Source organism: Streptomyces sp. NPDC032822, assembly GCF_055578825.1.
In genome coordinates this window covers 374,015-431,685 of record NZ_JBVIOL010000002.1, presented here as the reverse complement: position 1 = coordinate 431,685, position 57,671 = coordinate 374,015, and the positions used below count along the sequence as shown (strand labels likewise).

The following is a 57,671-nucleotide window of genomic DNA, read 5'->3' as shown; positions in this document are numbered from 1 at the left end:
GGACGTCGGCGGCGTACGCCTCCGCCTCGTCGGCCGCGGCCCCGACGTCGGCGTCGGTGAGCAGGCCGCGCTCGCGCAGCGCCGCCTCCAGCCGGGCGATCGGGTCGCGGCCCCGCCAGTGCTCGGCCTCCTCGGCCGGGCGGTAGCGGGACGGGTCGTCGGCGCTGGTGTGCGGGCCGACGCGATAGGTGTGCGCCTCGACCAGCCACGGTCCGCCGCCCGTCCGCGCGTCCTCGACCGCGGTGGTCAGCACGGCCAGTACGGCCGCGGCGTCGTTGCCGTCGACCTGCTCGGCGCGGACGCCGTAGCCGACTCCCTTGTACGCCAGGCTCGGTGCCGCGCACTGCTCGGACAGCGGGACCGAGATGGCGTACCCGTTGTTCTGCACGAGGAAGACCACCGGCGCCCGCAGGACACCGGCCAGGTTGACGGCCTCGTGGAAGTCGCCCTCGCTGGTGGCTCCGTCGCCGACCAGTGCGAGCGCGACCGTGTCCGCTCCCTTGAGCCGCTCGCCGTGGGCCAGCCCGGTGGCGTGCGCGGCATGGGTGGCCAGCGGTGTGCACTGGGGTGCGGTGTGGTGCCGCCGCGGGTCGTAGCCGCAGTGCGCGTCGCCGCGCAGCAGCGTCAGCGCCTCCACCGGGTCGATGCCGCGGCTGATCAGGGCGACGCAGTCGCGGTAGGTGGGGAACAGCCAGTCGGTGTCGCGCAGGACGAGTGCGGCGGCCACCTGGCAGGCCTCCTGGCCGAGGCTGGAGGGGTGGACGGCGAGCCGGCCCTGCCGGGCGAGGGCCGTCGCCTGCTCGTCGAAGCGGCGGCCGAGGACCATCTGCCGATAGGCCCGCAGCAGGGACGCGGCGGGCGGCTCGGCGTACGTGCGGGGTTCCGGACTCTCCGGCCGCCGGTCCGCAGACCCGTTCACAGGACCTGCCGCATGCCCTTCCGTGGAGTCGAGTTCACTCTCTTTGCCATTCGATGACAGAAAGGAAACCGGAACATGGGAAGGGAGCCAGTGCGAAGGTCCCACCCGTTTCTCCGCGACGGTGTTCATCGGCGTATCAACCATCATTCCGCCAGCCTTTCGTCATGGCTCGTACGCCTCGGATGATCTACGGATCCCCTGCTTTCTCAACCGCCCGCCGGATACGCGCAGATGAAGTGGAACTGAACACTCCAACAGACACTTCCGCCTGACGGAAAGATCCACATGTGTCAACTGTGCGTCGCTCAGCGGTAATTCGCATGTCACCTTCCCGCCTCCAAGGCCCGGTTCCAATGGATCAGCGGAATGCGGCACTGCGAAAGGCGAGGACCATGTCCCGAGTACGCCCGGGAACACGTCACTACACGATTGTCTGTTCCTCATGCGGAACCCGTCACGAGGACGACGGTCTCCTGCTCGACTGCTCCCGTGGGCACGAGCCGGCATTCCTGCACACCGAGTACGACGGAAGCGGAACGCACACCGGCGAGGGCTCCGGGCTGTTCCGGTACGCCCCGATGCTCCCCGTGGCCCGCACCTTCCCGGACGTGCCCGGGCCGGTCGTCCAGCCGGCGGAGCGGCTGGGCCGCCGGATCGGCCTCGACCGGCTGTGGATCGCCTTCAACGGCCACTGGCCGGAACGCGGCGCGCTGCTGCCCACCTGTACGTTCAAGGACCTGGAGGCGTACACCGTGCTCGGGCGACTGCCCGCCGCGCCGCCGGTCCTGGTGATCCCCTCGGCGGGCAACACCGCCGCCGCCTTCGCCTGGGCCGCGACCCGGCACCGGGTGCCCTGTCTGCTGGTGGTGCCCGCCACGGCGTTGGAGCGGATGCGCTTCCCCGCCCCGCTCGACCCCTGCGTACGGCTCGTCGTCCTCGACGGTGCCGCCACCTACAGCGACACCATCGCCTGCGCCGACCTGCTCGCCAGGCTCCCCGGTCACCACGCCGAGGGCGGCTCGCGCAACGTCGGCCGCCGCGACGGCCTGGGCACCGTCATGCTGGCCGCCGCGGAGACCCTCGGACGCCTTCCGGAGACCTATGTGCAGGCGGTCGGCAGCGGGACGGGGGCCATCGGCGCCCATGAGGCGGCGCGCCGCCTCCGCCGGGACGGCGAGCCGCTGCCCCGCCTGCTGATGTGCCAGAACGCGCCCTTCGCGCCCCTGTACGACGCCTGGCGATGTACCGGCGCGCCCCCGGCGCACCGCGAGCACGAGCCGCTGGCCCGCGAACTCACCAACCGGCGACCGCCGTTCACCGTCCGCGGCGGCGTCCGTGACGTGCTCTCCGAGAGCGGCGGCGACGTCCTGTGCACCGACAACGAGACCGCGCGCGCCGCGATGACGCTGTTCGAGGAGGTCGAGGGCGTCGACATCGAACCGGGCGCCGGAGTCGCCCTCGCCGCCCTGGCCGAGGCGGTCCGGGCCGGACGGATCCGGCGCGACGAACTGGTGCTCCTCAACGTCACCGGCGGTGGCCGCGTCCGCCAGGCCCGCGACCTCGCGCTCGTGCCCGCCGAGCCCTGGCTGCGGCTGCCCTGGCCCGGCGGTGCGGAGGGGCCGCGGATCGTCGCCGAGCGCGTGGCGCGGCACCTGACCGGTGTCGCTGCTCCCGCCACACCCACTGCTCCTGCCTCGCCTGCCGCCCCAACTGCTCCGGTCGCACCCGCTGGTCCCACCGTGTCCGTAGTGGCGGAGGCCGGCCGATGAGCGTGCCCCGGGTCCTGGACCCGTCCGCCGCCCAGCGCTCGATGTGGTTCGGGCAGCGCCTCGACCCCGCCGGTCCCGCCTACAACGTGGGCGAGTACACCGAGATCCACGGGCCCGTCGACCCCGAGCTGTTCCGGGCGGCGGCAGGGCAGGTCGTGGCCGCCACCGAGACCCTCCGAGCCCGATTCACGGCCGACGACGACCACGTCCGCCAGCTCGTCGAGCCCGACCCCGCCTGGGAGTTGCCGGTCGTCGACCTCACGGGCGAGGCCGATCCCCGGTCCGCCGCCGCCGCGTGGCGGACAGCCGACTTCGCCACGCCGTTCGCGCTCGACCGGGCCCCGCTGTTCCGTTACGCCCTGCTGAAGCTCACGGACACCCACTGGATCTGGTACCAGCGCTACCACCACATCGCCGTCGACGGCTACAGCTGCTCACTCCTGGCCCGGCGGGTCGCCGACGCCTACACCGCGCTCGTCGCGGGCACGCCCCACAGCCCGCCACCGGCACCCCTGGCCCCACTCGTCGCCGAGGACACGGCCTACCGCGCGAGCGCCCGGCACACCTCGGACCGTGCGTACTGGACACACCTCCTCGCGGACCGTCCCGACCCCGTGAGCCTGTCCGGCCGCCCGCCGCAGGTCGCCGGCCGGTTCCTGCGCCGCACCGGTCATCTCACCGCAGCGGCCGGGGACTTGGTGCACACGGCCGCCGGGCACGCCGGCACCCGCTGGTCGCGCGTGGTCCTCGCGGCGACCGCCGCCCACCTGCACCGACTCACCGGAGCCCGGGACGTCGTCCTCGGCCTCGCCGTCACCGCCCGCGAGAGCGAGAGAGCCCTCACCACCCCGGGCATGGCGTCCAACGTGCTTCCGCTGCGGCTGTCCGTACGCCCCGACACCGCCGCCCGCGACCTCGTACGGCAGACCGCCGCCGCCACCCGCGACCTGCTGGCGCACCAGTGCCTGCGCGGCGAGGACCTGCGCCGGGACCTGGACTGGCCGGGGGACGGGCGGCGGTTCTTCGGCCCCGTCGTCAACATCATGGCGTTCGGGCCGGAGTTGCGGTTCGCGGGACATCCGACGACCCGACACAACCTGTCCACGGGACCGGTCGAGGATCTCGCCGTCAACGTGTACGACCGCGCGGACGGCGCCGGGGTCCGGGTGGACCTCGACGCGAGCCCCGCGCACTACAAGGACCCCGAACTCACCGACCACCACCGGCGTTTCGTGCGCTTCCTGGAGCGGTTCGCCGCCGCCGCGACCGACGACGGGACGCCGGTCGGCCGCATCGCACTGACCTCGCCCGAGGAACGGCCGGAGGTCGCCGTGCCCGTCCGCGAGGCCGAGGCGACCGTCCCCGGGCTCTTCGCGGACCGGGCCGCCGCGACCCCGGCGGCGACGGCCCTCGTGCACGGCGAACACACCCTCACCTACCGCGAGTTGAACGCCCGCGCCAACCGGATCGCGCACCGGCTGCTCGCCCTCGGGGTCCGGCCCGAGGACCGGGTCGCGGTCCTGATGAACCGCTCCGACGACCTGGTCGGCACACTCCTCGGCATCCTCAAGGCGGGCGCCGCGTACGTCGGCCTCGACCCGCGCGCCCCGGCGGCCCGCACCCGGCGGATCCTCGCCGAGACACACGCGGCGGCCCTGCTGACGGACCTCGCGCTCGCCGAGACGGCGAAGGGGTCCTACGACGGCCCCGTCGTCGTCACCGACGCCGACCCCGCGCTCGACACCGGGCCGGACACCGACCCCGCCGTACCCGTGCACCCCGCCCAACTGGCCTATGTCAGCCACACCTCCGGCTCCACCGGCACACCGAAGGGCGTCGCCGTCACCCACCGGGACATCACCGCCCTCGCCACCGACCCGGCGTTCGGCGGCGGCGCCCACGCGCGCGTCCTGGTCCACTCGCCGACCGCGTTCGACGCCTCCACGTACGAGATGTGGGTGCCGTTGCTGAACGGTGGCACGGCCGTGGTGGCGGGCCCGGCGGAGGACGTGGACGCCGCCGCCGTACGGCGCCTGACGGCACGTCATGGACTGACCGCGCTGTGGCTCACCGCGGGCCTCTTCAGGCTCGCCGCGGAGGAGGAACCGGGCTGCTTCGCCGGGCTGCGCCAGGTGTGGACCGGCGGTGAGGCCGTACCCGCCCCCGCCGTCCGCCGGGTCCTCGCGGCCTGCCCGGAGCTGACCGTCACCGACGGGTACGGCCCCACCGAGACGACCACCTTCGCCACCAGCCGCCCCTGTCCCGCCGGTTCGCCCGTCCCGGACCCGCTGCCCATCGGCCGGCCCCTCGACGGGATGCGCGCCCATGTCCTCGACGGGGCCCTCCAGCCGGTGCCGCCGGGCACGGTCGGCGAACTCTACGTCTCCGGGCCCGGCGTGGCCCGCGGCTACCTCGGCCGCCCCGGAGCGACCGCCGAGCGGTTCGCCGCCGACCCCTACGGCCCGCCCGGGGCGCGGATGTACCGCACCGGCGACCGCGCCCGCCGCACACCGGACGGCGAACTGGAGTTCCACGGCCGCGCCGACGGCCAGGTGAAACTGCGCGGCTTCCGTATCGAACCCGGCGAGATCGAGACCGTCCTCGCCGCCCACCCCGAGGTCGCCCAGGCGGTCGCCCTGATCCGCGAGGACCGCGACCGGCGACTGATCGCCTATGTGGTCCCGGCCGACGGCACGGCCCCCGCCCCCGACGCCCTGCGGGACCATCTCGCCGGACTCCTGCCCGAGTTCATGGTGCCCTCCGCGATCGTCGCCCTGGACCGGCTGCCGCTGACGGCCAACGGCAAACTCGACCGGGCCGCGCTGCCCGCCCCGCCGACGCAGGTGACCGTGACGGGAAGGGCCGCGCGCACTCCGCACGAGGAACTCCTGTGCGCCCTGTTCGCCGACGTGCTGGGCCTGCCGGAGGTCGGCCCCGGCGACGGCTTCTTCGCCCTCGGCGGCCACTCCCTGCTCGCCCTGCGACTCCTCGGCCGGGTCCGCACGGCCCTCGGCACCGAGCTGGCCCTGCGGGACGTCTTCCAGGCCCCCACCCCGGCCGGGCTGGCCCGGCTCACCGGTGCGGGGACGGCCGTACGCCCTGTCGTCCCGCGGCCGGTGGCGCGGGGCGCCGGGGCCGAGGCTCCGCTGTCGTCCGCCCAGCGCCGGCTGTGGTTCCTGCACCGGCTGCAAGAGGACTCGGCCCCGGCCGGGGCCGCCTACCACATCCCCCTCGCGACCCGGTTGACCGGCGGCCCGCTCGACGCGGACGCCCTGCGTGCCGCCCTGGCCGACCTGGTCGTCCGGCACGAGATCCTGCGGACCGTGTACCCGGACACCGACGGCATCCCGGGCCGGCGACTCCTGGACGGTGTACGGCCCGAGGTACGGGTCGAGCACGTCACGGAGGCCGAACTGGACGAACGAGTGGTGGAGTTGGCCGGGGAGGGGTTCGATCTGGCGGAGGATCCGCCGATCCGTGCCCACCTGCTCGTCATGGACCCCGAGGGCCATGTCCAGGGCCGCGCGGGCCATGCGGCAGGGGCCGAGGGCCGTGGAGCGCGGTGCGAGGGACGGGACATCGGCCCCGCGGGGCAGGGAACGGGCTCCGAGGATCACGTCCTCCTCCTCGTCCTGCACCACATCGCCGCTGACGGCTGGTCGCTGGACCCCCTCCTCCGTGATCTGGCGACCGCCTACCGGGCCCGACTCGCAGGCCGGGAGGCCGAGTTCGAGCCGCTGCCCGTCCAGTACACCGACTACTCCGCCTGGCAGCACGACCTCCTCGGGCACGACCGCGAGCGGCAACTCGACCACTGGCGAGGGGTGCTGGCCGGGCTGCCCGACGAACTCGCCCTCCCCGCCGACCGTCCACGGCCCGCCCGCGCCACCCACCGGGGCGGCGACATCCCGGTCCGGCTGGACGCCGCCCTGCACCGGAGGCTGCGCGAACTCGCCACCGAGAGCGGCGCGACCGTGTTCATGGTCGTCCAGGCGGGGCTCGCCGCCCTGCTCACCCGGCTGGGCGCGGGCACCGACATCCCGCTCGGCACACCGGTCGCGGGCCGCGCCGACGAGGCCCTCGACGCCCTGGTCGGCTGCTTCGTCAACACCCTCGTGCTGCGCACCGACACCTCCGGCGACCCCACCTTCCGGGACCTGCTCGGCCGGGCCCGGGAGGCCGACCTGGCGGCCTACGCCCACCAGGACCTGCCGTTCGAGCACCTGGTCGAGGCGCTCAACCCGCCCCGCTCCCTCGCCCGGCACCCCCTCTTCCAGGTGATGCTCGCCTTCCGCCCCACCATCGGCCCCCACCTCGACCTCCCCGGCCTCACCGCACGGACACGGCCCGTGGAGACCGGCACCACCAAGATCGACCTCACCTTCAACCTGGGGGAGCACCGCGCACCCGACGGCACCCCGGACGGCATCGACGGCATCCTCCAGTACAGCGCAGACCTCTTCGACCGGCACACGGCCGAGGAACTGACGGCCCGTCTGGAACGCCTGCTGCGGGCCGCCGTGGACACCCCGGACCGGCCGATCGGCACGCTCGACCTCCTCGCACCGGAGGAACGCCACCGGCTGCTCGTCGAGTTCAACGACACCGCACACGAGGTGCCGGACACCACCTTCACCCGGATGTTCGAGGAGCAGGCCGCCAGGACCCCCGACGCCGTCGCGGTGTCGGACGCGGAGGCCTCCCTCACCTACCGCCAACTCAACGCCTCCGCCGACCGGTTGGCGCGCGCCCTCACCTCGTACGGCGCGGGTCCCGGCCGGATCGTCGCCCTCTCGCTGCCACGCTCGGCGGACCTGGCGGTCGCCGTGCTCGCCGTCCTCAAGGCGGGCGCCGCCTATCTGCCCCTCGACCCGGAGCATCCCGCCGAGCACACGGCCCACCTGCTCTCCGACGCGGCTCCCGTGTGCCTGATCACTGGGGACCACGACCCGACCACACCGGACCGGCCCGACGCGGTCCCCTCCCTCCGACGTCCCGACACAGGCGTCCCCGTCGTACGCCCGGACGCGTCCCCGGCCGACCCGGAGGCGCCCCTCACCCCGGCCCGCCCCGCCGACGCGGCCTATCTGATCTACACCTCCGGCACCACCGGCCGTCCCAAGGGCGTGGTGGTCGAGCACCGCAACCTCACCACCTATGTGGCCCGTTGTGTCGAGGCGTACCCGAGTCTGCGGGGCACCTCCCTGCTGCACGCCACCCTCTCCTTCGACGCCACGGTCACCACCCTGCACGGGGCCCTGGCGGCCGGAGGACGGGTCCACATCGCCGCCTTCCACGAGGCGGGCGCCACCCCGCTGTCCGGCGGCTGCACCTTCCTCAAGGCCACCCCGAGCCACCTCCCGCTGCTGCCCGCCCTGCCCCACGACCTCTCGCCCACCGAGGAGTTCATGCTCGGCGGCGAGGCGCTGGTCGGTGAGGCGCTGCGGGCCTGGCGCCGCGACCACCCGGACGTCCGCCTGGTCAACCACTACGGCCCCACCGAACTGACCGTCGGCTGCACCGACCACCGCATCGAGCCGGGCGACGACCTCCCGACCGGGCCCGTCCCCATCGGCCGCCCCATGTGGAACACCCGGGCCTACGTCCTGGACGCCCGGCTGAACCCCGTACCGGTGGGTGTGGAGGGCGAGTTGTATGTGGCCGGCGACCATGTGGCCCGCGGCTACCGGAACCGGCCCGGCCTGACCGCCGAACGGTTCGTCGCCGACCCGTTCGGTCCGTCCGGCACGGGGGCACCCGGCGCGGGGCGCATGTACCGTACCGGCGACCTGGCCGTGCGCCGCGCCGACGGCACGCTGGAGCTGCGCGGGCGGGCCGACGGGCAGCTCAAGATCAGGGGGCTGCGGATCGAGCCGGGCGAGGTGGAGGGTGTCCTCACCGCGTACGGCTCCGTCGCGCAGGCCGCGGTGGTCGTACGCGAGGACCGGGCCGGCGTACGCCGCCTGGTCGGGTATGTCGTCGGGGCCGCCGAGGCCGACCGTCCCGCCCTGCTCGCGCATGCCACCCGGCAGTTGCCCGCCCACATGGTTCCCGAGTCGCTCGTCGTCCTCGACGCGCTGCCGATGACACCCAACGGCAAACTGGACCGCGCGGCCCTCCCCGCACCGGACGCCGGCCGGCACCCGTCCGGTACCGGCGGGGACCCGTCCGGCACGCACGGCGCGGCTCGCACCCCGCAGGAGAAGGCGCTGCGGGCGCTGTTCGCCGAGGTGCTCGGCATCGCCGAAGTGGGCACCGACGACGGGTTCTTCGACCTCGGCGGTGACAGCATCACCTCCATCCACCTCGTGAGCCGCGCTCTCGCCGAGGGGCTGCGACTCACCCCGCGTGACGTGTTCGAACAGCGGACCGTCGCCGCGCTCGCCGCACTGGCGGCGAACCGGCCCGCACCCGACCGGGCCCGGCGTCAGGAACCGGCCGTCGGCGCACTGCCGCTCACCCCTGCCTTGCACCGGCTGCGCGAACGGGGCGGCCCCATCGGTGCGTTCAGTCAGTCGGTCCTGCTGGTCACCCCCGCGGGGGCCGAGGAGAAGCGGCTCAGGGCGGCACTGAAGGTGCTCGTGGACCGCCACGACGTACTCCGGATGAGGGTTTCGGGTACCGCACGCCCTGGCGACTGGGCCGCGGTCGTGCCGCCACCCGGCGGTGTCGAGGTTCCCTTCGAGCGGGTCGAGGACCTCACGCACGTGCTCACGCCGGGCCCACTGAATCCGGACGAGGGTGAGGTGGTGCGCGCGGTCTGGTTCGACGCCGGACCGGAACGTCCCGGACGACTGCTGCTGACGGTTCATCACCTGGCCGTGGACGGGGTCTCCTGGAGCATCCTCCGCTCCGATCTCGCCGCCGCCTGGCGGGAGGAGGAACCGTCCGTGCCGGGCACGTCCTTCCGGCACTGGGCCCGCCTGCTGGAACGCGAGGCGCGCACCCCGGCACGGGTCGCCGAACTCGCCGTATGGCAGGGCATGTCGGCATCACCCGGTCCGCTGCCCGGTTCCCCCGGTCCAGGCACTCCCGATCCGCGGCCCGGTGTCCTCGACCCGCGGCGGGACGTCGTCGGCGCGATGCGTCACCTCACCCGCGACCTCCCGGCCGAGATCACCGCCGACCTGCTCACCACCGTCCCCGCCGCCTTCCACGCGGGCCCGGAGGACGTGCTGCTGGCCGCGCTGGCCGCCGCGTTCACCCGGTGGCGGCGACACCCGGCGCTGCTCCTCGACATCGAGCGGCACGGCCGGGAGGAGATCGCCGAGGGCGTCGACCTGTCGCGCACGGTGGGTTGGTTCACCAGCGTCGTCCCGGCCCGCCTCGACCTCGCCGGAGTCGACCTCGACGACCCGGCCGACGTCCTGAAGAGCGTCAAGGAGCAGTTGCGGGCCGTGCCCGACCACGGCATCGGACACGGTCTGCTCCGCCACCTCAACCCCGAGACCGGCCCGGTCCTCGCCGCCCTTCCGGCCCCGCCGGTCGGCTTCAACTACCTGGGCCGCGCGGCCCGTCCGGCGGAGACCGACTGGTCCGTGGCGCCGGAGACGCCGCCGCACCTCGGAGTGGTCCACGACCCCGCCACGCCCGCCGCCCACGGGCTGGAGATCACCGCCGTCACCACCGCCGACGGCCGCCTGGAGGTCACCTGGTCCTGGGCCCCCGGCATCTGGTCCGAGAACGACGTCCGCGCGCTGGCCGACCTGTGGCGCGCGGAACTGGCCGCCCAGGCCGACGGCACCCCGGCAGGCGGACACACCCCGTCCGACCTGGCCCTGGTGTCCCTGTCCCAAGCAGAGATCGACGAACTCGAAGCCGAGTTCGGAGCGAGTGGAGGTACCACACGGTGACGAGGTCCGCAATCGCCGACATCCTGCCCCTGTCCCCGTTGCAGGAGGGCCTGCTCTTCCACGCCCTGTACGACGACGAGCGCTCACCCGACGTCTACGCCGCCCAGCAGATCCTGGAACTGGCGGACCCGCTCGACCCGGCGGCCGTGCGCGCCGCCGGACAGGCCCTGCTCGACCGGCATCCCAACCTGCGCGCCTGCTTCCGCCGCAGGGAGACCGGACCTCCGGTGCAGATCGTGCCCACGGACGTCGAACTGCCGTGGGCCGAGGCCGACCTGTCCACTCTCGGGGAGGACGAGCGGGACAAGGAGTGGGAGCGGCTGCTCGACGAGGAGCGCACCCGCCGCTTCGACCTCGCGAAGCCGCCGCTCCTCAGGTACCTGCTGGTCCACTGGAGCCGCGACCGGCACCGCCTGGTCGTCACCAACCACCACATCCTCCTCGACGGCTGGTCGAAGCAGCTGCTCGTCCGCGAGTTCAGCGCCCTGTACGCCGGTGAGCACCCCACCACGCTGCCCCCGCCGCCCGCCTACCGCGACTACCTGGCCTGGCTGGCCCGGCAGGACCGCACCGCCGCCGAGGATTCCTGGCGCGACGCTCTGTCCGACGCGGGGGAACCCACCCTGCTGGCCCCCGCCACGACCGGCACCGCCACCACCCTCCTGCCGGACGAACTCGTCGTCGAACTCCCCGAGGAACTGAGCCGCGCCGCCGACACGACGGCCCGCTCCCTCGGCATCACCCTCAACACCCTGGTCCAGGGCGCCTGGGGTGTCCTGCTCGGCCGGCTGACCGGCCGCACCGACGTCGTCCACGGCCAGACCGTCACCGTCCGCCCGCCCGAGCTGGCCCATGTCACCTCCATGGTCGGCTTCTGCATCAACACCGTGCCCGCACGGGTGCGTTGGGACGACGACGGCACGGTCGCGGAGCTCCTCACCGCCCTCCAGGCCCGGCAGGCGGCCCTGCTGCCGCACCAGCATCTGGGCCTCGCCGACATCCGACGCGCGGCGGACACCGGCTCCGACCCCCGCACCCGCTCCGGCTCCGACCCCCGCACCCGCTCCGGCGCCGGCCCCCGTACCGGCCCCGGCGGCGAACTCTTCGACACCCTGCTCGCCTTCGAGAGCTACCCGGGCTCGACCGGCCCCGGCGCGAGCCGTGTCACCCAGCTCACCGGCCGCGACGCCACCCACTACCCCCTCACCCTCTCCGTCCTGCCCGGCCACCGCCTCGCCCTGCGCCTCGGCTACCGGCCCGACCGGTACGACGAGACGGGCGCCCGCGTGCTCCTGGACCGCTTCGCGGTCACCCTCGAAGCCCTGGTCGCCGACCCCGCGCGCCGTGTCCGTGAGGTGGAGGTGCTGCTGCCGGGGGAGCGGGAGCGGCTGCTCGGGGAGACCTCCCCCGAGGGCGGGCCGACGGCCACCCTCCCCGGTCTCTTCGCCCGCCAGGCCGCCCGCACTCCCGACGCCACCGCCGTGGTGCACGACGGCACCCGGCTCACGTACGCCGAACTGGACGCCCGGGCGGACCGCCTGGCACGACTGCTCGCGGCCCGCGGTGCGGGACCGGAGCGACTGGTCGCCCTCGCCCTGCCGCGCTCCCCGGAACTGGTGGTGGCCGTACTCGCCGTCCTCAGGACGGGCGCCGCGTACGTGCCGATGGACCCCGAATACCCGGCGGAGCGCCTGTCGTTCATGCTCACCGACGCGGCTCCGGTGCTCCTGCTGACCACCGAGGACGCCGTACCGGGGCTGCCCGACACCGAGGTCCCCGTCGTCCTCCTCGGCGAGGAACCACCGGCGGAAGTACCCCTGCCAGCACCGCGTCTGACGGGTGATCACCTCGCCTACGTCATCTACACCTCCGGCTCCACGGGACGGCCGAAGGGCGTCGCCGTACCGCACCGCAACGTGGTCCGGCTGTTCGAAGGGACCCGGCACTGGTTCGACTTCGGCCCGGACGACGTGTGGACGCTCTTCCACTCCTACGCCTTCGACTTCTCGGTCTGGGAACTGTGGGGCGCGCTGCTGCACGGCGGCACCCTCGTGGTCGTGCCGTTCGCGTTGAGCCGCGAACCGGCCGAGTTCCTCCAGTTGCTCGCCCGCGAACGGGTCACGGTGCTGAACCAGACGCCCTCCGCGTTCGGAGAGCTGCTGCGGGCCGGCGTCCCCGGCGACCTGGCGCTCAGGTACGTCGTCTTCGGCGGCGAGGCCCTCGACCCCGCCCAGGTCGCCGAGTGGTTCACCCGCCACCCGCAGGACGGCCCCGTCCTGGTGAACATGTACGGCATCACGGAGACCACCGTCCACGTCACCGGCCTCCCGCTGACCGACGGCCCGTCGACCGGCATCGGCCACCCCCTCCCCGACCTGCGCGCCCACGTCCTGGACGGCGGCCTGCGACTCGTGCCCCCGGGCGTGACCGGCGAGCTCTACGTGGCCGGAGCGGGCCTGGCCCGCGGCTATCTGGGACGGCCGGCCCTGACGTCGGGACGGTTCGTCGCCGACCCCTTCGGGGCGCCCGGCGCGCGGATGTACCGCACCGGGGACCTGGCCCGCAGGTCGGCCGACGGCGAGCTGGAGTACGCGGGCCGGGCGGACGACCAGGTGAAGATCCGCGGCTTCCGCGTCGAACCCGGCGAGATCGAGGCGGCCCTCGCCGCCCACCCCGAGGCGGCGCGGACGGCCGTCCTGGTCCGGGACGGGCGACTGACCGGGTACGTCGTCCCGGCCGACCCCTCCCGCCCGCCCTCCGGAACGGAGCTGCGGCGGCACGCGGCCCGGACCCTGCCGGACCACATGGTGCCCTCGGCCGTCGTCGTCCTGGAGCGGATGCCGCTGACCGCCAACGGCAAACTGGACCGCGCCGCCCTGCCCGCACCCGACGCCGGCACCACGAGAGGCCGTACGCCCCGCACCGCGCGGGAGGAGATCCTGTGCGGTCTCTTCGCCGACGTCCTCGGCCTCGACGCCCACCGCGTGGGCACCGACGACGGCTTCTTCGACCTCGGCGGCGACTCCCTGCTCGCCATGCGGCTCGCCGACCGGATCAGAGGCACGCTCGGCACCGCGCTCCCCGTCCGCGCGGTCTTCGAGACACCCACCCCCGCCGCCCTGGCGGCCCGGACGGACGGAACGCCGGACGCGCCCCGCCCCGAGCCGATCGGCCGGGCCCCGCGCCCCGACCCGCTGCCGCTGTCGTACGCCCAGCGGCGCCTGTGGTTCATGAGCCGGCTCGACGGCGGGCACACCGGCTACACCGTGCCCTGGGCCCTGCGCCTGACCGGCCCCCTGGACCCGGACGTCCTGGCGGCGGCCCTCGGGGACGTCGTCGCCCGGCACGAGCCGCTGCGCACGCTCTACCCGGACGTCCAGGGCACCCCGTACCAGCGGATCCTGCCTCCGGAGGAGGCACGACCGCCCCTGGTGACCGTCCGGACCTCCGAGGCCGAGCTGCCCGGCCTGCTCACCGCCGCCGCGGGCGCCCGGTTCGACCTGGCCGGGGACCTCCCCCTGCGCGCCACCCTCCACACGCTCGACGCCGACACCCACGTCCTGCTGCTGCTCGCCCACCACATCGCCGTGGACGGCTGGTCCATGGCACCGCTGATGCGCGACCTGGAGTCGGCCTACACGGCCCGGTCGGCGGGAGGGGCGCCGGACTGGGCTCCGCTGTCCCTCCAGTACGCCGACTTCGCGTGCCACCAGCGCGAGCTGCTGGGCGCGGACGACGACCCCGATGCCGTGATGGCCCGTCAGATCGCCTTCTGGAAGGAGGCGTTGAGCGGTGCCCCCGAGGAGCTGCCGCTCCCCGCCGACCGGCCCCGGCCCGCCGAACCCAGCGGACGCGGCGACCGGGCCGCCCTCGCGCTCGACGCGGACCTGCACACCGCGCTCACCGGCCTGGCCTCCTCCTCCCGCGTCACCCTCTTCATGGTGCTCCAGGCCGGACTCGCCGCCCTGCTGACCCGGCTCGGCTCCGGCACCGACATCCCCGTCGGCACTCCGGTCGCCGGGCGGACCGACGGCCGGCTCGACGACCTCGTCGGCTTCTTCGTCAACAGCCTCACCCTGCGCACCGACACCTCCGGCAACCCCACCTTCCGCGAACTCCTGCACCGGGTCAGGGACTTCGACCTCGCCGCCTACGCCCACCAGGACGTCCCGTTCGACCTCCTCGTGGACGCGATCAGCCCCCAACGCACCCTCGCCCGCCACCCCCTCTTCCAGGTCATGCTCGCGTTCACCGGCCACACCACCGAACCCGGCCTCGCCCTGCCCGGCCTGCACGTCACCCGCGAGCCCGTCGGGACCGGCACCGCCCGCTTCGACCTCTCCCTCTACCTGACCGAGCACCGCCACGCCGACGGCTCCCCGGCGGGCATCGACGGCGTCGCCGAGTACAGCACCGACCTGTTCGACCCCGGCACCGCCGAGCGGCTCACCCGCAGGCTCGTCCGCCTCCTGGACACCGTCGCCGCCGCCCCCGACCGGCGCCTCGCCGACCTCGACCTCCTCGACGAGGAGGAACACGAACGTCTCGCCGACTGGAACGCCGGACCCGACGAAGTGCCCCCGGCCTCCCTCGCCGCACTGTTCCGGGACCAGGCCCGCCGCACCCCGCACGCCCCCGCGCTGGCATACGCCGAAGAGACGCTGTCGTACGCCGAACTCGAAGCGCACGCGGAGCGGTTGGCCCGGACGCTCGCCGGAAAGGGCGTGCGGCCCGGCGAGTTGGTGGCGGTCCTGATGCCGAGGTCCGCCGACCGGATCGTCGCCGTGCTGGCCATCGCGCTGGCCGGCGCGGCCTTCCTGCCGGTGGACCCCGGACTGCCCCGCGAACGCGTCGACTTCCTGCTGGGCGACGCCCGGCCGGCGTACGTGATCCGTGAAGTGACCGACGACGGCGACGGTGTGCCGGGCGAGCTGCCCGCGGACGGGTCGCCGGCCCACCACCCGCACCAGGCCGCGTACGTCATCCACACCTCCGGCTCCACGGGCACACCGAAGGGTGTCGTCGTCGAGAACCGCGGTCTCGCCGCTCTGGCCCGCACCCAGACCGAGCGCTTCGGACTCGGCCCGGGCTCCCGGGTACTCCAGTTCTCCGCGCCCGGCTTCGACGCCTCGGTGATGGAGCTGCTGATGGCGTTCGCCTCCGGCGGGACACTGGTCGTGCCCACGGAGACCGGACCCCTCGTCGGCGAGACCCTCGAACGGGAGGTGCGGGACGGCGGGATCACCCACGCCCTGATCCCGCCCGCCGCTCTGGCCACGCTCCCCGCCCGGGACCTCCCCGAGCTGCGCACCCTGATCGTCGGCGCGGAGGCGTGCCCCGGCGAGCTGGTCGCCCGGTGGGCGCCGGGCCGGCGGATGGCCAACGCGTACGGGCCCACCGAGTCGACGGTGTGCGCGACCATCAGCGTGCCCCTCGCGGGCGACCAGGCCCCGCCCGTCGGCCGGCCCGTGACCGGCACCCGGGCCCATGTCCTGGACGCCTGGCTGCGACCGGTGCCGCCCGGCGCGGTGGGCGAGCTGTACCTCGGCGGCGCCGGGGTGGCACGCGGCTACCTGGGACGCCCCGGGCTGACGGCCGGGCGCTTCGTGGCCGACCCCTTCGGCCCGCCGGGCGAACGGCTCTACCGCACGGGTGACTTGACGCGGTGGTCGGCCGACGGCGAACTGGAGTACGTCGGCCGGGCCGACGACCAGGTGAAGATCCGCGGCTTCCGCGTCGAACCCGGTGAGATCGAGGCCGTACTGACCCGGCACCCGGACGTCGCCCGCGCCGCCGTCGTCGTACGGGAGGACGAACCCGGTCGGCGCCGCCTGGTCGGCTACGTCGTCCCGGCCGACCCCCGCCGCACCCCCGACCCGGCGGCCCTGCGCGCCCACGCCGAGGAGACACTGCCGGACTACATGGTGCCGTCGGCACTCGTCGTCCTCGACGCCCTGCCGCTGACCCCGCACGCCAAGCTCGACCGCGCCTCCCTGCCCGCCCCCGCGCAGCCCCCGACGACGGGCGCCCCCACCCCCGGGACGGAGGCCGAACGGGTCCTCGCCGGTCTCTTCCGGGATCTCCTGAAGCTGGCCGAAGTCCCTCTGGACCAGGGGTTCTTCGCACTCGGCGGGGACAGCATCGCGTCGATCCGGCTGGTGAGCCGGGCGGCGGAGGCCGGGGTGGTGATCAGCCCTCGGGATGTGTTCGAGCAACAGACCGTGGCAGGGCTCGCCGCTGTCGCGCGAGGACCGGTGGGCACGGCGGGCGGCACGGCCGACAGCGTCGGGACGCTGCCGCTCACCCCCGTGATGCGGTGGCTGCTCGAACGCGGCGGACCGGTCGGGCGGGTCAGCCAGTCCGTGTTGCTGACCGTTCCCGCGGGTGCCGGAACGGGCCGTCTGACCGGCGCCCTGCAGGTACTCGTCGACCATCACGCGATGCTCCGCGCCCGGCTCACCCCGGCCGGCGAACTGGACGTGGCCGAGCGGGTGCGCGCCGAGGACCTGCTCGACCGCCGGGACGTCTCCGGGACCGGGGAACTGGCCGCGGCCGTCGCCGAGGAGTCCGAGCGGGTGCTGGACCTGCTCGATCCGGCGGCCGGCGCGATGATGCGTGCCGTCTGGTTCGACGCCGGACCCGACCGGGCCGGGCGGCTGCTGCTCGTCGTCCACCACCTGGCCGTGGACGGAGTGTCCTGGCGGATCCTCCTGCCCGACCTGGAAGCCGCCTGGACGGCACTCGCCGAGGGCCGCACCCCGAAGCTCCCGCCGGTCGGCACGTCGTTCCGCCGCTGGGCCGGCCTGCTCGCCGAAGAGGCCCGCAGGCCCGCGCGAGCCGCCGAGGCCGAGCTGTGGCGCCGGATGCTCGGCGCCCCGCGCACCCCGCTGGGCGCCCGCCCGCTCGACCCCGCCCGGGACACCGCGGCCACCCTGCGCTCCCTCCGCCTCACCCTCCCGCCCGGGACGACCGGGCCGCTGCTCACCACCGTCCCGTCCGCGTTCGGCATCGGCACGCAGGACGTCCTGCTCACCGGTCTCGCACTCGCCGTCGCCGAGCGGCAGGCCACCGAACACGTCCTCCTCGACGTCGAGGGACACGGCCGCGAGGACATCACGCCCGGCCTCGACCTGTCCCGCACGGTCGGCTGGTTCACCTCCCTCTACCCGGTGCACCTCGATCTGACGGGCCTGGACCTCGCCGACGCCCTGGCCGCGGGGCCCGCCGCCGAGACCGCGGCCCGGCGCGTCGGGGAGCGGCTGCGCGAACTGCCCGACCGGGGCATCGGGTTCGGGCTCCTGCGGTATCTCGACCCTGCCGCGGCGCCCGATCTGGCCGCCCACCCGGCCCCCGCGATCGGCTTCAACTACCTGGGCCGGTTCACCGCCCCCGACCACGCCGCCGAGTGGGCCTTCGCTCCGGAGTCCGGGTCGCTCGGCAGCGGCACCGACCCCGGTCTCGGCGCCGCCCACACCCTCGACCTCAACGCGGTCGTCCACGACTCCGACACCGGCCCCCGCCTCGTCGCCGACTGGTCGTGGCCCGACGGCGTGCTCACCGAGACGGAGGTACGGGCCCTGGCCGACGCCTGGTTCGCCGCACTCACCGCTCTCGTCCGGCGCGCGGACGACGCCACACCCCCGACGGCCGTGCCCCGGAACGGAGCGGCCCGGCACGGACTCGCCCCGGACGAGCTCTCCCAGGACGAACTCGACGAACTCGCCGCCGGCCTCGACGGCTAGCGCCCCCGAAACAGACGGTGAGACACCCCATGACCGCACAGCCGACAGAACCGGCGAAGCCCGCCCCGGTCGACATCCTGCCCCTGACCCCGCTCCAGGAGGGCCTGCTCTTCCACGCCGTGTACGAGCACGAGCAGGACGCCCGGGACGTCTACCTGGTCCAGCTCGTCTTCGACCTCGACGGCGCCGTGGACGCCGGCCGGCTGCGGGCCGCGGCCCAGGCACTGCTGGACCGTCACCCGACCCTCCGCGCGGCCTTCCGGCGCCGGCGCGGCGGCCAGCCCGTGCAGGTCGTGCCCCGCAGGGCCACGCTCCCGTGGACCGAGACGGACCTCACCGGGCCGGGCCACGACACCGAGACGGAATGGGCCCGCCTCCTGGACGAGGACCTCCACCGCGGCTTCGACCCGGCCACCCCGCCCCTGCTCCGCTGCACCCTGGCCCGCACCGGAGAACAACGCCACCGGCTCCTGATCACCCACCACCACATCCTGCTCGACGGCTGGTCGGTCTCCGTCCTGCTGCGTGAACTCCTCGCCCTGTACGACACCGGCGGCGACCTTGCCGCCCTCCCGCCGGCCCCGCCCTACCGCACCTTCCTGGACTGGCTGGGCCGCCGCGACCGCACCGCCGCCGAAGCCGCCTGGCGGGACGCGCTCGCCGGGACGGCGGAGCCGACCCGGCTCGCCCCGCCCACCGCCGACGGTCGCAGCTCGGGCGAACTCGCCCAGGCCCGCACCGAGTTGTCCACCGAGACCGGCACGGCCCTGACCACCCTGGCCCGGCGGCTCGGCGTCACCGTCAACACCCTCGTCCAGTCCGCCTGGGCGATCCTCCTCAGCCGTACGACGGGACGCGACGACGTCGTCTTCGGCGCCACCGTCTCAGGCCGCCCGGCCGAACTGCCCGGCGTCGAGGCCATGGTCGGCCTGTTCATCAACACCGTCCCCACCCGGGTCCGACTGCGTCCCGACGAACCGCTGAGCGGGCTGCTGCGCCGGGTCCAGGAGGGATACGTCCGGCTCCTGGACCACCATCACCTGGGCCTCGCCGACATCCAGCGGGCGGCCGGGATCCCCGAACTCTTCGACACCCTCGTCGTGTTCGAGAACTACCCCGTGGACGAACGGGCGACGGACCCCGGCGAGGGCCTGCGGATCGCCGGAACGGGCGGCCGGGACGCCACCCACTATCCGGTGACCCTGGTGGCCCTCCCGGGACCCCGCCCGCGCTTCCGGCTGGCCTACCGCCCCGACCTCTTCGACGCGGCCTGGGCCGAGGCGACGCTCGACCGTCTCGTACGGCTGCTGTGCACCATGGCGATGGACCCCGAACTCCCCCTCGGGCGCGTCGGGTTGGCACCCCGTCCCGAACATCCCCGGGACATGCCCGCCCCGGCGACCCGCACCCTCACCGACCTGTGGGCGGCCCAGGTGGCCGCCACCCCGGACGCCGAGGCCGTCCGGCACCACGACACCTCGCTGACGTACCGCGAACTGGACGACAGGGCCGACCGGTTGGCCCGTCGGCTGGTGGCCCGCGGTGCCGGACCCGAGCGCGTGGTCGGCATCGCGCTGCCGCGCACCGCGGACCTGGTCGCCGCCGTCCTCGGCGTCCTGAAGTCCGGGGCCGCCTATCTGCCGCTGGACCCCGCCTACCCGCGCGACCGTCTCGCCCACCTCGTCGAGGACGCCCGGCCGGTCGTCGTCCTCGCCGCCGCGCGGACGGCTGCGACCCTGCCCGAGGGCACATCCGTCCTCGACCCCGACGAGGTGGACCATGAGGTGGCCGGGCATCAGAAGCCTCTGGCCGCAGCACAGTTGACGCCCGCGAACCTCGCCTGTGTCACCTACACCTCCGGCTCCACCGGACGCCCCAAGGGTGTGGCCGAGACCCACGGGAGCATCGTCGAGTTCGTCGAGTGGACGCACACCGCGCTCGGCCCCGGGCGGCTGGCCGCGGTTCTGTTCACCACCTCGCTCAACTTCGACGTGTCCGTGTTCGAGATCTTCTCGCCGCTGCTGTGCGGTGGCCGCGTCGAGATCGCCGACAACCTGCTGGCGCTCACCGGCGGCGCCGGCCGGGACGCGAGTCTGATCAGCGGGGTGCCGTCGGTCCTGGCCACCGTCGTCGCCGACCGCCCCGGTCTCTCGCCCCAGGTGGTCGCGCTGGGCGGCGAGCCGATCCCCGAGCAGCTCCTCGCCGCACTCGAAACCGCCTTCCCAGGCGCCCGGATCATCAACTTCTACGGGCCCACCGAGGCGACCGTCTACGCGACCGCGTGGCAGTCGGACACCGACCCGTACGGCAAGGAGGGCCCGCCGCCGCTCGGCCGCCCGCTCGCCCGCAACCGCCTGCACCTCCTCGACCAGGCACTGCGGCCCGTCCCCGACGGCATGCCGGGGGAGATCTACCTCGCCGGCGGCGGTCCGGCCCGCGGCTACCTCGGCAGGCCCGGCCAGACCGGGCAGCGGTTCGTGGCCGACCCGTTCGGCGGGCCCGGGGAGCGGATGTACCGGACCGGCGACCTGGCGGTACGCGGCTTCGACGGAACGCTGCGCTTCCTCGGCCGGGCCGACCAGCAGGTGAAGATCCGCGGCTTCCGCATCGAGCTCGGCGAGATCGAGACCGTGTTGGCGGCCCACCCGGACGTCGTACGGGCGGCCGTCGCGGTACACGAGGACCGGCGCGGCGAGCGGCAGCTCGTCGCCTACGCCGTGACGGCCGCCGAGCCCACCCTGCTGCGGACCCACCTCGCCCGGACCCTGCCCGCCCACATGGTCCCCACCGCGATCGTCGTCCTGGACGCCCTGCCGCTCACCGTCAGCGGCAAACTGGACCGGGCGGCCCTGCCCGCACCCGGCGCACCCGCCCACGGGACGGGCGGCACGCCACGCACCGGCCCCGAGGAACGACTCCGGGCGCTCTTCGCCGACGTCCTCGGCCTCGAACCCCGCCGCGTCGGCGTCCACGACAGCTTCTTCGACCTCGGTGGACACTCCCTGCTGACACCCCGGCTGACCACCCGGATCCGAACGGAGTTCGACGCCGAACTGCCCGTCCGGGCCGTCTTCGAGACGCCGACCGTGGCCGCACTGGCCCGGCGCCTGACCGGACGGCCCGCGACCACCGGCGCCGCCGCCCTGGACGTCGTCCTGCCGCTGCGCGCCCGAGGCGACCGCGAGCCCCTCTTCTGCCTCCCGCCGGCCTCCGGGCTGGCCTGGGGCTTCGCCGGACTCACCCGCCACCTCGACCCGGACCGGCCCCTGTACGGACTCCAGTCCCGCGGGCTGGTCCCGGGAGCGGCACCCTCGGCCACCCTCACCGAGGCCGTCACCGAGCACACGGAACGGATCCGCGAGATCCAGCCCCGGGGCCCGTACCACCTGCTCGGCTACTCCATGGGCGGCCTCGTCGCCCACGGCGTCGCCACCGCACTCCAGACGGCGGGGGAGCGGGTCGAACTGCTCGCCCTGCTCGACTCGTTCCCCGGCGCGTGGACCGACCAGGGGCCGCACCCCACCGACCGGACGGCCGTGCTGCGCGGCCTCCTCGCCATCCTGGGCAGGGAGGAACCGGCACCGTCCGAGGAGCTGACCCACGCCCGGTTCGCGGAACGCGTGCGCGCCGTGCCCGACCTGCCGGGCAGCCTCGACGACGCCGAACTCGCCGCCCTCGTCGAGGTGACGGCCAACAACCGCCGCCTGCTCGACCAGTTCACCCCCGCCACCTACCGGGGCGACCTGCTGCTCTTCAGCGCCTCGGAGGACCCCGACGCCCACCCGGAGCGGCCCGACACCTGGCGGCCGTACGTCACGGGCCGCATCCGCCACCACCAAGTCCCCTGCACACACGGCGAGATGACCCGTCCGGCGGCACTGGACCGGATCGGCCCCGTCCTCGCCCGGGCCCTGCGCACCACCACCGACATCACCCCCGGCACCACCGCCGACTCCGCACCCGACAGGAGCAACTCCGCATGAGCGTCAACCCGTTCGACGACGACACCCTTGAGCACTACGTCCTGGTCAACGACGAGGGCCAGCACTCGCTGTGGCCCGCCTTCGCCGAGATCCCGGCCGGCTGGACCGCCGTTCACGGCCGCGCCAGCCGTCAGGACTGTGTGGCGTACGTCGACGAGCACTGGACCGACATGCGCCCCAACAGCCTGATCCGGGCCATGGGCGAGTAACGGGCCGCCCCGCAACGGGGGAGCCAAGCCATCGGAGACCGGAGCAGAGGAGACACACGGAACATGACCACGCGGCGGACGATCGCTCCGGAAGAGCTAGACACGCTGAACCTGGCCGACCCGCGGCTGCACGCCGAGAGCGACCTGTCCGCCGTATGGCGCCATCTGCGGGAGCACGAGCCGGTCCACTGGAATCCGGCGACCGGCTCGGCGCCCGGGTTCTGGGTGGTGACCCGGCACGCCGACGTCACCTCCGTGTACCGCGACAGCACCCGCTTCACCTCCGAGGGCGGCAACGTCCTGGAGACCCTGCTCGCCGGCGGCGACTCCGCGGCCGGGCGGATGCTCGCCATCACCGACGGCCGGCGCCACACCGCGCTGCGCCGCCTGCTCATGGCCGCGTTCACCCCACGTGCCCTGGAACCGATCGTGGCGAGCGTGCGCCGCACCGTGGAACGCCTGCTGCGGGACGCCATCGACCGGGGCAGCTGCGACTTCGCCGCCGATGTGGCCGCGGGCGTCCCGCTCGGCGCCATCTGCGACCTGCTCGGCGTACCCGACGCCGACCGGGCCCAGGTGCTGAGCCTGACGTCCTCGGCGCTGGGATCCCACGAGGCGGACAGCACGGCCGCCGACGCGTGGATCGCCAAGAGCGAGATCCTGCTCTACTTCGCGAACCTTGCCCGCGAACGGCGCGAAGGCCCGCACGCCGACGTCATCGCGCTGCTCGCGGGCAGCGAGATCGACGGACTGCCGCTGGACGACGACGAGATCATGCTCAACTGCTACAGCCTGATCCTCGGCGGCGACGAGACGGCCCGGCTGTCCATGGTCGGCGCCGCCCACGCCCTCCTGGACCACCCCGACCAGTGGGCGGCCCTCCGGCGCGGGGACGTCCGGATCGAGACCGCCGTCGAGGAGATGCTGCGCTGGACGACCCCCGCCCTGCACTCCGGCCGTACCGCCACCACCGACACCCTCGTCGGCGGTCAGGACATCGCGGCCGGGGACATCGTCACCGTGTGGAACCCCTCCGCCAACCACGACGAACGCGTCTTCGACGACCCCGGCCGACTGCGTCTGGACCGCACGCCGAACAAGCACGTCACGTTCGCCTACGGACCCCACTTCTGTCTCGGCGCCTACCTGGCCCGGGCCGAGATCGGGGCCGTCCTCGCCGGACTGCGCGACCTGGTGGCGCACTGGGAGCGGACGGGCCCGGCGCGACCGGTGTACTCCAACTTCCTCAGCGGCATCAGCTCGCTGCCGCTCGCCCTGAAGGGCACCTGACCTCGGCGTCCCAGGAGGCGCCGAGCGGTGGCGACGCGGGAGACAATTCTGCCTCGCGGTGCGTGACGCGTGGGAGGGGGCGCGTCCGGTGCGCCGCTCCGGCACCATCGAGACGTTCACCGCACCGCACCCTGCGATCCCCGGAGTACGCCATGCCCCGTTCCGAAGCCCGCGTCACCACCGACCGACCGCAGCGCTACGCCAAGCAGCTCGCCGCCCACCTGGGCCGGCGCGCCGAGACCGGCTGGGACGAGGAGACCGGCGAGGGCCGGCTGCTCTTCCAGAACGGCACCGGCACACTCACCGCCGTCGACGGCGCCCTGCTGCTGGCCGTGGAGTCGCAGACCGAGCACCTCGACCGTCTCGAAGACGTCGTCGGACGCCACCTCGTCCGCTTCGGCAGCAAGGACGAGCTGGTCGTCGAGTGGCGGCGCGACACCGGCGAGCCCGGCTCCACCCAGCGCAAGGCCGCGGAGGAGCCGGAGTGAGAGCCGTCAGACCGAGTGGCCCACGTGCGCCAGGGCCTGCTTGAGCAGTACGCCGTGACCGCCCGGCATCTCGCTGTGCACCGCGAGCGACAGGGCGTCCTGCGGGCTGAACCAGACCAGGTCCAGGGCGTCCTGGCGGGGGCGGCAGTCGCCGCTGACCGGGACGACGTAGGCGAGGGACACCGCGTGCTGGCGGGGGTCGTGGTACGGCGTGACGCCGTGGGTGGGGAAGTACTCCGCGACCGTGAAGGGCTGCAGCGAGGTCGGGATCCGGGGCAGCGCCACCGGGCCGAGGTCCTTCTCCAGGTGGCGCAGCAGGGCGTCGCGGACCCGCTCGTGGTGCAGGACACGGCCGGAGACCAGCGTCCGGCTGACCGTCCCGTCGGGCCCGATGCGCAGCAGCAGGCCGACGCTGGTGACTTCGCCGTTGTCGTCGACGCGGACCGGCACGGCCTCGACGTACAGGATCGGCATGCGGGCGCGCGCCATCTCCAGCTCGTCGGAACTCAGCCAGCCGGGTGTGGTGTCGGTCATGTCAGACATTGCTTGATCATACTTTCCGGGAAACGCGAACGCTCGGTCGCGGTATCGGGCTGGGGGAATTCAGGGTGAGGGTTCCGTGTCGGTCGAGGGCAGTCCGTAGAGACGGCGGGCGTTGTCGCCGCCGGTCCACGCCGCGATCCGCAGCGCGTCCGGCAGGCTCAGCTCGTCGGCGTCCACCCGTTCCTGGAGCAGGCCGGTCAGGCCCTGCCGGAAGGCCAGCGCGCCGAGCTGGTAGAACTCGGCCACACCGTACGCGTCGGAGCTGTACAGCAGTTTGCGGAACGGCGTGATCTCCATCGCTTCGGCCAGGACCGCTCCGGCACGGGCGGGACCGACATGATGCAGCGTGAGCCCCACATCGAGGTACACCTGTTCGAACACCGCTGACAGGTAGGCCGCCTGACGCTGGTAGGGCCAGCAGTGCAGCAGAAGCACCGGGATGGTGCCGGCGGTCAGGTGCAGCCAGTCCGTCAGGTGCGTGGGGTCCACCCGGTGCAGCCGGATGTCCGCGTCGCCGAACCCGGTGTGCAACTGGAGGGGCAGCCCCAGGTCCACGGCGGTCCACAGCAACTGTCGTACGAGGACCGGGTCGGCCAGCCGGCCACCGCCCTCCGCGAGCCAGCGCCGGGCCGCCCCGGTGACGTCCGCGTCCGACGGCCGTGCCGGGTCCAGGTCGAAGCCGGTGCGGTAGGCGGCCACCGACTTCACCGCCACCACACCGGGCCGTCGCACGGCCTCCAGCGCGGCCGCGCGGAACGTTTCCGCATAGGCGTCCGGCTCCACCCCGCCCGCCGCCACCGCCTCGGCGACGGCCTCCAGACGGACGACCTCGTACGCCCTCCCGCCCGCGGCCTCGGCCAGCTCCCGGGGCGAGGTGAGGCGGTCCGGGGTGAACCCGGTGTCGACGCAGAACACGCCGGTGCCCGCGGCACCGAGGAACCGGCGGTTCACCTCGCCCGCCCCCAACTCCGCCCGCCGGGCCACGTACTCCTCGGCGGGCGCATGGCGCGGCAGGTCCAGGAGCGGGGCGCAGTGCCGCCGCACGGCCACCCCGACCGGGCTGTCGAACGGCGAGATCCCGGGCCGGACGGCGCCCTCGGTGAGCAGCGCCTCGAAGTCCGCCCGGTCCAGCCCGGCGGTGACCACCCCGTGGCAGTGGTGGTCCACCAGCGGCAGCGCGGCGAGCGCCTCGTGCACGGGCCCCGCGCCCATGTCAGTACCGCCAGCGGTACGCCGCCGCCACGTGTTCGTCGTCCATCCCGGCCACCGCCGCGACCTCCCCCAGGCGTACGGCGGTCACCGCGTCGGCGAGGACGGGGCCCAGCGCGGTCCGCAGCAGCCCGTCGCCGCGGAACGCCTCGACCGCCTCGGACAGGGAGGTCGGCAGCCGGTGCACTCCCCGGGCGGCGGCCTGCCCGGCGTCGAGCCGGGCCGGGTCCCCGGTGATCTCCTCGGGCAGCGGCGCCGCCGAGGCCAGACCGTCCAGACCGGCGGCGATCAGCGCGGCGAGCGCGAGATAGGGGTTGGCGGCCAGGTCGACCGGCTTGACCTCCAGGTTCGCGGCCCGGTCGCGGAGGCCCGCCGTCCCGGTGACCACCCGCACCGCCGCCTCGCGGGTCTCCCGGCCCCAGGCGGTGAACACCCCGGCCCACTGGGACGGCCTGAGCCGCAGATAGCTCGCCGGGCTGGGCGCCGTCACCGCCGTGAGCGCGGGCAGGTGGGCGAGGATCCCGGCCGCGAACGACTCGGCCTCGGCCGTCATGCCGTACCGGCCGCCGCCCCCGGAGTGCAGGTTCACATCGTCGCGCCAGGCGGAGAGGTGGATGTGGCCGCCGTTGCCGACGCCCTGAGCGAAGACCGCCGGGGCGAAGGACACGACCAGGCCGTGGCGGGCCGCCACCGCCCGGATCGTCTGCCGCACCAGCACGCTGCGGTCGGCCGCCGCCACCGGATCCAGCGCGCCCACCGCGACCTCGAACTGCCCGGCCGCGTACTCGGGATGCAACTGCTCGACCTCGACGTCCTGCGCCGCGAACGCGGCCAGCAGGTCGGCGGTGCAGTCGCTCAACTCCACCTGCCGGGTGGCGCTGTACGCCGGCCCCGTCGTCGCGGGCACGAAGTCCCCGGCGGCGGACGGGCCTTGACCGACCGCCCACTCGATCTCGATGCCCGCCCGGAAGGCCAGCCCGTGTCGCTCGTCGGCCTCCCGGACGACCCGGCGCAACAGGGTGCGAGCGCACCCGGGATGCGGTTCGCCCTCCTGTGTGATCCGGTCGACCGGCGCCCACGCCCAGCCCGGCTGTCCGACCAGCGCCACCAGCCGGTCCAGGTCGGGATACAGCCGCAGATCGCCGTCCGGCGAGCCGAGCACGTCGGTGGCGACGATCGAGTCGTCGGCCAGGAAGGTGTCGAACACCGGTGACATGCCGACACCCCAGGCGACGGCCGACGTCAGCTTCGCCGTCGGTACGGTCTTCACCCGGGTGACCCCCGCGGTGTCGACGTAGGAGAGGACGACCCCGTGCACGCCCCGCTCGGCCAGCTCGTCGGCGAGCGCGGCGGCCCGCTCGACCTCACCGGGACGTCCGCCGGGGACCGGGTCGGCAAGGGTGGTCATACGTCCTCCATGACGGGCTCGGCCGGATCGGCGCTGCGTCAGGGTTTCACGGCCACCGCGCCGAACTGCGGTACCACGAGCGGGGAGTCGGGCCCGGCACGCCACTGCGAGCACGACACCAGGCCCGGTTCCAGCAGGTCGAGCCCCTCGAAGAAGGCGGCGATGTCCTCGCGGCCGCGGGCGCAGATCGGCGGCGTGGCGTTCTCGTTCCAGAAGTTCATCGCCGGGATCTGGCCCTCGCCGCCGAGGTCGGCGTCGAAGGTGGGGTGCGTCAGGGCGAGGTAACTGCCCGACGGCATCGCGGCCATGACCCGGTGGGCGATGTCCCGCGCCTTGTCGGCGTCGAGGACGAAGTTGAGGATGCCGAGCATCATGACCGCGACCGGCCGGTCGAAGTCGAGGGTGCGCGCCGCCCGTTCGAGGATGGCGTCGGGGTCGTGCACGTCGGCGTCGATGTAGTCGGTGACACCCCCCGGGGTGCTGGTGAGCAGGGTGCGCGCGTGCACCAGCACGATGGGGTCGTTGTCCACGTACACGATCCGCGACTCGGGCGCGATCCGCTGGGCGATCTCATGGGTGTTGTCCACCGTCGGCAGCCCGGTGCCGATGTCCAGGAACTGCCGCACGCCCCGCTCCTCGGCGAGGAACCGCACCGCCCGGCCGAGGAACCAGCGGTCGGCGCGGGCGACTTCGCGGATGATCGGGAACATCGTGGCCACGTGGTCGCCGACCTGCTGGTCGACCTCGTAGTTGTCCTTGCCGCCGATCCAGTAGTTCCACACGCGCGCGTTGTGCGCCACTCCGGTGTTCAGCCGCGCCGACCTGCCTGCCGGGGTGTCGCTCTCGTTCACGTCACTGCTCCCTCTCGCTCCCGCGTCCGTCGCCGCCATTGTGCCGTCCGATGATCAGCTTGTCCCGCAAACGGGGCAGTGTGAACGCGGTGGCGGGTGCCGGTGGGGAACCGACGGCGGGTGGGGGAGCGGGGTCAGTCGACCTCGCCGGGGGCCGCGGACGGCGTCCGGCCCGCTCGGACGTCCTTGAGCCGCTCGGTGCCCTGCCGCACGGCCTGCTCCAGGGAGTCGTCCTCGTCGCCGTCGAGACCGCCGGCGGTGACGGTGATCGCGTCGGCGGCGACCCGTACGACGGCGATGTCCAGGGTGAGCGTGGAGGCCCCGCCGGAGGTCGTGTCCTGCACGGTCACGTGCAGGCCCTGCCGGGCGTCGCCCACCTTCGGCACGGACGTCTCGGTCACCTGGACCGTCCGCTCGCCGCCCCGGTCGTCGGTCGCCGTGAACCGGTCGCACTCGGTCGGGAGGGTCTTCAGCCAGGCCAGGGAGGTGTCGAGGGCGTCCTTGTCGTAGGCGGCGACCTGCTGGAGGAGGCGGGAGTCGCCGGCCTCGAAGCCGCGCAGCGCGGACGCCCCGGACGGCTTGCCCAGCAGGGTGTCGTCGAAGAGCGCGTCGAGGAGCCGCTGACAGTCGGCGGCCTCGGCCTCGGCGGTGAAGAAGTCGGTGACGTCGACCTTCCCGATGAGCAGGCTGTCGTGCCAGGAAGCGGCCTTCCGGTCGGCGACCTCCGTCCAGTCGTCCTCCAGGTCGGCCTCGGTGACCAGCGCGTCCCGGGCGCCGGCCGCGGTGAGGCGGCCGGACGGGGAGGCGGTCGGCGTGCCGGTCGGCGACTTCGCGGCCACGGGTGACGCGGCGACGCCGGAGGCCGCCGCACCGCTTCCGCCGTCGTCGCCGTCCGAGCAGGCCGTGGCGGTCAGCAGCGTGCCCGCCGCCAGGGCCGAGGCGAGGAACCGGACGACGGGGGCGCCTCCCCGGGCCTTGGGGCGAGGCGGGAGGGACGGACGAGCGGTCATTGCGGATGCCTCCTGGGGACGAGGGGGTGGCGGGGGTGTCTCGTGGGGTGTGTCCTCAGCGCACCACCGGCCCTCCCGGCCCACCAGCGCACACGCCTGTTCGGGTGAGCGACACGGCGTCCGGCCACGGCACGGGCCGGGGCGACTCGAACGCCCCGCCCGGCAGGCCCGCCCCGGCCCGCGCGACGACACTGTCCGCATACGGCCCCCGGATCCCCCAAGGAGCGAGCATGCTGCCCGGATTCCTCGCCAGGGCGGTCGAGGTGCTGCTCGGCCGGGAGGGCCGCACGCTCCATCTGCGGGCGGCGGGCGGGGCGACACTCGTCCTCGTCGTGGTGATGCTCATCGGCTCCTGGGCCGTGGTCGCCGCCGAGCACGGGGCCAGGGGCGCGAACCTCACGACGTACCCGAGGGCGCTGTGGTGGTCGATCGAGACGGCGACCACCGTGGGATACGGCGACTTCTACCCGGTCACCTTGGGGGGCCGGATCATCGGCACGGTGGTCATGATCGTCGGCATCACCACCTACGGCATGGTCACCGCGGCCCTGGCCACCTGGTTCGTCGGCCGGGAACAGCGGCGCCGCCACTCTCTCGCCCACGAGGCCCACGCGTTGACCGAGGAGACCGCCCGGGCCCTGCACGAGCGCTTCGACCGGCTGGAGCGCCTGGTGGCCGGCAAGGGTGAACAGGCCTGACCGCGGGCCGATTTGGGGCCGACGGCCGTTCATGGGCGGATTCTGATTACCCGTGAGTACCCCGACGGGTGACGCGGGTGGGGTTTGAGGTAGCGTCTCCCCGATCCGCAACTCACAGGCTGCAGGCCGCTACGCGCGGTGTCGAAGGGGGCGGCAGAGTCATGGAGTTCCATCTGGTCGACGAGGGGGAGTCGACGACGGGCGGCGCGCGCCTGGAAGCCCTGGACCCGGAGCCGCTGCTGACCCGGGACTACGAGACCCGTCCTGCGCTCGTCTACGAGCGGCTGCGTCAGGTGCACGGCCCGGTCGCGCCGGTCGACCTGCTCGGCGTACCCGCCTGGCTCGTGCTGGGCTACCGCGAGGCGCTGGGCGTGCTCCAGGACGACGCCGCCTGGCCGAAGGGCCTGGAGAACTGGCGCGCCCGGTCGGAGGGCCTGGTACCCGCCGACTGGCCGCTCGGACCCTCCCTGGAGGTCAACCACATCCTGATCCAGGGCGGCCCGGGCTACCCCGCCCTGCGCAGCGCCTGGGACGCCGCGCTGCGGCCCTTCCAGGACCCGCGCCACCCCCAGGCCAAGCGGCTGAAGGCGGCCGTCACGCACTACGCCGACGAACTGATCAGCCTGCTCGCACAGGGCGGCGGCACCGGCATGGCCGACCTGTCGGCGCAGTTCTCCCGCCCGCTCCCGCTGATGGCGGCGAGCCATCTGCTGGGCTTCCCCGGCTCCCAGGGCGACGACGCCCTGATGGACATGTGGCGGGTGCTGGACGCGGGCCCGGACGCCGAACCCGCCCTGGAACGGCTCCTGGAGACGCTCGGCTCGCTGGCCGCCGCCAAGCTCCGAAAGCCCGGCGACGACTTCCCCTCCCACCTGCTGGCCGCCCACCCGGACCTCTCCGTCGACGAGTTGGCCCGGGAACTGTTCATGCTGCTCGGCATGACCTCCGACCATGTCGGCATCCTCATTTCCAACACCGTCGTCGAGGTGATCTCCGGAGAGCGCGAGGGTGGGGTGCGTACCGTGCTGTCCGCCGGGATGGTCCGCGAGACCATCAACCGGGTGGTGATGCGCAAGCCGCCCCTGGTCAACTTCGTGCCGAGGTTCGCCGCCGAGGACACCCCGCTGGGGAACTACACCATCCACGCGGGCGACCCGGTGTGGGTCTCCTCCGCGGCCGCGCACGCCGACCCCGTCTTCGCCGGGCAGATGGCACCGGGTTCCTCCACCATCAGCAGCCGGGCGCATCTGTCGTGGGGCGCGGGACGTCGTCAGTGCCCCTCCCGTGAGCTGGCGTCGACGATCGCGGCAGCCGGGGTGAGCCGCCTCTTCGAACGGTTCGGGCACCTGGAACTCGCCCTCCCCGTCGACCAACTGCCGTGGCGTTCCTCGCCGTTCATGCGCGGACTGCGGTCACTGCCGGTGCGCTACGAGCTGACCGGGCCGCACGTCCCGCTGCCGTCGCTGTCGGAGGAGACCGGGGAGAGCGCGCTGCCCGCGGTGGAGATCCCGGATCGGGCCGCCAAGCGGCGGTCGGCGCTGTGGCGTTACCTGACGGGGCTCATCCGCTCCGGCGGCTGACGCGGGGCCGACCCGGGGACGTCCGGACATCATCCGGAGCCGATCGGGGGCCCGGTCAGGACCCCGGCCCCACCCGCCCGTTCTGCCATGCCCAGGCCGCGATCTCCACCCGGTTCCGCGCCGCCAGCTTCAGCTGGACGCTGGACAGGTGGGTCTTGACCGTGGACAGCGAGACGTACAGCTCGGCGGCGATCTCCGCGTTCGTGCGGCCGAGCGCGACCAGGCGGACCACGTCGAGTTCACGCTCGGTGAGGGACTCGGTGAGAGGCTCGGCAGGGGACGCCGTGCGGACCGGGGCGATCGGCTGCGGAGCCTCGGTGACATGCCTCAGGAGCCGCACGGTGACCGAGGGGGAGACCAGGGAGTCGCCCGCCGCGGCCGCCCGGACCGCCTCCGCCAGCAGGGTCGGCCCGGAGTCCTTGAGCAGGAACCCGCACGCGCCGCCGCGCAGCGCCCCGTACACGTACTCGTCGAGGTCGAAGGTGGTCACCACGACCACCCGCATCGGATCGGCGACGCCGGGCCCGGCCAGCAGCCGGGTGGCCTCCAGACCGTCCAGTTTCGGCATCCGGATGTCCAGCAGGCACACGTCCGGCCTGACCTCGCGGGCCAGCGCGACCGCCTCCTCGCCGTCGGCGGCCAGGGCGACCACCGTGATGTCGGGCTGCGCGTCCAAGAAGAAGCGGAAGCCGGTACGGACCATCTCCTGGTCGTCGGCGATGAGGACGCGGATGGGGGCGCCGCTCGGGGTGGGGCTCGTCATGGCTCGCATCATGCCTCAGGGGGTGAGCACGGGTGGGGCCCGCCCGTGGGCGCGGCGGGCCCCACCCACGCCGCTCGTTCCGCTCGGTCCGTTCAGTCCGCGGCCCGGGCCGGGTCGGCCGTCACCTTCCGCAGCAACGGCCTGCTGCCGCCGATCGCCGCGAACATCACCAGCGCGCCCACGGCCACACAGGCGGCGAGTTGCAGGGCTCCGGTGGTGTTGAGGGAGGCGCCGAACACCGCGTTCAGCCGGTAGGAGGCGTAGACACCGGTGGCGATGGTGCCGCCCGCCAGGACGACGAGCGGGAGGACCGTCTCCCGTACGCGGGCCCGGTCCAGCACCTTCAGCGGGGTGCCGGCCAGCCGCAGCAGACCGTAGACCCGGCGCCGGTCCAGCACGTTCGCCGCGGCGGTGAGCCCGGCCGAGGCGCCGGCCACCAGGAAGCTCAGCGCCAGAGTGGCCTTGCTGACCTCGGCGAACCGCTCGATGACCGTGCGGTCGTTCGCGGTGGCGTAGTCCTCGGTGTACGGCAGCACGCCCGTGCCCAGCGGGGCGAGGGCGGTGACGGCGGTGTCGAGGTCCCGTCCGCCGCCGGAGACATGGGCGACCACGCCCGGGTGACCCCCCGTCAGACTGTCGAAGTCGTCCTCGCCGACGGCGGAGACGGTCGCGGTGACTCCCGCGGCGCGCAGCAGCGTGCGGGCCTCGTCGGTGGCGTGCCGGGCCTGGGCGGCGCTCGCGGTGACCACCGCCACCTGGCCGTGGTAGCGGGCGCCCTCGGTGCCCACCATGCTCACGGAGAAGAACCCGGCCGCGAAGCCCGCCAGCACCAGCCCGCTGACGGTACGCCAGGTGCCGCGCGGGTCGTCGCTGAGCCGGCGTGCCGCCAGCAGGGTCGCCGGCCGTCTGGCGAAGCGGGCCACGGCCTGGCCGAGCCGGTCCACGGCCCAAGGGCCGACCAGCCAGAAGGCGCCGTAGAACAGCAGCAGGAGGACGACCACCTGGCGGCTGGTCATGCTCCCGCCGCCGGTCGATGCGTAGACGTACACCAGGACCGCCAGGAACAGCACGAGCCGGATGACACGGGTGCGCCGCGGGTTCGCCTGCTGGGCGACGCCCAACGGTGAGGTCGCCACCTGGCGGAGCATCGACACCGCGCTGACGGTGATGAGCGCGGTGACCGCGAGGACGACCGCGGCGAGCCGGGCCCCACCCACCCACAGCTGTCCCGGGTACCAGACGCCGATGCCGTACGGGATCTCGGCGAGGGCCGGCAGCGACGCCGTGTACAGCACGGCACCCGTCAGGGCACCGGCCGCGCCGACGGCCGCGGCCTCGACGGCGGTCATGCCGATGATCTGCCGCGGGGTGGCCCCGGCCAGCCGCAGCGCGGCGAGCCGCTGTTCGCGCCGGGCCGCGCCGAGTCGGCCGGCCGCCGCGGCCAGCACGACCACCGGCAGCACCAGCAGCGTCACGCCCAGCAGCGCGGTGAGCCGGTCGAAGGAGGTGAACATGCTCGCGTGGGTGCCCCCGAATCCGGTGATCCCGGCGCGCGCGGTCTGGTCCCCGCCGTAGATCCCGGGGTCGCCGGCCGCCTCGGAGAGCGCGGGGTCGCCCGGTGCCCGCCCCACGACGGCGACCAGTTCGTCCGGTGAGGCGAGACCGGCGGCGCCGATCGTGCCGTAGGACGTCACCTTCGGGAAGCGGTCGGCGAGCTGGCCCGCGGGCAACGCGTGCAGCAGCTTCGCCAGGGCCGGGGAGACGTACACCTCGCCCCGCTTCGGGAAGGAGCCGAGGCCGGGTGGGGCGGGGGTCGCCGCGCGGTCGGGCAGCTGGGCCAGGGAGACGACGCTGAGGGGCTGGTGGCGGACGTAGGTCGTGGCGAGTGCCTGGACGGCGGTGGCGTGCCGGGCGGGCTGCGGGGTGCGCCAGGCCGTCTGGCCGGCGCGGGTGCCGGAGCCCAGGGCGGCGGCGATCATCACCAGCAGTACGAACGCGCCGACGGCGGCGGCCCCGGCCGCCAGCAACTGGCTCTGCAGGCCACGGCGGCCGGAGGACCGGGCCAGGTGCCAGGTCAGGGGCAGGACGGGGGAGCGCATGACAGGTCTCCAGGAACAGGCGGGCAGACGGGGGCGAACAGATGGAGGCAGGCGGGGCGGGCCGGAACGCGGTCGGTTCAGGCGACCGTGTACTGGCTGTAGCTGCTGATCCGGCCGTCCCGGACGTGCAGGACGTGGTCGCAGTGCGCGGCGACATCGGCGTCGTGCGTGACCATCACCAGGGCGGCGCCCTGCTCGCGGGTGACGGAGGTCAGCAGCCGGACGACCTCCGTGCTCGTGACCTGGTCCAGTGCGCCGGTCGGCTCGTCGGCGAACACCACGTCCGGTGCCACGGCCAGGGCGCGGGCGATGGCGACCCGCTGGGCCTGACCGCCGGACAGCTGGCCGGGCCGGCGGTGCTCCAGGCCGTCGAGGCCGAGCGGCGCGAACCAGCGCCGGGCCCGCACGACGGCCTGCCGGCGGGGTACGCCCTCCAGCATCAGCGGCAGCGCCACGTTCTCGTCGGCGGGCAGTTCCGGCAGCAGCTGACCGGACTGGAACACGAACCCGAAGCGCTTGCGGCGCAGCGCGCTGAGCCTGTTCTCGCCGAGATCGTCCAGGCGCTTCCCGCGGAGCAGCACCTCACCGCCGTCCGGGCGGACGATCCCGGCCAGGATGTGCAACAGAGTGGACTTCCCGGACCCCGAGGGGCCCATGACGGCGAGGGAGTCGCGCTCGCCGACCTCGACGTCCACACCCGCCAGGGCGGTGGTGGAGCCGTACTTCTTCACGAGGCCGTGACCGGCCAGGACGATGCTCATGAGATGCCGTGTCCCTTTCTGATGCGGACGCTTCGCAGCGTTTCCTAGCGCTCGAACTTCCAGGTGACGGAGTGGTCCGTGGCCTTGACCACGGTGACCGGGATGTCGACGGTCCCGCCGCCGCTCTTCCTGCCGGTGCAGGTGACGGTGGCACCGGCGACGGCCTTGAGACCGGTGGGGCAGCTGACGTCGGTGACCTTGCCGCCGACCCAGGGCAGCGGGTGGTACTTGCCCTGGGTGCGGGCCGCGACGATGTCGCTCGCGAGGGCCCGCTGACCGCCCACGACGACCGTGTCGGTCGAGTCCAGCCGGGTGGTGGACTCGGTCCCGGACAGCAGATGGGTCCCGACACCGAACACGGCGGCGACACCGGCCGCACCACCGACGACACCGAGAAGGAACTTGCGCTGCATCACGTACTCCTGAGGGCTCTGCGAAGGGGATGGAGGGGAGGAAGTGGCTCCACTCTCGCCCGGGCGCCTGGGCGCGCGCCTCGGCCGAACGGCCACGGTTCGTGCGCCGCCGCCTCGACCGTTCGGCCGATTCCGTCGCCGTCCGTGCCGCATACGGTGAGCGGCATGAAGTCCGTATCTCTCCGGGGCGTGGCCCGGGGCTTCGGTATCGGCGCCCTCCTCGGAGGGGTGGTCGTCGACCTGGCCTTCGCCGTCGACCTGTCCCATCTCGACGGGTACGGCTTCGGCGCGTGGCCGACGGCCCTGCTGCTGATCGTCGGCGCGTCCGCCGTGCTGTGGCCCTCCGACCGGCGTCCCACCCGGCTCACCCCGCAACTGCGCACCGCCGTACCCGCCGTGGCCTCCTGCCTCTACACACTGAGCGCGGTGAAGTACCCGGACGCCCCGTTCGGCCCGGGCGAGGTGACGATCCTGCTGTGCGCGCTGTTCATCGCCGTACGGCACTGTCCGCGTCGCTGGGTCGTGGTCTGCGGGGTGCTGGACGGTGCCGCCGTCCTGCTGCTGCCGGTGCGGTCGCTGCGCGGCATGCACGACACCATGCTGGGCTTCATGCTGATCGGGCTGGCCCTGGTCGGCCTCACCGCCGGGTTCGCCGCCTATCTGCGCTCCATGGACTACCGCCGGACCGTGGCGGTCAGTGAGACCCGCCGCTCGGAGCGCCTCGCCATCGCCGCCGACCTGCACGACTTCGTCGCCCACCACGTCACCGGGATCCTCGTCCAGACCCAGGTGGCCCGCATGATGGCCGACTCCCGGCAGGACGGCCTCGACCCCGTTCTCGCGGGCATCGAACAGGCCGCGACCGAGGCGCTGGCGTCCATGCGCCGCACGGTCGGTGTGCTGCGCGACACCGGCACCGAACCGGCCGATCGCCGCCCGGTGGGCGACCTCGCCGGCATCGTCGGGCTGGTCGACGGCTTCGCGAGCCCCATCCAGCAGGCCACCCTGGTGCGTACCCCCGCCGTCCGCGACGACCTCCCGCACGAGGTGCAGGCCGCCGCCTTCCGTGTCGTCCAGGAGGCGCTGACCAACGTGCGGCGGCACGCGGGCGACGCCACCCGGGTCTCCGTCCGCCTCGGCCACGACGGCGGCCGGCTGGAGGTGTCCGTGACGGACGACGGCCGCGGCGGCAGCCGGCTCCCGGACGCCGCGCACGGCGGCGGCTTCGGTCTGGTCGGCCTCAAGGAACGGGTGACGGCCCTGGGCGGCGACCTGCACGCGGGACCGCGGTCCGGGCACGGCTGGGAGGTACGGGCGGACTTTCCGGCGTGAGGCGGGTCGGCCGGTGGCCGGATCGGCGATCCCCGATCCGCGACGGCCCACCCGCTGTACCCCACCCGCGCGAGCCGTCTGTGAGAGCCGTCTGCGCGAGCCCCTCCGCGATGGCCTGTCCGCGACGCCTGTCCGTGACCGCCGACGCGCCTGTTCAATGGAGCTGCACAGTCCGGCCACGCGGTCGGATCGCCCAGTCGGGCCGGGAGAGGAGCCGCTCGTGTCACTGGCGTCCTTGGGTGAACGCGTCCGGCGGGCGCGCCTGGAGCGGGGGATGAGTCTGCGCGGCCTGGCCCGCGCGGTCGGGGTCTCCGCGAGCCTCGTCTCCCAGATAGAGACCGGCAAGAGCCGGCCGTCGGTGAGCACGCTGTACGCCATCACGACCGTGCTCGGCATCTCCGTGGAGGAACTCTTCGGGGCCCGCGAGACCACCCCCGTCACCCCGGTCAGCCTCCTCGCCCCTGCGACGGCACCGCCACCGGACACCGTGCTGCACGCCCTCGCCGCCTTCGCCGCCGACCCCGGGCGCCGGATCGGCCCGCTGGTCGGTCCGGCCGGGCGGGAGACGCTGGAACTGGACTCGGGGGTCGTGTGGGAGCGGCTCGGCCATGTGCCGGGAACGGACGTCGACTTCCTGCTGGTCACCTACCGGCCCGGGGGAGCCTCCTCCAGCACCGGCGGCCTGATGCGGCACGCGGGAACCGAGTACGGCTATCTGACCTCGGGCGAACTCGTCCTGACCCTCGGCTTCGACGAGCGTGTCCTCCAGCCCGGCGACGCCGTCTGCTTCGAGTCGACGACCCCGCACCGGTACCGCAACGACGGCCCCGAACCGGCCGTCGGCGTATGGCTCGTTCTCGGCGAGAGTGTTCAGTAGCACTTGACACCCGGGTCCCGCGGTTCTTCACTCCGAACCGGGGGTGGTCCCATGGCGATCCGCACCTACGGCCCCAACGCCGTCGACTGGGAACAGCGCGTCGATCTGGACCGGCTGCGCCGCGAGCGCCTGGCCCGGCTGCACACCTCGCTGGACCGCTCCGAGCTCGGCGCGGTGCTCAGCTTCGACTTCGCCAACATCCGCTACATGACCGCCACCCACATCGGCACCTGGGCGATGGACAAGCTGATCCGCTTCGCCCTGCTGGTACGCGGCGGCCAACCGGTCCTCTGGGACTTCGGCTCCGCCGCCCGCCACCACCAGCTGTACACCCCGTGGCTCGACCACGGTGACGGCAAGGAGGGAGGCCCGCCCACCGGGGCCCGCGCCGGTATCTCCACCCTGCGCGGAGCCTTCCACCCGGACGCCGGGATCGCGGCGGACGTGGCCCACAAGATCGCCGTCGAACTGCGCGAACACGGCCTGGCGGACGAGCCCCTGGGCATCGACGTCGCCGAGATGCCCGTCCTGGCCGCCCTGCGCGCCGAGGGCATCGACGTCGTCGACGGACAACAGGTCTTCCTGGAGGCCCGCCGGATCAAGACCGGCGACGAGATCTCCCTGCTCTCCCAGGCCTGCGCGATGGTCGACGCGGCCTACGAGGAGCTGTACGGGTATCTGCGCCCGGGCGTCCGCGAGAACGAGTGCGTCGGACTGGTCAGCAAGATCCTCTACGACCTCGGCAGCGAGTACGTCGAAGGCGTCAACGCCATCTCCGGCGAACGCTGTTCACCCCACCCGCACGTCTACAGCGACCGGCTGATCCGCCCCGGCGACCCCGCCTTCTTCGACATCCTGCACAGCCACCTCGGCTACCGCACCTGCTACTACCGCACCTTCGCCGTGGGCAGCGCCTCCCGCGCCCAGTGCGACGCCTACGTCCGCTGCCGGGAGTACATGGACCAGGCGATCGCCCTCGTCCGGCCGGGCGCGACCACCGCCGACATCGTGCGCGTGTGGCCGCGCGCCGAGGAGTTCGGCTTCGCCGACGAGACCGCCGCCTTCGCCCTGCAGTACGGCCACGGCGTCGGCCTGTCGATCTGGGAGAAGCCGATCTTCAGCCGGCTCGTCTCGCTCGACCACCCCGAAGTCCTCGAAGAGGGCATGGTGTTCGCGCTGGAGACCTACTGGCCGGCCGCCGACGGCTGGTCCGCCGCCCGTATCGAGGAGGAACTGGTCGTCACCGCCGACGGCTGCGAGGTCATCACCCGGTTCCCGGCCGAGGAACTCCTGGTGGCGGGCCGCAAGTACTGGACGGTCGGCGGCGAGCTGAACACCCGCCGTGAGTCGCAGTCCCACCTCAACACCGGCACCGTCACCGGCGACGGTGTGTCATGACGGACGCCGGCCGACTCCTCGCCCGCTACGAGCGGATGCTCCTCATCCGGCTCACGGAGAAGGCCGCCCACGACCTCTTCCTGTCCGGGCTCGTGAAGGGCACCACCCACCTCGCCGCCGGTCACGAGGCCATCGCCGTCGGCGCGAGCGCCGCCCTGCGCGAGGACGACTACGTCTTCGCCACCTACCGGGGCCACCACCACGCGTTGGCCCGGGGCGCCACCCCCGAGGAGTGCCTCGCCGAACTCATGAGCCGGGCCACGGGGTTGTGCAAGGGCAAGGGCGGCTCCATGCACCTGACCAAGGCGTCCACCGGCATGCTCGGCTCGTACGCCATCGTCGGCGCCCACCTGCCGATGGCGGCCGGCGCCGCCTGGTCGGCCCGGCTGCGGGGCACCCGGCAGATCGCGGTCGCCTTCTTCGGCGACGGCGCCACCAACATCGGCGCCTTCCACGAGGCCCTCAACCTGGCCGCCGTGTGGAAACTGCCGGTGCTGTTCGTCTGCGAGAACAACCTCTACATGGAGTACACCCCGATCGCCGACGTCACCGCGGTACCCCGGCCCGCCGCCGACCGGGCGCCCGCGTACGGCATCCCCGGCGAGGTCGTCGACGGCAACGACGTCGTCGCCGTCGAGGAGGCGGTGACCCGGCTGGCGGGGCGGGCCCGGGCGGGAGCCGGGCCCGCCCTGCTGGAGGCGGCGACCTACCGCCACTTCGGGCACAGCCGGGCCGACCCGGCCACCTACCGGCCGGCCGAGGAGGTCGAACGCTGGCTCCGGCACGACCCGTTGGACCTGGCACGGGCGCGGCTGGCCGACCTGGGGGTGCCCGCGAGCACGGTCGCCGGAGCCGACGACCGAGCGCGGGACGTCGTGGAGCGGGCCGTGCGGGCGGCGAAGGACGCCCCGCCCGCCGACCCGCGCGAGGCGCTGACCGATGTGTGGGCGGACGGAGGCGCGGCATGGCGGACCTGATCAGCTACCGCGAGGCCGTCGCCGAGGGGCTCGCGCGGGAGATGCGCCGGGACCCGTCCGTGGTGTGCCTCGGCGAGGACATCGGCGAGGCGGGCGGGGTGTTCAAGACCACCGCCGGGCTGTTCAAGGAGTTCGGGCCGGAACGGGTGTGGGACACGCCGATCTCCGAACAGGCCATCGTGGGCGCGGCGATGGGTGCCGCGATGACCGGGATACGGCCGGTCGCCGAGATCATGTTCTCCGACTTCCTGGCCTGTTGCTGGGACTACCTCGCCAACGAGATACCCAAGGTGCGGTACATGACGGGCGGTCAGGTCACCGTGCCGCTCGTGGTGCGCACCGCCAACGGCGGCGGACTCGGGTTCGGCGCCCAGCACTCGCAGGCCACCGAGAACTGGGCGCTCACCGTCCCCGGTCTGAAGATCGCCGCTCCGGCCACGCCCGCCGACGTGATCGGCCTGATGGCGGCGGCGATCCGCAGCGACGACCCCGTCGTCTTCTTCGAGCACAAGGGACTGCTGGCGACGAAGGGCCCGCCTCCGCCGCCGGGACACGTGGTCGAACTGGGCCGCGCGGCCGTCGTGCGGGAGGGTACCGACGTGACGCTGGTCGCGCTCGCCGCGATGGTGCCGGTGGCGCTGGAGGCCGCCGGGCTCCTCGCCGAGGAGGGCGTCGAGGCGGAGGTCGTCGACCTGCGCTGCCTGATCCCGCTGGACGTGAGCCGTGTCCTCGCCTCGCTCTCCCGCACCTCGCGGCTCGTGACCGTCGAGGAGAACCCCTACCAGGGCGGATGGGGCGCCACCCTCGTGTCGGTCGTCGCCGACGAGGGCTTCGGCCTGCTGGACGCGCCCGTGCGGCGGGTGGCGGGGGAGTGCGTCCCGCTGCCCTTCGCCGACGCGTTGGAGCAGCGGGTGATCCCCACCGTCGACAAGGTCGTGGCGGCGGTCCGCACCCTCGCCGCGTACTGAACCGCGTGACCGAACCGTCGCACCGCGTACCGAACCCATGTACCGAACACCCCGAGGGAGGAAGGGCGATGACCCACCGGACACTCCTGCGCGCCGGACATGTGATCTCGATGGACCCCGACATCGGGGACCTGCCGAGGGGGGACGTCCTCATCGAGGACGGGACGATCGTGGCCGTCCGGCCGGAGATCGACGCGGACGCCGAGGTGCTCGACATGGCCGGCCGCATCGTGCTCCCCGGCTTCGTCGACACCCACCGCCACACCTGGGAGGCCTCGATCCGGGGCGTGGCCCCCGATGCCACCCTGGACGACTACTTCGTCGACGTCCTCGACACCTTCGCCCCTCTGTACACGCCCGAGGACGTGTACGCGGCCAACCTCGCGGGCGCCCTGGAGTGCGTCGACGCCGGCATCACCACCCTCGTCGACTGGTCGCACATCAACAACACCCCCGAGCATCCGGACGCCGCGATCCAGGGCCTGACGGACGCCGGGATCCGCGCGCAGTACGCGTACGGCAGCGCCAACACCTCCCTCGCGGACTACTGGTCCGACAGCAAGATCGCGATACCGGGCGACGACGTACGCCGGATCCGCGAAGCCCACTTCGCCTCCGACGACGGTCTGTTGACGATGGGCCTCGCCACTCGCGGCCCCGGGTTCTGCACGACCGACGTCGTCACCTCGGAGTGGGCCCTCGCCCGCGAGCTGGGCATCCCGATCACCGTGCACGTGGCCATGGGCCGGCTGGCCGGCCGCTTCGGCATGGTGAGGCAACTCCACGACCTCGGACTCCTCGGCCCCGACACCACCTACGTCCACTGCTGCCATCTCAGCGAGGAGGAGTGGCGGATGGTCGCCGACAGCGGCGGTACGGTCTCGATCGCCCCGCAGGTGGAGACGCAGATGGGGCACGGCTGGCCGCCCGTGATGAAGGCCATCGAGCACGGATTGCGCCCCTCGCTCAGCATCGACGTCGTCACCACCGTCCCCGGCGACATGTTCACCCAGATCCGCGCGGCCTTCGGCGCCGAGCGCGCCCGCGTCAACGCCGCGTGCTGGGACGCCGACATGTCCGTCCCCGAAACCATGTTGACGGCCCGTCAGCTCCTGGAGATCGCGACCCGCAACGGCGCCCATGTCGCGGGACTCGAAGACCGCACCGGCTCCCTGACCCCCGGCAAACGGGCGGACGTCGTCGCGATCGACGCCACCGCCCTGAACGTCGCGCCCGTGCACGACGCGGTGGCCGCGGTGACCCTGTCCGCCGACGTGTCCAACGTCGAGACGGTGATCGTCGACGGCGTGATCCGCAAGCGTGACGGCAGGCTGCTCGCCGACGTCGACCGGGCGCGCGCCCTGGTCGTCGCGTCCCGTGACCGGCTGCTGGCGGCGAAGAACGCCGTATGACCGGGCACTTGGTGCGACGGGCGGCCGAGGCGCGGGAGCTGCCCTACGACGCGCACGGCCACCGGCGGCGGGCGCTGGTCGGCGAGGAGGACGGCAGCGTGCACACCGGCTTCGGCGTCTGCGAACTGCGGCCCGACGGCACGGTCGGCGCCCATGTGCACTCCTACGAGGAGAGCTTCCACCTCCTCGACGGCCGTGTGATCCTCGACGTGCCGGAGGGGTCGTACCTCCTCGAAGAGGGCGACTACGGCCTCCTCCCGACGGGCGTCCCGCACGCGTGGCGCGGCGCCGGGGACACGGTCGCCCGCTGGGCCGACATGCTGGCGCCGGTGCCCCGGGCCCGCTACGGCCACGACACCCGGGCGGTGGCCCCCCTGCCCGCCCGCGACCCTGTACGCGTCGACGTCCGCGACCCCCGCACCCGGTCGCTCGGCCACTTCGAACCCGCGCAGATGGACCCCGGCAAGCAGGCGCAGGACCTCCTCGCGGTGTCGGCGAGCATGCGCACCGCGCTTCTCGTCTACAGCGGCATCACCGTGAAGACGATGGTCGACGGCGACCTCGGTGCGGTCGCCTCGACGATGTTCATGGTCCAGTACGCGCCCGAGGGTGTCGCGGGCACGCACGACCACCCCTTCGAGGAGACCTATCTGTTCCTCGAAGGGACCGTGGACGCGGTGTTCGACGGCGAGCGGTACCGGCTCGGTCCGGGCGATCTGGCCTGGGCGGGCGCCGGTTGTGTGCACGGATTCGCCAACGCCGGTCAGGGGCCGTTGCGTTGGCTGGAGACACAGGCACCGCAGCCGCCGGTGCGGCACGCCTACCGGTTCACCCGGGACTGGGAGTACCTGAGGGAGGCACTGGAGCCATGAGCGGCGTGATGAACGGAGCGGCGAGTGGAGCCGCGAGCGGGGCCGTGAGCCGTGTTCTCGTCGTCGGCGGCACATCGGGGATCGGCCGCGAGTTCGCCCGGACCCGCGCGGCACGCGGCGACCACGTCGTCCTCACCGGCCGGGACGCGCACCGGGCCGACACCGTGGCCAAGGAGACCGGTGCGGCCCGAGGACTGGCCCTGGACCTCTCCCGCCCCCACGACATCGCGGGCGCCCTGGCGGACGTCGGGCCCGTCGACCACCTGGTCCTGGCCGGGGTCTCACGGGACGACAACCGCGTCGCCGCCTACGACATCGACGCGGCCCTCCACCTGGTCACACTGAAACTGGTCGGCTACACCGAGGCCGTGCACGCGCTGCGGACCCGACTGCACGACGACAGCGCCCTCGTCCTCTTCGGCGGACAGGCCAAGGAACGGCCCTACCCGGGCGCCACCACCGTGGCCACCGTGAACGCGGGCGTGACCGGACTGGTGCACACCCTCGCCACCGAACTCGCCCCCGTCCGGGTCAACGCCGTCCACCCCGGAGTCGTCGGCGACAGCCCCTACTGGGCGGACAAACCCCTCGACGCGCTGGTCGCGCGGACACCCACGGGCCGGCTCGCCACGATGGGGGACGTCGTGGACGCCGTCGACTTCCTGCTGCGCAACCGGTCGGTCAACGGGGTGGATCTGAGCGTGGACGGGGGGTGGCTGCTGCGCTGACGGCCGTTCCCCGGGGCTGACGGCTGGTGTGAGGGGCCGGTCGTCAGAGCTTGCGGCCGACCGCGCCGTACAACGACACGAGGCCCGGTCCGTCGGACTCCTCGCCCGGTGCGGCGAGTTCGGGATGCCAGTCGACGACCGACACGATGCCCGGCTCCAGCAGCTCAAGTCCCTTGAAGAACCCGCCCATCTGGTCCTGTGACCGCGCCACCAGGGTCACTCCGCCGGCCGCGTAGGCGGCGATACCCCGGCGGACGGGTTCTGGCTCGAAGTCGGCGGTCATCGCGGACAGCACCAGACAACTCCCCGGCGCGAGGGCCTCGACCAGGGTGTCCACCAGCTCGTACGCGCCGTCCTCGTCCGCGACGAAGTGCAGCAGCGCGATCAGCGACAGGGCGACGGGCCGGTCGAAGTCGAGGATGCGGCGGGCCTGTTCGAGGATGGTGGCCGGTTCGCGGGCGTCCGCCTGGAGATACTCGGTCACCCCCTCACGCGTGCCGTGCAGCAGGGCCTCGGCGTGGGCCAGGACGATCGGGTCGTTGTCGACGTACACGACCCGGGTGTCCGCGGCCACGGACTGGGCGATCTGGTGGAGGTTGGGCTCGGTGGGGATGCCGGTGCCGATGTCGAGGAACTGCCGGATTCCCGTCTCCCGGGCGAGCAGGCGGGTGGCCCGCTGCATGAACCGGCGGTTCGCGCGGGCCGCCCGCGGGGCTCCCGTGTCGATCGACATGATCCGCCGGCCGAGTTCCTCGTCGACCGGGTAGTTGTCCTTGCCGCCGAGGAACCAGTCGTAGACACGGGCCGGGTGCGGTCTGGTGGTGTCGATGCGCCGCCGGCCGGGCCGGTTCGGGTCGGCCGGGTTCGTGCCGGTCCGGTCGACGGCGGGCTCGGTCCCGGTCACGCGGTGCTCCCCTGCTCGACAGGGCCCGCGCACCCTTCGGCAGGCCGTGTCGAGCAGTCTGGCACGATCTTGGCGCGGGACGGAGGCGGTCTTCGGCCACCTGTTCGGCCAGACCTCGACACCTCGGCGCCTCGACACTGCAGGCGATCAGCGCCTCGACGGATCGATGCCTCAACGCCTCAGCGGGTCGTGACCGATCGCCATCAGGCGTTGCCGGCGGCGGGTCTGCTCGGCCTCGGGTTCGTTCGCCATGTCGGCCTGCTCGGCGACGGTGTCGACGACCTCGTACATCACGTCGAGGTCGGCGTCGTCGAGATCCGTACGCCGCTTCTGCAGGATCGCGAGCACCTGCTCACCCAGGGGAGCGCCCGCGTGCTCCGGCGGCGGCTCGGTGTTCTCGTCGGCCTCGCTGACCCGCAGCCACGCGGCCAGTTCCTGCGAGGTCATGTTCACCGCACGGTGGAAGTCCTCCCACAGCGCGTCGAGTTCGAGCGCGTCCGTCATCAAGTCCCCCTGCCTACGCGGTGGGTCGGGTGCCGGTCAGCTGTCCTTGGGCCAGTTCTCCGCGTCGAACATCCAGCGCTGCTTCTCCAGTTCCGCGGTGATCGTGATCAGCAGGTCCTGGGTGACCGGGTCGGCCTTCTCGGTCGTCTCGATGCGCTCGCGCAGCCGTCCGATGGCCGCCGCCAGCGTCTCGACCATCACCTCGACGACCTCCGTGTCACGGACCCACCCCTCCTTCGGGCTGGGCAGCGTGAACGCCGAGGCCACCGTCTCCGGGCGGCCGTCGGGCGGCAGGCCGAGCGCCGAGGAGCGTTCCGCGACGGTGTCGGCGAAGTCGCGGGCGGCGGTGACGACCTCGTCGAGCTGGAGGTGGATGGACCGGAAACGCGGGCCCACGACGTTCCAGTGCGCCTGCTTCCCGATCAGGGAGAGCCCGAGAAGATCCACCAGCGTGCTCTGCAGTGCGTCCCCGGTGACCTGACGGGCGGGCTCGGGAATCGTGCTCTTCACGACAGTCATTCGGTGCGTCTCCTTACGGCGTCGCCTGGGGGTACGGATCGGTGTGTCGTACGACGCCACGGGAGCGCGGGTGCCCAGTGCGAACCGGTGCAAACACCGCGCCCGCGGGACCGGGGATCTTCCCGGGGCGGCACGATCCCCACGACGGCACCCTTGGCCACCTGGCGAGACGCTCCTTACGGATGCCCGATACCTGCATCTAGCATCGGTGTCCGCATGAACACGATGACCCTCTGGCACCTCACCGGCTGGGAGTTCGCCGCCCTCGCCTTCGCCGCCCTGCTCGTCGGCTTCTCGAAGACCGCCGTGAGCGGGGCCAACACCGTCAGCCTGGCGATCTTCGCCGCCGTCCTGCCCGCCCGCGCCTCCACCGGCGTACTGCTGCCGATCCTGATCGCCGGGGACGTGCTCGCCGTGCTCACCTACCGGCGTCATGCCCACTGGCCCACGCTGTGGCGCCTTTTCCCGGCGGTCGCGGTGGGTGTGGTCGCCGGCACGCTGTTCCTGGTGTGGGCGGACGACGGGATCGTCCGGACGTCGATCGGCGCGATCCTGCTGCTGATGGCCGGAGTGACGGTGTGGCGCCGCCGTACGGCGGACTCCGAGCGGGAACCGGACTCGGTCGCCACCCGGTCCGGCCGGGTCAAGGCCCGCTCCTACGGTGTCCTCGGCGGCTTCACCACCATGGTCGCCAACGCGGGCGGCCCGGTGATGTCGATGTACCTGCTCTCCGCAGGCTTCCGCAAGCTCGGCTTCCTCGGCACCTCCGCGTTCTTCTTCCTGATCGTCAACGTGTCCAAGGTGCCGTTCAGCGTCGGCCTCGGTCTGATCGACGGCCACTCGCTGCTGCTCGACGCGACACTCGTGGCGTTCGTCGTGCCCGGCGCGTTCCTCGGCAAATGGGCTGTGAACCGAATCAACCAGCGATTGTTCGAACAACTCGTGATCGCGGCGACGATCGTGGGCGGCCTCCAGCTCCTGCTCCGCTAGCGCCCGTCCGGCGGCCCGGCCCCGATGGGCCGGCCGGGTCCCCGCACCTCGTAGGCTCGGCGCCATGCCTTCGCACGTCCTCATCCTCGGCGGAACCGCCGAGGCCCGGGAGCTGGCCGCCGTGCTCACGGCCCGCCGCGGTCTCCGGGTCACCACCTCCCTCGCCGGACGCGTGGCCCGGCCGGGGGCCCTCGCGGGGGACGTACGGATCGGCGGATTCGGCGGGGCGGCCGGCCTCGCCGACTGGCTGCGCGAGCGGCACGTGGACGCACTGGTCGACGCCACCCACCCCTTCGCCGCCGGCATCACCGCGAACGCGGCGGCGGCCGCGGCCACGACCGGTGTTCCGGCGGTCGTCCTGCACCGCCCGGCCTGGCGCCCCGGCCCCGGGGACCGCTGGCATCCGGCCGCCTCGCTGAGCGCGGCAGCGGACCTGCTGCCGGGGCTCGGCCGCCGCGTGTTCCTGACCACCGGCCGCCTGGGCCTCGCCGCCTTCGCCCACCTCACGGACCTGCACTTCGTCGTACGGTCCGTGGAACTCCCCGAGCCGCCGATGCCGCCGCACACCGAAGTCCTCCTGGCGCGCGGCCCGTTCACCGTCGACGCCGAGTCCGCACTCCTCTACGACCACTGCGTCGACGTCCTGGTCACCAAGGACAGCGGCGGAGACGCGACGGTGGCCAAACTGACGGCCGCGCGTCGACTCGCCCTGCCCGTCGTGGTCGTGGCCCGCCCGCCGCTCCCCGGCACGGTGACCGCCCTGACCGACGTGCCCGCCGTCCTGACCTGGCTCGGCGTCGCCCCGCCCTGAGGACGCTCCTCAGCGGGCGGTGCTCGACACCGGGTCCGTCGCCGACTCGGCGGGCCGCCGCGGCAGTCCGTGGCTGAGGTCCTCCACCAGGAGCCGTTTCGCGATGGTGTCCACCGCGGACCGAAGATCCGTGCCGGACGGCCGCCCGATGTCCTTCTCCACCCGGTCGGCCAGCCAGTCGGCCCAGGCCGTGCCGATCACCCGGGCCTCCCGCGCCCCCGCCTCGGTGTGGGAGAGAAGGGAGCCGTCGCGGGTCAGATACCCCTCCTCGACCATCCGGTCGAAGGCGGGCAGCAGGACCTCCGGGGGCAGATGGCGGCGGGCGGCGATCAGGCCGAGGCTGGCGTGGCCCACCAGCCGGGTGAACAGCTCGACCTGCATCACTGCCCAGGCGCCGGCGATGTCGAGCCGGGTGTCGGAGTCGCTCATGATCCGACGCGCGGTGCTCAGGTCCGTACCGCCGATGATCTTTCCGACGGCGGCCTCCAGGACCCGCCGGGAGTCCGCGCCGGACGGCTGGGCGAACCCCTCGCCCATGTCGGTCGAGCCCGCCCGCGCACTGTCGCGCAGCTCCACCTGCTTGAGAAACAGGGCGACGACGAAGCCGACGGCCGCGACCGGCACGGTCCACAGGAAGACCGTCTGGATGGTGTCGGCGTAGGCGTCGATGATCGGGGCGGCGACGTCCGCGGGCAGCCGGTGCAGGCCCTCGGGGCTGGTGGCCGCCTTGGTGACGGTCGCCGCGTCCACGGACCCCACCTCGACGGCCGACGTGATCCCGTCCTTGAGGTGGGGGGTGAGGGAGTTGGCGTAGATCGTGCCGAAGACCGCCGTGCCGAAGGAACTGCCCAGGGTGCGGAAGAAGGTGACCCCGGAGGTGGCGGTGCCGAGGTCGGCGTACTCGACCGTGTTCTGCACGGCGATCGTCAGGACCTGCATGCACAGCCCGATGCCGGTGCCCAGCACGAACATGTACAGGGACTCCAGCCAGGCACCGGTGGACGGATCCATGAGGGACATCAGATACAGGCCGAGGCCCATCACCAGCGAGCCGACGATCGGGAAGAGGCGGTACCGCCCGGTCTTGCTCACCACGTTGCCGCTGAAGACCGACGCGATGAGCAGTCCGATCACCATCGGCAGGGTGCGCACCCCGGACACGGTGGCCGAGTCGCCGTCGACGTACTGCAGATAGCTCGGCAGGTACGTCATCGCGCCGAGCATCGCGAACCCGACGACGAAGCTGAGGACGGAGCAGACCGTGAACACCGGGTTCGCGAACAGCCGCATCGGCAGCATCGGTTCGGCCGCCCGGGTCTCCACCCAGCAGAACAGGCCGAGCGCGATCACACCGCCCACGAACAGGCCGATGATGACGCCCGAACCCCACGCGTACTCGTTGCCGCCCCAACTGGTGCCCAGGATCAGCGCGCTGGCGCCTACCGCGACGAACGCGATGCCCAGATAGTCGATGATCGGCCGGGTGGCGGACTTCACGACGGGGATGGTGCGGGCGGCCGCGATCACCACGACGATCGCGATCGGCACATTGACGTAGAACGCCCAGCGCCACGTCAGATGGTCGGTGAACAGGCCGCCCAGCAGCGGCCCGACGACCGTGGCCACCCCGAACACCGCGCCGATGGCGCCCTGGTACTTGCCGCGCTCGCGCAGCGGGATCACATCGGCGATCAGCGCCATGGCGGTCACCATCAGACCGCCCGCGCCGACGCCCTGCATCGCCCGCCACAGGATCAGCAGCGTCATGTCGGAGGCCAGGCCGCACAGGAACGACCCCGTGATGAACACGATCGCCGAGACCTGGAAGACCACCTTGCGGCCGAACATGTCGCCGAACTTGCCGACCAGGACCGTCGCCACGGTCTCCGCGAGGAGATACGAGGTGACGACCCACGACATGTGCTCGGCGCCGCCCAGGTCGGACACGATCGTCGGCAACGCCGTGCCCACGATGGTCTGGTCGAGCGCCGCCAGCAGCATCCCCAGCATGATCGTCACGAAGACGACGTTGCGGCGGCGTTTGTCCAGCACGGGCGGCTGCGAGGCGGCGGGAGGCGCGGATCCCTCGACGACTGTCACGAGGTCACGATCACACCGGTACGCCGTCCGTGCACGCGGGAGCGGTCTGCCCGGGTGCCCTCCGCCGACCCGCTGCCCCCCTGCCTCCCCGCCCGTTCCCCTTACCGTTCCCCGGGGTTGCGGCGCAGCAGGTACGTGTCCATGATCCAGCCCTTGCGCTCACGGGCCTCCGCGCGCAGCCGCTCGATACGGGGCGCGGCCTCCGCGATCGGCCCGGCGGCGAGGATCTCGTCCGCGGTGCCGATGTAGGCACCCCAGTAGATGTCGATGTCCTGGTCGACGTATTTGCGGAAACTCTGGTGGGCGTCGAGCATCACCACCACGTCGTCCACCCCCTCGGGAAACCCCTCGGCGAGCCGTCGGCCGGTGGTGATCTGGACGGGGCGGGCCACCCGGTTCAGACCGGTCCGGTGCCGGGCGACGAGCGCCGACACACTGCTGATCCCGGGCACGACGTCGTACTCGAAGGGCACGGCATCCCGGTCGAGGATCTCGTCCAGGATCCCGATCGTGCTGTCGTACAGCGCGGGATCGCCCCACACCAGGAACGCGCCGCTCTCGTCCTCGCCGAGCTCCTCGGCGATCATCTGTGCGTAGATCTCCGCCCGAGCACTGCGCCAGTCCCCGACGGCGGGGGAGTACGCGGCCCCACCGGCCGCCCGGTCCCGCTCCGGGTCACGCGCCTCGACCACCCGGTACGTGCCCTGCGGCACATGGGTGTCGAGCATGTCCCGGCGCAGCCCCACCAGGTCGGACTTCACCTCGCCCTTGTCCAGGACGAAGAACACGTCCGTGCTCCGCAGCGCCCGCACCGCCTGCAGGGTCAGCTGGTCGGGGTCGCCCGCGCCGATACCGATGACATGAATCTTTCGCACGCCCCGAGTCTGCCGCACCCCACCGACACCGCGGACACCGCGTCCTGGGCGCGAGCCGCCGGACCGGATTCAGGGGCCGCCCGGCCCTCGCAGCCGCGGCGCTTCTTCACCGGCGTCGACGGTCGCGAGATCGCGCTCGACGCGCTCCGCCAGCCGCCGTGCCCAGCCCACGACCCCCGGCAGGTCCATGCCGTACGGCCGCTCCCGTCCCGCCGCCGACGCCCACCCCTCCACGGCCCCGGCCCCGCGCCGCAGCAGCCGGGCACCACCGGTGACATTGCCGCGGGCGGAGTGGGTGAGCCCCACGGCGAGCTGGGCCAGGCCACGCCACAGCCCGCGCTCCTCCTCGGGACCCGACTTCCAGGCGTCCTCGAACACCTCGTGCGCATGGAACGGCTTCCCCGCGTCCAACAGTTCCTGAGCCTCGGCGACGCTCTCCCGGGGGGCCCGGACGACCCCCTCGGGCTGCCGCTCCACACCGTCCGAGCCGTACGGCAGCGGCCGGCCGAGCCCGTCCCGGGGTCGCGCGTTGCGCGCCCGCCCCTCGTCGTCACGGTCCCGCGCGTCGGCCTGTCGTCCCGAGGATGCACTGCCACTGCCCATACGCCGATTGTCCCGCGTCCCCCCTCCCGCGCGCCCCGCACCCGCCTCCGGCGAGGCCTCCCAGGTGGGGTAGGGTGCTCTTCGCGCGATCACGCGGGTCACCGCGGGCAGCGCACCGGGACGTGGCGCAGCTTGGTAGCGCACTTGACTGGGGGTCAAGGGGTCGCAGGTTCAAATCCTGTCGTCCCGACTTGTGAAGACGCAGGTCGCAGGCCGCTTCGGAGTGATCCGGAGCGGCTTTTCCGTGTGTCGGGGTTCCTCCGGAGGGTCCCGGCGCTCAGCGCCCGGGATCCACCCACATGAGCCCGTCCTCCGAGGCGATCAGACCACCCGGCCGCACCGGGATCTCGTCCTCCAGTGGGCCGCCGAAGACGCCCCGTTCCTGGAGCACCGTTCCCTCCTGGAACACCTGGCGGATCGTGCGGGCCTCGAAGAGCGGATTGCGCAGGCCGTCGGAGTCCGGTAGCCGGCCCACGGCCTCGTCGAGCTCCGAGGCGGCGGCGGTCAACCGGTCGGCACCCGCCCCACCCGCCCCACCGGGCCCGCCGAGGGACGCGTCGCCGGAGGCCAGTCCGCCCACCAGGTCGACGAACGCCTCCACCTCCGTCGTGTCGACATGGGTGACCTTGCGGGCCTTCCAGAAGTACGACCGCTCGTCCTGGTGCATGTCGTAGAAAGAGACCAGGAACTCGTGGAACAGGCCGTACTCGTGCAGGTAGCGGGTCTCGAACTCGGTGAAGAGACGGTCCTCGTCCAGCGTCCCGGCCAGACCGGCGTTGAGGGAGCGGGCCGCCAGCAGGGCGCCGTACGTGGCGAGATGCACGCCCGAGGACAGCACCGGGTCGACGAAGCACGCCGCGTCACCGACCAGCACCATGCCGGGCCGCCACAGCCGTGCCTTCCAGTACGACCAGTCCTTGCGGACCCGCACCTGGTCGTACGGCGCCTCGGTGGCCCGCGGAACCCCGGCGAGGAGGTCCCGGACCTCGGGGCAGGCGTCGATCAGCCCGCGCCAGGCCGTCACCGGGTCCCGCCCGATCGCGGCGGCACTCTCCCGGCTCACCACCGCGCCGACGCTCGTGAGGTCGTCCCGGAGCGGGATGTACCAGAGCCAGCCCTCGTCGAAGGCGGCACAGAAGATGTTGCCGTCGTTCGGCTTCGGCAGCCGCCCGCCGCCGGCGAAGTAGCCGAACACCGCGATGTTCCGGAAGAAGTCGGAGTACGTGCGCCCGCCGCCGACCTCGCCGTGGATCCTGCTGCCGTTCCCGGAGGCGTCCACCACATAGCGGGCCCGGGCCTGGTGGCTCCCGCCGCCCGGGCCGGTCCAGCCGACGCCCCGCACCCGCTCCTCGTCGGCGAGCACGCCCCTGACGCGGCAGCCCTCCCGCACGTCCACGCCGACCCGGCGGGCGTTGTCGAGGAGGATCGCGTCGAACCGGGACCGCTCGACCTGGTAGGCGAAGGAGGTCGGGTCGGCCAGCCGTGGGGACAGCGCGAAGGAGAACTGCCACGGGTCCGGGTTGCGGCCCCAGCGGAAGGTCCCGCCGCGCTTGGTCTTGAAACCCGCCCGCGCCACCTCCTCCTCGACGCCCAGGATGCGGCACACCCCGTGCACCGTGGACGGCAGCAGCGACTCGCCGATCTGGTAGCGGGGGAACGTCTCCTGCTCCAGGAGGAGCACACGGTGGCCCCGCAGGGCGACGGCCGACGCGGCGGTCGCCCCGGCCGGGCCGCCGCCCACGACGATCACGTCGAACTCCTCGACCGCCGCGCCCTGGTCCGTCCGCCGCTCATCGATGGGCTTCACCGCTCTTCCCCTTCCGTGACCGATGTCGACGCCGAGTCCGACGCCGAGTCCGACGGGGAACCGCCGCTACCGAGTGAGTCGATCCAGGTGCGGACGGCCGCTGCCGTCGTCCCGGTGTGTTCCCGCATGAACGAGAAGTGGTCGCCCGGCACGTCGACCCGGGTGTGCGGGAGGGGCCACGAGGTCCGCCACTCGTCCTGGTCGGTGCCCGCCGCCATCTCGGGGGTCGGCCGCGTCGCCCGGACCAGCAGGGTGGGCACGCCGACCGGTTCCGGATCCCAGCCGAGGAACATACGCGTGTACGCCCCCAGTGCCGCCACCCCGGTGTCCTCGTCCCCGGTGAACTGGTTGCCGCCCAGACGCGGTGCGATGACGGCGGCCAGGGAGAGCAGCCAGTCCTTGTCGCTGTTGCCGTCGTCGACGAGGTACGTGTCCAGCAGCACCTGCCCGACGGGCGGCCTCCCCAGCGCCTCCAGCCGCCGGGTCACGGCGTGGGCGACCGCACCCCCGGTGCACATGCCGACGACGGCGAAGGGCCGGTCACCGACCTGCCGCAGCACCGTCTCCGCGTGCGTGCGGGCGAGCGTGTCCCGGTCGGCCGGCACGGCACTGCCCGCCCCGATGCCGGGGTGCGGGAGTTCGAGGACGTCGCGCTCGCCCTGGAAGTGGGCGTGGAACCCGGCGAACTCCCCACCGGGGGCGGCGAAGGGCGGGTGGTACCCGGTGAAGAACACGAGCATCGGCCTCTCGCCGGAGCCCTCGGCACGCCGCAGCGGCGGCAGCGCGTGCTCCCGCCCGGCGTCCGGACCGAAGGTCGGTACCGCCCAGGAGGCGGTGACCAGCATGTGCATCGCGGCGACCACCTGACCCGCCTCGCAGACCCGCCGGTAGAGGGCGGACAGGGTCTGCGGGGGACGGACGTCGGTCGGCGCGCCCTTCGGTTCCGTCGCGTCCGTTGTGCCCGTTCCGTCTGCCGCGTCTGCCGCATCTGTTGTGTCCGTGGTGTCCGTGGGCAGGTCGTCGAGGAGGCCGAGGACGTGGCGGGCCAGGTCCCGGGCCGTCGGGTGCTCGAACACCACGGCGGCGGACAGCCTGAGCCGCAGCGCCATGCTCAGCCGGTTGCGGACCTGGACCGCCATCAGTGAGTCGAAGCCCAGCTCGGCGAAGGACTTTCCGGCCGGCAGCGCGTCGGCGTCCGGATAGCCGAGGACCGTCGCCACGTCGGTGCGCAGCAACTCCGCGAGCGTGGACTCCCGTCGAGCGACGGGCAGTCCGGCCAGCACCTTGCGCCACGCTCCCGGCTGCCAGGCCTGGTCGGCGCCGGGTGAGGGCTCGGCACCGGCGTCCCCGGCGGCGGCCTTCCGAGGGCCCGCCAACCCGCGCAGGAGTGGCGGCAGTGGCCCTCGGGCGGTGCGGAGGGCGGCCCGGTCCAGCAGGATCGGCGCCCATGCGGGCTCGCCCGCGGGGAGCGCCGCGTCGAACAGGGCCAGGCCCTGGGGCACGGTCAACGCCCGGAGCAGCTCACCGGCCCCGGCCCCGGTGTCTCGGCCGGGTGTGCCCGTGTCGGCCATGCCGCCGCCCGCCTCCCACGGGCCCCATGCCAAGGACACGGCGGGCAGGCCCAGTCGGGCGCGGTGGCGGGCGAGGGCGTCCAGGAAGGCGTTGGCCGCCGCGTAGTTGCCCTGCCCGGCGCGGCCCAGCAGGCCGGACACCGAGGAGTACAGGACGAACGCCGACAGATCCAGGTCACGGGTCAGCTCGTGCAGATGCCAGGCCGCGGCCGCCTTCGGCCGGAGCACCGCGGCCATCCGCTCGGGGGTCAGCCCGGCCAGGACACCGTCGTCCAGCACCCCGGCGGCATGCACCACGCCGGTCAGTGCCGGCGCGCACCCCTTGATCAGTTCGGCCAGCGCGGTCCGGTCGCCCGCGTCGCAGGCCACGATCCGCACCTCGGCGCCCAACCCCTCCAGCGACTCGCGCAGTGGGGTGGCGTTCGGTGCCTGAGGGCCCTGGCGTCCGGTGAGCAGCAGGTGGCGTACACCGTGCGAGGTGACGAGATGGCGGGCGAGTTCCGCGCCCAGCGCACCGGTTCCGCCGGTGATCAGAACGGTGCCGTCCGGGCCGAACGTGGCCCCGGGAACGCCACCGGTGCCGGACTCTCCGCCGACGACCAGGCGAGGTGCGGTCAACCGGCCGCCACGAAGGGCGAGTTGGGGCTCGCCGGTGGCCACCGCCGTGGGGAGGAGCCGCAGTGACTCGGGCCGTCCGTCCAGGTCGACGAGCACGACGCGCCCCGGCGACTCCGCCTGGGCCGTGCGGACCAGCCCCCAGACGGCCGCACCGGCCAGATCCGGGTCCGGCGCGGTTGCGTCCCGTGTCACCACGACCAGGCGGGAGCCCGCCGTCCGCGGATCGTCCTGCCAGTCCTGGAGCGTGCGGAGCACCCTGCCGGTCAACCGGTGTACGGCGGGCAGCGGATCGGCGTCCGGCAGCGGGCCGCCGACCGCCGTGACGACGAGGACGTCCGGCGCCTCGGCGCCCGCGACGCAGGGGAGCGCCCCCCGTAGTTCCAGGTCGTCCGGGCCGACGAGTTCCCAGTGACCGGTGGCCGGGGGATGCCCGTCGCCGGCCGGTGACGGCTCGACGGGGGTCCAGTCGGGGCGCAGCAGCGCGCGCCGCACCACGTCGGCCGCCGATCCGGCCGCGTCCGCCGGGAGTTCGCGCGTCACCAGCGAGTCGACCAGCGCCACCGGCCGCCCGGTCGGGTCGGCGACGCTCACCGAGACCGTGTCCGGGCCGCCGCCCACGGTGACCCGTACCCGCACCTCCGAAGCACCCGCCCCGTAAAGGCGCACACCGTTCCACGCGAACGGCACCCGGATCGCGGAGGAACCCGGCCGGGAGCCGGCGAGCAGCGGGGCGTGGAGGGCCGCGTCCAGGAGGGCGGGATGGATCCCGAACCGGCCGGCGGACGCCGACTCCGCCTCGGGAAGCCGCACATGCGCGAACAGGTCGTCGCCGCGCCGCCAGAGGGACCGTACGCCTCGGAAGGCCGGACCGTAGGCGAGGCCGTCGTCCGCGAGGCCGGCGTACGCGTCGGTGAGGTCGACCTCGGTCGCTCCCCGCGGAGGCCACACCGTGAGTTCGGCGTCGGGCGGCGGGGCCGCTGCGGGCGTCCCGGCGAGCAGGCCGGTGGCATGCCGGGTCCAGGAGGACTCGGGGGTGTCCGCGGCGGGCCGGGCGTGGATGTCGACCGTGCGCCGACCGGACTCGTCCGCCCCGCCCAGGACGACCTGGACGCGTACGTCCGAACCCTCGGGCAGCGGGAGCGGGGAAAGGACGACCAGCTCGTCCAGCGCACCGCAGCCGGCCCCGGCGCCCGCCCGTACCGCCAACTCCACGAACGCCGTCGCGGGGACCAGCACGGTCCCGCCGACGACATGGTCGGCGAGCCACGGGTGGTTCGCGGCGGAGAACCGGCCCGAGAACACCGTCCGGTCGGTGTCCGGCACGGCGAACGCCGGTCCCAGCAGCGGATGTTCGTCGCCGTCCGGAACGGAGGGCCGGGGGCGCGGGGGGTCCAGCCAGTACCGCTGCCGCTGGAAGGCGTACGTCGGCAGGTCCACGCGCCGGGCGGTACCGCCCGCGAACACGGCGGGCCAGTCGACGCGTGCGCCGCGGACATGGAGCCGGGCCATGGCGTCGAGCAGGGTCTGCGGCTCGGCCTCGCCGCCACGGGTGGCGGCGGCACACACCGGGGCCGGTCCCGGGCCGTCCGGGCCCGTCAGACAGTCCTCGGCCGCGGCGGTGAGCGCGGGGCCGGGGCCGATCTCCAGGAACGCCGGGACCCCACTGTCCCCGAGCCATCGCACCGCGTCCGCGAACCGCACCGGCAGCCGGGCGTGCCGTACCCAGTACTCCGGGGAGCCCAGCTCCCCGGCTTCGGCCGGGCGGCCCGTCACGGCCGAGACCACCGGGATCCGCGGCGCCCGGAAGGTCAGCCCCTCGGCGACGCGCCGGAACGCGTCGAGCATCGGTTCCACCAGCGGCGAATGGAAGGCACGGCCGACCCGCAGCCGTACCGTCCGGCGACCGCGGGCCTCGAACCCGGCCGCGACCGTGAGCACCGCGTCCGTCACGCCCGAGATCACCACCGAGCGCGGCCCGTTGACGGCGGCGACGGCCACCCGGTCGGCCCACTCGGGGAGGACCGCGAGGACTTCCTCCTCCGTCGCGTGCACGGCGACCATCGCCCCGCCCTCGGGCAGCGCGTGCATCAACCGGCCCCGGGCCGCGACGAGTTCCGCCGCGTCCGGCAGGTCCAGCACCCCGGCCGCATGGGCCGCCGCCAGCTCGCCGACGGAGTGGCCCGCCAGGAAGTCGGCGCGCACCCCCCAGGACTCCAG

37 protein-coding genes, 1 tRNA gene and 2 pseudogenes (2 of these 40 running past the window's edge) are annotated in these 57,671 nt (G+C 73.6%); 22 read left to right on the top strand and 18 right to left on the bottom strand.

Going from position 1 to position 57,671, the window contains the following annotated elements; genetic code table 11:
• Positions 1–826, bottom strand: partial view of a thiamine pyrophosphate-dependent enzyme gene (locus tag ACZ5VD_RS07560; RefSeq protein ID WP_468548758.1) — the 5' portion only. It extends 161 nt beyond the left edge of the window; 826 of the gene's 987 nt are visible here — the first part of the coding sequence; the start codon lies at positions 824–826; its stop codon lies beyond the left edge, outside the window.
• Positions 827–1,311: 485 nt separating this feature from the next.
• Here ACZ5VD_RS07560 and ACZ5VD_RS07555 point away from each other — a divergent pair, with 485 nt between their 5' ends.
• From ACZ5VD_RS07555 to ACZ5VD_RS07515, 9 genes and pseudogenes are all read left to right on the top strand, one after another.
• The gene (locus tag ACZ5VD_RS07555; protein ID WP_468548331.1) at positions 1,312–2,688 is read left to right on the top strand and encodes a cysteate synthase; all 1,377 of its coding nucleotides are present in this window, start codon (positions 1,312–1,314) and stop codon (positions 2,686–2,688) included.
• Positions 2,685–10,541, top strand: a complete 7,857-nt coding sequence (locus tag ACZ5VD_RS07550) for an amino acid adenylation domain-containing protein (RefSeq protein WP_468548332.1) — start codon at positions 2,685–2,687, stop codon at positions 10,539–10,541. Before ACZ5VD_RS07555 ends, ACZ5VD_RS07550 begins: the two co-directional genes overlap by 4 nt.
• Positions 10,538–16,507, top strand: a pseudogene (locus ACZ5VD_RS07545) (amino acid adenylation domain-containing protein); the annotation flags it as partial. The gene ACZ5VD_RS07550 and the pseudogene ACZ5VD_RS07545, both read left to right, overlap by 4 nt.
• A pseudogene (locus tag ACZ5VD_RS07540) lies at positions 16,496–16,768 on the top strand (phosphopantetheine-binding protein); the annotation flags it as partial. The pseudogenes ACZ5VD_RS07545 and ACZ5VD_RS07540, both read left to right, overlap by 12 nt.
• A gap of 84 nt (positions 16,769–16,852) precedes the next feature.
• Positions 16,853–18,283, top strand: a complete 1,431-nt coding sequence (locus tag ACZ5VD_RS07535) for a condensation domain-containing protein (protein ID WP_468681668.1) — start codon at positions 16,853–16,855, stop codon at positions 18,281–18,283.
• A gap of 29 nt (positions 18,284–18,312) precedes the next feature.
• Positions 18,313–22,266: an amino acid adenylation domain-containing protein gene (locus ACZ5VD_RS07530; protein WP_468681342.1), complete on the top strand. Its 3,954-nt coding sequence runs from the start codon at positions 18,313–18,315 to the stop codon at positions 22,264–22,266.
• On the top strand, positions 22,263–22,475 hold the full coding sequence (locus ACZ5VD_RS07525) for an MbtH family protein (RefSeq protein WP_468548334.1): 213 nt from the start codon (positions 22,263–22,265) through the stop codon (positions 22,473–22,475). The genes ACZ5VD_RS07530 and ACZ5VD_RS07525 overlap by 4 nt, the downstream gene beginning before the upstream one ends.
• Positions 22,476–22,538: 63 nt before the next feature.
• Positions 22,539–23,765: a cytochrome P450 gene (locus ACZ5VD_RS07520; RefSeq protein ID WP_468548335.1), complete on the top strand. Its 1,227-nt coding sequence runs from the start codon at positions 22,539–22,541 to the stop codon at positions 23,763–23,765.
• Positions 23,766–23,917: 152 nt separating this feature from the next.
• On the top strand, positions 23,918–24,253 hold the full coding sequence (locus ACZ5VD_RS07515; protein WP_468548336.1) for a DUF2218 domain-containing protein: 336 nt from the start codon (positions 23,918–23,920) through the stop codon (positions 24,251–24,253).
• A gap of 6 nt (positions 24,254–24,259) precedes the next feature.
• Here ACZ5VD_RS07515 and ACZ5VD_RS07510 read toward each other — a convergent pair whose 3' ends face one another.
• From ACZ5VD_RS07510 to ACZ5VD_RS07490, 5 genes are all read right to left on the bottom strand, one after another.
• The gene (locus ACZ5VD_RS07510; protein WP_468548759.1) at positions 24,260–24,787 is read right to left on the bottom strand and encodes an NUDIX hydrolase family protein; all 528 of its coding nucleotides are present in this window, start codon (positions 24,785–24,787) and stop codon (positions 24,260–24,262) included.
• A 69-nt stretch (positions 24,788–24,856) separates the two neighbouring features.
• Complete coding sequence (locus ACZ5VD_RS07505) at positions 24,857–26,008, bottom strand: amidohydrolase family protein (protein WP_468548337.1); 1,152 nt, start codon at positions 26,006–26,008, stop codon at positions 24,857–24,859.
• Position 26,009: 1 nt separating this feature from the next.
• Positions 26,010–27,413, bottom strand: coding sequence for a type I glutamate--ammonia ligase (locus tag ACZ5VD_RS07500; protein WP_468681339.1), 1,404 nt, complete (start codon positions 27,411–27,413; stop codon positions 26,010–26,012).
• A 38-nt stretch (positions 27,414–27,451) separates the two neighbouring features.
• Entirely contained in the window at positions 27,452–28,264 is an 813-nt protein-coding gene (locus ACZ5VD_RS07495) for an SAM-dependent methyltransferase (protein ID WP_468548339.1), read from the bottom strand.
• A gap of 134 nt (positions 28,265–28,398) precedes the next feature.
• Positions 28,399–29,274, bottom strand: a complete 876-nt coding sequence (locus ACZ5VD_RS07490; RefSeq protein WP_468681337.1) for a hypothetical protein — start codon at positions 29,272–29,274, stop codon at positions 28,399–28,401.
• A gap of 230 nt (positions 29,275–29,504) precedes the next feature.
• Here ACZ5VD_RS07490 and ACZ5VD_RS07485 point away from each other — a divergent pair, with 230 nt between their 5' ends.
• Positions 29,505–29,972, top strand: coding sequence for a potassium channel family protein (locus tag ACZ5VD_RS07485; protein WP_468548760.1), 468 nt, complete (start codon positions 29,505–29,507; stop codon positions 29,970–29,972).
• A 161-nt stretch (positions 29,973–30,133) separates the two neighbouring features.
• On the top strand, positions 30,134–31,552 hold the full coding sequence (locus tag ACZ5VD_RS07480; RefSeq protein ID WP_468681335.1) for a cytochrome P450: 1,419 nt from the start codon (positions 30,134–30,136) through the stop codon (positions 31,550–31,552).
• A gap of 55 nt (positions 31,553–31,607) precedes the next feature.
• Here ACZ5VD_RS07480 and ACZ5VD_RS07475 read toward each other — a convergent pair whose 3' ends face one another.
• From ACZ5VD_RS07475 to ACZ5VD_RS07460, 4 genes are all read right to left on the bottom strand, one after another.
• Positions 31,608–32,315 carry a response regulator gene (locus ACZ5VD_RS07475; protein ID WP_468548342.1) on the bottom strand — a complete coding sequence of 236 codons (708 nt, stop codon included), beginning with the start codon at positions 32,313–32,315 and terminating at the stop codon, positions 31,608–31,610.
• Positions 32,316–32,407: 92 nt separating this feature from the next.
• Complete coding sequence (locus ACZ5VD_RS07470; protein WP_468681332.1) at positions 32,408–34,414, bottom strand: FtsX-like permease family protein; 2,007 nt, start codon at positions 34,412–34,414, stop codon at positions 32,408–32,410.
• Between the two features lie 77 nt (positions 34,415–34,491).
• Positions 34,492–35,175, bottom strand: coding sequence for an ABC transporter ATP-binding protein (locus ACZ5VD_RS07465; protein ID WP_468548344.1), 684 nt, complete (start codon positions 35,173–35,175; stop codon positions 34,492–34,494).
• Positions 35,176–35,219: 44 nt separating this feature from the next.
• Positions 35,220–35,588: a DUF4333 domain-containing protein gene (locus ACZ5VD_RS07460; RefSeq protein WP_468681331.1), complete on the bottom strand. Its 369-nt coding sequence runs from the start codon at positions 35,586–35,588 to the stop codon at positions 35,220–35,222.
• A gap of 165 nt (positions 35,589–35,753) precedes the next feature.
• Here ACZ5VD_RS07460 and ACZ5VD_RS07455 point away from each other — a divergent pair, with 165 nt between their 5' ends.
• The 8 genes from ACZ5VD_RS07455 to ACZ5VD_RS07420 all read left to right on the top strand — a co-directional run bounded on the left by ACZ5VD_RS07455 (position 35,754) and on the right by ACZ5VD_RS07420 (position 44,152).
• Positions 35,754–36,920 (top strand): sensor histidine kinase, encoded by a 1,167-nt coding sequence (locus ACZ5VD_RS07455; RefSeq protein WP_468681329.1) that lies wholly within the window; start codon positions 35,754–35,756, stop codon positions 36,918–36,920.
• Positions 36,921–37,140: 220 nt separating this feature from the next.
• Complete coding sequence (locus ACZ5VD_RS07450; RefSeq protein ID WP_468548347.1) at positions 37,141–37,797, top strand: helix-turn-helix domain-containing protein; 657 nt, start codon at positions 37,141–37,143, stop codon at positions 37,795–37,797.
• A gap of 51 nt (positions 37,798–37,848) precedes the next feature.
• Positions 37,849–39,195 carry a M24 family metallopeptidase gene (locus ACZ5VD_RS07445; protein WP_468681327.1) on the top strand — a complete coding sequence of 449 codons (1,347 nt, stop codon included), beginning with the start codon at positions 37,849–37,851 and terminating at the stop codon, positions 39,193–39,195.
• Positions 39,192–40,172 (top strand): thiamine pyrophosphate-dependent dehydrogenase E1 component subunit alpha, encoded by a 981-nt coding sequence (locus ACZ5VD_RS07440; protein ID WP_468681325.1) that lies wholly within the window; start codon positions 39,192–39,194, stop codon positions 40,170–40,172. Before ACZ5VD_RS07445 ends, ACZ5VD_RS07440 begins: the two co-directional genes overlap by 4 nt.
• Entirely contained in the window at positions 40,160–41,140 is a 981-nt protein-coding gene (locus ACZ5VD_RS07435; protein WP_468681323.1) for an alpha-ketoacid dehydrogenase subunit beta, read from the top strand. The genes ACZ5VD_RS07440 and ACZ5VD_RS07435 overlap by 13 nt, the downstream gene beginning before the upstream one ends.
• A 68-nt stretch (positions 41,141–41,208) precedes the next feature.
• Positions 41,209–42,552 carry an amidohydrolase family protein gene (locus tag ACZ5VD_RS07430; protein ID WP_468681321.1) on the top strand — a complete coding sequence of 448 codons (1,344 nt, stop codon included), beginning with the start codon at positions 41,209–41,211 and terminating at the stop codon, positions 42,550–42,552.
• Positions 42,549–43,424 (top strand): cupin domain-containing protein, encoded by an 876-nt coding sequence (locus ACZ5VD_RS07425; RefSeq protein ID WP_468548352.1) that lies wholly within the window; start codon positions 42,549–42,551, stop codon positions 43,422–43,424. Before ACZ5VD_RS07430 ends, ACZ5VD_RS07425 begins: the two co-directional genes overlap by 4 nt.
• Positions 43,425–43,468: 44 nt before the next feature.
• Positions 43,469–44,152: an SDR family oxidoreductase gene (locus tag ACZ5VD_RS07420; protein WP_468548761.1), complete on the top strand. Its 684-nt coding sequence runs from the start codon at positions 43,469–43,471 to the stop codon at positions 44,150–44,152.
• Positions 44,153–44,195: 43 nt separating this feature from the next.
• Here the strand turns inward: ACZ5VD_RS07420 and ACZ5VD_RS07415 are convergent, their stop codons facing one another.
• The 3 genes from ACZ5VD_RS07415 to ACZ5VD_RS07405 form a co-directional block, all read right to left on the bottom strand.
• On the bottom strand, positions 44,196–44,981 hold the full coding sequence (locus ACZ5VD_RS07415; RefSeq protein ID WP_468681666.1) for an SAM-dependent methyltransferase: 786 nt from the start codon (positions 44,979–44,981) through the stop codon (positions 44,196–44,198).
• 246 nt (positions 44,982–45,227) lie between these two features.
• Positions 45,228–45,560, bottom strand: a complete 333-nt coding sequence (locus tag ACZ5VD_RS07410) for a DUF3140 domain-containing protein (protein WP_468548353.1) — start codon at positions 45,558–45,560, stop codon at positions 45,228–45,230.
• 36 nt (positions 45,561–45,596) lie between these two features.
• Positions 45,597–46,079 carry a Dps family protein gene (locus ACZ5VD_RS07405; protein ID WP_468548354.1) on the bottom strand — a complete coding sequence of 161 codons (483 nt, stop codon included), beginning with the start codon at positions 46,077–46,079 and terminating at the stop codon, positions 45,597–45,599.
• A 216-nt stretch (positions 46,080–46,295) separates the two neighbouring features.
• Between ACZ5VD_RS07405 and ACZ5VD_RS07400 the strand changes: the two genes are divergently transcribed.
• Together ACZ5VD_RS07400 and ACZ5VD_RS07395 are read left to right on the top strand one after the other, a co-directional pair.
• Positions 46,296–47,069: a sulfite exporter TauE/SafE family protein gene (locus tag ACZ5VD_RS07400; RefSeq protein WP_468548355.1), complete on the top strand. Its 774-nt coding sequence runs from the start codon at positions 46,296–46,298 to the stop codon at positions 47,067–47,069.
• A gap of 64 nt (positions 47,070–47,133) precedes the next feature.
• A complete protein-coding gene (locus ACZ5VD_RS07395; RefSeq protein ID WP_468548356.1) occupies positions 47,134–47,880 on the top strand; it encodes a cobalt-precorrin-6A reductase in 747 nt (248 codons plus the stop codon).
• Between the two features lie 9 nt (positions 47,881–47,889).
• On the opposite strand, the gene ACZ5VD_RS07390 is transcribed toward ACZ5VD_RS07395, so the two are convergent.
• The 3 genes from ACZ5VD_RS07390 to ACZ5VD_RS07380 all read right to left on the bottom strand — a co-directional run bounded on the left by ACZ5VD_RS07390 (position 47,890) and on the right by ACZ5VD_RS07380 (position 51,458).
• Positions 47,890–49,980, bottom strand: a complete 2,091-nt coding sequence (locus tag ACZ5VD_RS07390) for an MDR family MFS transporter (protein WP_468548357.1) — start codon at positions 49,978–49,980, stop codon at positions 47,890–47,892.
• Positions 49,981–50,081: 101 nt separating this feature from the next.
• Positions 50,082–50,855, bottom strand: coding sequence for a precorrin-6A synthase (deacetylating) (gene cobF / locus ACZ5VD_RS07385; protein ID WP_468548358.1), 774 nt, complete (start codon positions 50,853–50,855; stop codon positions 50,082–50,084).
• Between the two features lie 69 nt (positions 50,856–50,924).
• A complete protein-coding gene (locus ACZ5VD_RS07380; protein ID WP_468548359.1) occupies positions 50,925–51,458 on the bottom strand; it encodes a DUF309 domain-containing protein in 534 nt (177 codons plus the stop codon).
• 116 nt (positions 51,459–51,574) lie between these two features.
• On the opposite strand from ACZ5VD_RS07380, the gene ACZ5VD_RS07375 reads away from it, so the two are divergent.
• Positions 51,575–51,648: transfer RNA gene (locus ACZ5VD_RS07375), tRNA-Pro, on the top strand.
• An 87-nt stretch (positions 51,649–51,735) separates the two neighbouring features.
• Here the strand turns inward: ACZ5VD_RS07375 and ACZ5VD_RS07370 are convergent.
• Positions 51,736–53,265, bottom strand: a complete 1,530-nt coding sequence (locus ACZ5VD_RS07370; protein ID WP_468681319.1) for a tryptophan 7-halogenase — start codon at positions 53,263–53,265, stop codon at positions 51,736–51,738.
• A protein-coding gene (locus ACZ5VD_RS07365) for a type I polyketide synthase (protein WP_468681317.1) crosses the window boundary here: on the bottom strand, positions 53,262–57,671 show its 3' portion. It continues 3,882 nt past the right edge of the window; the window shows 4,410 of its 8,292 coding nt (coding positions 3,883–8,292); its start codon lies beyond the right edge, outside the window; the stop codon is at positions 53,262–53,264. Before ACZ5VD_RS07365 ends, ACZ5VD_RS07370 begins: the two co-directional genes overlap by 4 nt.

What these genes read in the sequence shown, in the direction of transcription:
- ACZ5VD_RS07555 (WP_468548331.1), top strand. Translation starts at nt 1,312, where the DNA reads ATGTCCCGAGTACGCCCGGGAACACGTCACTACACGATTGTCTGTTCC.
- ACZ5VD_RS07550 (WP_468548332.1), top strand. Translation starts at nt 2,685, where the DNA reads ATGAGCGTGCCCCGGGTCCTGGACCCGTCCGCCGCCCAGCGCTCGATG.
- ACZ5VD_RS07535 (WP_468681668.1), top strand. Translation starts at nt 16,853, where the DNA reads ATGCGGTGGCTGCTCGAACGCGGCGGACCGGTCGGGCGGGTCAGCCAG.
- ACZ5VD_RS07530 (WP_468681342.1), top strand. Translation starts at nt 18,313, where the DNA reads ATGACCGCACAGCCGACAGAACCGGCGAAGCCCGCCCCGGTCGACATC.
- ACZ5VD_RS07525 (WP_468548334.1), top strand. Translation starts at nt 22,263, where the DNA reads ATGAGCGTCAACCCGTTCGACGACGACACCCTTGAGCACTACGTCCTG.
- ACZ5VD_RS07520 (WP_468548335.1), top strand. Translation starts at nt 22,539, where the DNA reads ATGACCACGCGGCGGACGATCGCTCCGGAAGAGCTAGACACGCTGAAC.
- ACZ5VD_RS07515 (WP_468548336.1), top strand. Translation starts at nt 23,918, where the DNA reads ATGCCCCGTTCCGAAGCCCGCGTCACCACCGACCGACCGCAGCGCTAC.
- ACZ5VD_RS07510 (WP_468548759.1), bottom strand. Translation starts at nt 24,787, where the DNA reads ATGACCGACACCACACCCGGCTGGCTGAGTTCCGACGAGCTGGAGATG.
- ACZ5VD_RS07505 (WP_468548337.1), bottom strand. Translation starts at nt 26,008, where the DNA reads ATGGGCGCGGGGCCCGTGCACGAGGCGCTCGCCGCGCTGCCGCTGGTG.
- ACZ5VD_RS07500 (WP_468681339.1), bottom strand. Translation starts at nt 27,413, where the DNA reads ATGACCACCCTTGCCGACCCGGTCCCCGGCGGACGTCCCGGTGAGGTC.
- ACZ5VD_RS07490 (WP_468681337.1), bottom strand. Translation starts at nt 29,274, where the DNA reads ATGACCGCTCGTCCGTCCCTCCCGCCTCGCCCCAAGGCCCGGGGAGGC.
- ACZ5VD_RS07485 (WP_468548760.1), top strand. Translation starts at nt 29,505, where the DNA reads ATGCTGCCCGGATTCCTCGCCAGGGCGGTCGAGGTGCTGCTCGGCCGG.
- ACZ5VD_RS07480 (WP_468681335.1), top strand. Translation starts at nt 30,134, where the DNA reads ATGGAGTTCCATCTGGTCGACGAGGGGGAGTCGACGACGGGCGGCGCG.
- ACZ5VD_RS07475 (WP_468548342.1), bottom strand. Translation starts at nt 32,315, where the DNA reads ATGACGAGCCCCACCCCGAGCGGCGCCCCCATCCGCGTCCTCATCGCC.
- ACZ5VD_RS07470 (WP_468681332.1), bottom strand. Translation starts at nt 34,414, where the DNA reads ATGCGCTCCCCCGTCCTGCCCCTGACCTGGCACCTGGCCCGGTCCTCC.
- ACZ5VD_RS07465 (WP_468548344.1), bottom strand. Translation starts at nt 35,175, where the DNA reads ATGAGCATCGTCCTGGCCGGTCACGGCCTCGTGAAGAAGTACGGCTCC.
- ACZ5VD_RS07460 (WP_468681331.1), bottom strand. Translation starts at nt 35,588, where the DNA reads ATGCAGCGCAAGTTCCTTCTCGGTGTCGTCGGTGGTGCGGCCGGTGTC.
- ACZ5VD_RS07455 (WP_468681329.1), top strand. Translation starts at nt 35,754, where the DNA reads ATGAAGTCCGTATCTCTCCGGGGCGTGGCCCGGGGCTTCGGTATCGGC.
- ACZ5VD_RS07445 (WP_468681327.1), top strand. Translation starts at nt 37,849, where the DNA reads ATGGCGATCCGCACCTACGGCCCCAACGCCGTCGACTGGGAACAGCGC.
- ACZ5VD_RS07440 (WP_468681325.1), top strand. Translation starts at nt 39,192, where the DNA reads ATGACGGACGCCGGCCGACTCCTCGCCCGCTACGAGCGGATGCTCCTC.
- ACZ5VD_RS07435 (WP_468681323.1), top strand. Translation starts at nt 40,160, where the DNA reads ATGGCGGACCTGATCAGCTACCGCGAGGCCGTCGCCGAGGGGCTCGCG.
- ACZ5VD_RS07430 (WP_468681321.1), top strand. Translation starts at nt 41,209, where the DNA reads ATGACCCACCGGACACTCCTGCGCGCCGGACATGTGATCTCGATGGAC.
- ACZ5VD_RS07425 (WP_468548352.1), top strand. Translation starts at nt 42,549, where the DNA reads ATGACCGGGCACTTGGTGCGACGGGCGGCCGAGGCGCGGGAGCTGCCC.
- ACZ5VD_RS07410 (WP_468548353.1), bottom strand. Translation starts at nt 45,560, where the DNA reads ATGACGGACGCGCTCGAACTCGACGCGCTGTGGGAGGACTTCCACCGT.
- ACZ5VD_RS07405 (WP_468548354.1), bottom strand. Translation starts at nt 46,079, where the DNA reads ATGACTGTCGTGAAGAGCACGATTCCCGAGCCCGCCCGTCAGGTCACC.
- ACZ5VD_RS07400 (WP_468548355.1), top strand. Translation starts at nt 46,296, where the DNA reads ATGAACACGATGACCCTCTGGCACCTCACCGGCTGGGAGTTCGCCGCC.
- ACZ5VD_RS07395 (WP_468548356.1), top strand. Translation starts at nt 47,134, where the DNA reads ATGCCTTCGCACGTCCTCATCCTCGGCGGAACCGCCGAGGCCCGGGAG.
- ACZ5VD_RS07380 (WP_468548359.1), bottom strand. Translation starts at nt 51,458, where the DNA reads ATGGGCAGTGGCAGTGCATCCTCGGGACGACAGGCCGACGCGCGGGAC.